Raw genomic sequence first — 55548 nt, 5'->3', positions numbered from 1 at the left:
AACAACGAAACCGAGAGACGGGTCTCGGTGGTTTCCTCACCTTCGAGTAAGTGACCGACGCACTTAAATGTTCGCGTATCTGGCGTCGCGAGGACACGGCCGAAAACGGCGTGTAGAACCCTGTACAATTCGGAATTCTCGACGGGACCGACTGACCCGCGCTGGAAGCGCGATCGACGGCGCGAACGCGGGAGTTGGTATATAGCCGTTTCGCGCCGGACGGGGCGGCGTTCGAGGCCGCCGGCCCGCCGGTCACTCCCCGGTCGCGGCGGCCGCGACGGCGCCGGCGAGGGAGCCGAGGATCACGGCCAGCCCGGTCACCAGCGCGACGCTCGAGGCGAGGTCGGGGCCGGCGGCGACGCCGGCCGCCTCCGAGGCCGGGATCCCGTCGGCGTCGGAGATCGGTACCCGCCCGTCGGACGCGTGGCGCGTGAGCGGCACGCGGGAGAGCGCCCGCAGCGCGAGCATCGCCGGGAGGTACCCGAGCGCCGTGCCCGCGCCGGTCACGGCGCCGGCGAGCGTGTCGCCGACGCCGAGGTATCGGACGGTGGCCGCGCCGCCGAGGGCGACGACGAGCGGGACGGCCCGGAGCGGCCACAGCGCGGCGTCGGCCTGTATCAGCGGGCGCCCGAAGACGACGAGGTCCGACAGCCCGGGACCCGTCCGCGTCCGGACCCAGTGCGCGTCGAAGAGGAACCAGATCGACCCCTCGACCGCCGAGACCGGTCCCCCGACCATCCACCGGGCGACCGCCGAGTCCCCCGGCGACACGCCGGCGACCGCGAGTCCGACCCGCGTGAGCCCGAGTCCGAGCAGCGCCGCGCCGGCCCCGCAGGCGGCGGCGACGGGGAACCACCCCGCCGGGAGCGACACCAGCGAGCCGACCGTCGTTCTGCCGTCGGTCGCCATCTCGCTCCGGCGTTCCCGAGCGAGCGGGATATGTCTTCTCACGGGCCGCGGGCGGAGCGGCGATCGGTTCCGCGAGGACAACCGCTTTGGGCGTCGCGCGAGCAGCACGCCTATGAACCGAACGCGGCTCGACGACCGCCTCGCGGACCTCGACACCGACGGCTACCTCCTCGACGCCTCGCAGGAGGACGCCAACCAGCTGTACCTCTCCGGGTTCACCGGCCCCGACCCGTTCCTCACCCTCTACGCCGACGGCGGGGTCCACGTCCTCGTCAGCGGGCTGGAGTACGGCCGGGCGACGACGGAGGCGGCGGCCGACACCGTCGAACGCCACGCCGACTACGACTACGAGTACGGCGGGCGCGAGGAGCGCAACGACATGTACGCGGCGTTCGTCCGCGACAAGGGCGTCGAGTCCGTCTCGATGCCGCCGCGCGGCCCGGTCGGTACCGCGGACGCCCTCCGCGACCGCGGGATCGAGGTCGCGGTCGACGCCGACGACCGGCTCCAAGCGGTCCGCGCCGTGAAGACCGACGACGAGGTCGACGCGATCCGCGACGCGCAGAAGGCGAACGAGGCCGCGATGCGGGCCGCCGAGGATCTGATCGCCGGCGCCGACGTGGCGGGCGAGGGCGACGACGCGGAGGCGGGCGTCCTCCTCCGCGACGGCGAGCCGCTCACCAGCGAGCGCGTGACCGAGGAGATAGAGGTGACGCTGCTGCGCCACGGCTGCGCGCTCGACGAAACGATCGTCGCCGGCGGCGCGCAGGCCGCCGACCCGCACGACCGCGGCTCCGGCCCGCTCCGCGCGGACGAGGCGATCATCGTCGACATCTTCCCGCGCTCGAAGGCGACGAAGTACAACGCCGACATGACGCGGACGTTCTGCGTCGGCGAGCCGAGCGAGACCCTCCGCGAGTGGTACGACCTCACCGAGCGCGCGCTGGGCGCCGCGCTGGACGCGGTCGAGCCGGGCGCCACGGGCGAGGAGGTCCACGCCGCCGCCTGCGAGGTGTACGAGGAGGCCGGCGAGCCGACGTTCCGCACGGACCCCGAGACCGAGACCGGGTTCATCCACTCGACCGGGCACGGGATCGGCCTCGACGTCCACGAGTCGCCGCGGCTCGCGAGCGGTGGCGAGGAGCTGGAGCCGGGCCACGTGATCACTGTCGAGCCCGGCCTCTACGACCCCGCTGTCGGCGGCGTCCGGATCGAGGACCTCGTCGTCGTCACCGAGGACGGGTACGAGAACCTCACCGACTACCCGATCGAGTTCGTCGCGGAGTGAACCGTTGCTGGGCGCCGGGGGGCGTCCCGGACCGCCGCCGGCGTCGCGCGACATCCGGCCCGTCTGACCGCGATCGGAAGCCGCTTTGACCCGTACCCGGTACGGCGACCGTGAACTGGCGGTACGAACACACGGCGCTCGCGCTCTGTACGCTCGCGTTCACCGGGACGATGGTGGCGCGGCTCGTCGTGAGCCCGCTCGTCCCGGAGATCACTGCCCGGTTCGGCGTGACGAACGGCACGGTCGGGCTCGCCTTGAGCGGGATGTGGCTCACCTACGCGCTGGCGCAGTTCCCCTCCGGCGTCCTCGGCGACCGCTACGGCGAGCGCCGCGTCATCCTCGCCGCCGTCGGCGCCACCGCGGTCGCCTCCGTCCTCCTCGCCGCGTCGCCCTCGATGCTCTCCTTCGGGCTGTTCGCAGCCGCGCTCGGCGTCGGCGCGGGCCTCCACTACTCGGTCGCGACGACGTTCCTCACCCGGCAGTTCGACGACACGGGCCGCGCCATCGGCGTCCACGTCGCCGGCGGCCCGCTCGCGGGGCTCGCCGCGCCGCCCGCCGCCGCGCTCGTCGGGTCGCGGTACGGCTGGCGCGCCGGCGTGCTCCTCGGCGCCGCGGTGGCGGTCCCCGTCTTCGTCCTGTTCGCGTGGCGGGTCCGACCGACCGAACCCCTCCGGCCGGACCAGCCGATCGGCGAGCGGTTCGCCGTCGGCCCGCTCGTCGAACTGCTCTCGCGGCCGCGGATCCTCTACACGACCGCGCTCGCGACGATGGGGGCGTTCACGTGGCAGGCGACCGCCTCGTTCCTCCCGACGTTCCTCGAGGTCGGGACCGGCCTGTCGAGCGCGCTGTCGGCGCTGCTGTTCTCCGCGTACTTCCTCGTCCACGGCGGCACCCAGCCGGTGACCGGCTCGGTGTCCGACCGGATCGGACGCGACGCCACGGCGATGGTGACGATGGGCGCCGGCGTCGTCGGCTACGGGGCCCTCGCCGCGGCCGCGACGCTCGACCTGGGCCTCCTCGTGTCGGTCCCGGCCGTTGGCCTCGTCGGCCTCGCGATGTCGTGGGGCGCGCCGATCCAGTCGCGGTTCATGGACCTGCTGTCCGACGCCGAGCGGGGCGCCGGCTTCGGGCTCGTCCGGACCGCCTACATGGTGACGGGCGCCACCGGCAGCGTCGTCGTCGGCGCCGTCTCGGACGCCGCCGGGTGGCCCGTCGCGTTCGGGCTGCTCGCGGGCGTGATGGCGCTGGGGCTGGCGACGCTGTCGGCGAACCGGCTGCTCGGGACGAAGTACTGAGCCGGAGAAAGGCGAGCCGCGAGAGCCCCGTGCCGCCTCAGAGGCGGTCGTCCTCGATGCTGCCCGGGTCCTCCGCGGTGTCGAACATGTTGTTCTCGGCGCCGTCGAGCATCTCGTCGCGGGGCTCCTCGTCGACCACGCTCACGTTGTACGCCTCGATACCGGACGCGATCAGGTCCTCCGCGGCCTGCTCCTCGGAGACGAACTCCTCGTCCGCCAGCTGCTGAAACTCCGCGTACACGTCGTCCGAGAGGTTCAGCTCGAAAGTGGGCATACCCCTCGTTCCGACCGGACGCTTTTAAATCGTTCCCTCGTTGCGTGACGCGTCTACGGAGGGGGATCACAGCGACCGACGGCGGCGAGACGGTGATCGAGGCGGCCGACGGCGGCCGTCGTATCGTCCGCGACGCCGTCGACAGCGCTCAGGCAGAGGCGCGGGACCTGCGCTCGGAAGCGGACGAGAGCGGCTGAGGGCCGACCGGCCGCGACGGCCCGAACATCTGCGGGGTCAAGGGTCCCCCGACGGGGTGACAGGACTCGAGTATGCCGGGCTTCCCGTCGCCCTTCGGCGCCGACGACGAGGACCTGTTCGACGGCTACGACGAGTTCGTCGCGGGGCCGGTTACAGGTCCCGCCAGGCGCCGAGGAACCGCTGGACCGCGGTGAGGTGGCCGACCGCGGCGAACAGCGCGAGCAGCAGGCCGACGACGTTCAGTCCGGCGACGATCGGCGCGGAGTAGACCGCGGCGACCACGCCGACGATCCCGGCGAGCGCGAGGCGGTCGGCCCGGCCGAGGAGCCCGCCGTACTCGCGGCCGATGCCGACCGCCTGGATCTGCGTGCCGAGGTACGAGGTGAGGAGGACGCCCGTGACCGCGGCGAAGCCGAGCGCGTACGCCTCGACGCCCGCCGTGAGCCCGGCGATGATCGCCACGTCGGCGTAGCGGTCGAGGACGTGGTCGAGGAAGTCGCCGCCGTCGGAGGCGACGCCCTGGTGCCGCGCGAGCGCGCCGTCGACGACGTCGAGCCAGCCGTTGAGGAGGACGAGCAGCGCGCCGGTCGCGTACAGGGGCGCCGACCCGAGGGCGAAGGCGGCGGCGGCCCCCACCGCGACGAGGAAGGCGATCACGCTCACTTGGTCGGGCGAGAGGCCGAGCCTGTCGGCCGCCGACACCCACGGGCCGAGCAGGCGGTCCGCCACCGAGCGGTACTGGTCGAGGGTCATCTACCGTCTCGACGCTCGCGGCCGGCTCATATATAATCGATGAAGTCCACGGTGCCGGCGCTCGGCTCGCGCTCGCCCTCGACCGCCGCGCGGATCGCGTCGGCGACCGCCGCGGGCTCGCGGTCGGTCGCGTCGACCTCGTAGACGTTCTCCGCGCCGTGTTCCGCCACGGCCTCGGAGAGGATCACGTCGAGCGCCTCGCTCTCCGCGTTTTCGGCGGCCGTCTCCGACGACTCGCCGCGCTCGGCGAGGCGGGACTCGATCGCCTCCGGGCGACAGCGCAACACGACGACGCGGTCGACGTCGAACCGGTGCGCGAGGTGGGAGTCGAGGACGCCGGTCCAGTCGCCGAGGTGGTCGCGGACTGCGTCGAGGTCGGCGACGAGCGTGTCGCGGTCGGCGTCGCGCTCGGTCCAGAGGTCGTCGTCCGACGTGATCCGCTCGTTGAGGTGGATCACGTCGTACTCGTCCTCTAAGAGCGCCGTCGCGGTCGACTTGCCGGTTCCGGGGGTTCCAGTGACGGCGATGCGGTCGGCGCGGCCGCGGCCCGCGCTCGACCCCTCGGAATCGGGCGCCTCCGTCACGCGCGGACACCGAGTTCGAGGTCGGCCAGCACGTCGTTGAGCAGGGCGACCGCCTCGCGCGTCTCCTCGCGCGTCCCCGTGGAGACGCGGACGTGTTCCGGGAGGCCGAACGAGGTGCAGTCGCGGACGATGACGCCGCGCTCCTGAGCGGCCTCGGCGACGCGCTCGCCGTCGCCGACCGCGGCGAGGACGAAGTTCCCCGCGGAGTCGACGGTGGGCGCGTCGAGCTCGTCCGCGATGTACTCGCGGGCCCAGCGCGCGGACTCGACGGACTTCTCGACGTGCCCCTCGTCGTCGAGCGCGGCGAGCGCGGCGCGGCAGGCCGGCTCGTTGGCCGCGAACGGCGTGTTGACGCGGGCGTACGCCTCGCCCCACGCCTCCGGGACGACGCCGTAGCCGATCCGGAGCCCGGCGAGGCCGTACGCCTTCGAGAAGGTGCGGAGGACCGCCACGTCGTCGCGCTCGTCGGCGAGCGGGATCGCGCTGTCCACGTCGGCGAACTCCCCGTACGCCTCGTCGACGACGACGAGCGTCTCCTCGGCGGTCGCGTCGGCGACCGCCTCGACCTCGTCCAGCGGGATCGTCGAGCCGGAGGGGTTGTGCGGCGAGGTGAGGTAGACGATCCGCTCGCCGCCGTAGGCGGACAGCACCGTCTCGGCGTCCTGCGCGAACCCGTCGGCCGGGGAGAGCTCGTACTCCGTCACCTCGCCGTGGTGGTACCGCGAGGACATCGCGTAGTAGGCGAAGCCGGGGCTCGGCACCAGCACCTCGTCGCCGGGCTCTAAGGCGGCCCGCGAGAGGTAGTCGATCGAGCCGTCGGCGCCGGGCGACACCCACACCTGCCCGTCGTCGACGCCCCACTTCTCGGCGATCCGTGCGGTGAGGTCCGTGTGCGAGGACTTCGGGTACTGGTTCACGCGGTCGGCGTGCTCGCGGATCGCCTCGACGGCCGCCGGGCTCGGCCCGTGCGGGTTCTCGTTCGAGGAGAGCTTGATGAGGTCGTCGGGGTCGAGCCCGCGATCGCGGGCGACCTCCTCGACGCCCCGCCCGGGCACGTACGGCGAGTGATCGGAGAGATCCCGTGGTTCCATGTCACCGGGTCGGGGACCGGCGGGCTTAAGCGTGGTCTTGGCGGTCGAGGGCTCGCGACGGGGGCGCCCCGCGGCTCACGACGACGGGGCGTCGGCGAACCGCCGCTCCGCCTCGGCGACCACGTCGGGGCGCCCCGCGAGCTCCACGGCGACGGTCTCGCTCCCGTAGTCGACGCCCGCGACCACGCCGCGGTCGTACGCCCACGAGAGCGCGGCCTGGGCGGCGCCGCCGTTGGGCGCCTCGACCGTCGCGGTCGCCGTCGGCAGCGCGTCGGCCACCGCGTCCGCGAGGTCGGCGAGCCCGGTCCCGTCGCGGACGCTGACCGGGACCGGCGGGCGGAGCGCGTCGACGACGGGGGCGTCCCGGGGGTCCAGGTCGGCGACCGCGTCCTCGTAGGCCTCGACCGCGGCCGCGAGCCCGTCCGCTCCGACCTCGTCGGCCTTCGACAGCACGGGGATCACGGGGCCGTCGGTCGCCTCGATCGCCGACAGCGACGCCGTGAGCTTCCGGCGGAGGTCGGCACGGTCGTCGCTCGCGTCGACGACGAGCACCGCGCAGTCGGCCGCTCGGACCGCGTCGATGGTCGTCCGGAACGAGCGCACCGCCTCGAGGGGGAGCCCGTCGAGGAGGCCGACGGTGTCGGTGACGAGGGCGCGCCGCCCGCCGACCGTCGCCCGGCGCGTCGTCGTCGAGAGCGTCTCGAACGGCCGGTCCGCGACCGTGAGCGGCCCGTCGCCCTCGGCCGGGTCGCCCTCGCCGTTGTCGTCGCGGTCGGCGTCACGAGGCCCGCCCCCGTCGCCGAACTCGGGGTCGTCGACCTCGTCGGCGAGCCGGCGGGCCAGCGTCGACTTCCCGGCGTTCGTGTACCCCGCGAGCGCGACGAGGTCGAACCCGGCGTCGCGGCGCTCCGCCCGTCGGGCCGCCCGGTCGTCGGCTATCTCGTCGAGCGCGCGCTCGGCCGACTCGATCCGCTTCTCGACGTCGAGCACGCGGCTGTCGCCCTCCGGCTGGAGGCGCACGTCCTCGCTCGCGTCGCGGGCGACCGCCTCCCGGAGCCGGGGGAGCTCGTAGCGCAGCCGCGCCAGCTCCAGCTGACGGTCGGCCGCGCGCGAGTCGGCGGCGTCGGCGAACAGCTCCAACGCGAGGCGCGGGCGGTCGATCACCGCGGTCCCGGACGGCAGCAGGTCGCCGAGCGAGAACGTCTGTCCCGGTGACAGCCCCCCGTCGTAGATCACCGCCTCGGCGCCCGCGTCGGCCGCGAGCCGCATCAGCTCCTCTGCCTTCCCGCGGCCGAGGTCGTAGGTCGGGTCCTCGCGGCGCCGCTGTGTGACCTCGCCGACGACCGCGTAGCCGGCCGCGGCGGCGAGGTCCCGGATCTCCGCCGTGTCAGGCGGCTCGCCCTCGGACCGGGCCGCGACGACGGCGGGGGTCGCGTCGGGATCGGCGGGGTCGAGAGGGGAGGTGTCGATCGATTCGGCGGTCTCGTTCGTCGTGGCGTCGTCTCGTGACATTCGGTCGGGCGCTCGCGTCGGCCCGGAGAGGGGAGCGTCTCGCGCTCCGGTCGCTGTGCTGCGGCGCGGGCGACCGACCCCGCTTCGCGGACGGGGCGGCCGCGTCGCGCCGCGGCGGTACCGTCAGCAGCCGTCGACGAACGAACTGGTCTCCATACCTCCGACTCCGCGGGCTCGCACATAAGCGTTCACCGGAAACGCGGTGTGGTACCGAGACGCGGAAACGTGGGTGTCAGAACGGCGCGCCGGTCAGGGGATGCGAACATCGTGTTCCAGCGTACCGACGCCCTCGACCTCGACCTCGACGGTGTCGCCGTCGGCGAGCGCGCCGACCCCCTCGGGGGTGCCCGTCGCGATCGCGTCGCCGGGTTCGAGCGTGAGGTACGTCGTGATCTCCTCGATCAGCGTCGGCACGTCGAAGATCATGTGCTCGCGGTCGCTCGACTGCTTCGTCTCGCCGTTGACGCGGAGCTCGACGCCCGCGTCAGTGGGCACCTCGTCGGGCGTCGCGAGGACCGGGCCCAGCGGCGCCGCGCCGTCGAACGCCTTCCCGCGCACCCAGTTCTGCTCGCGGTTCTGGTCGTCGCGGTTCGACACGTCGTTCATACAGGTGAACCCGGCGACGACGTCCATCGCGTCGGCGGCGTCGACCGCCTTACACTGCTCGCCGATCACGACCGCGAGCTCCGCCTCCCAGTCGATCCGGTCCTTGCCGGCGGGGACGGTCACGGTGTCGCCGTGGCTCGCCACCGCGTTCGGCGGCTTGAGGAAGAGCAGCGGGCGGTCGGGCACGTCGTTGCCGAGCTCCTCGGCGTGGTCGGCGTAGTTGCGCCCGATACAAACGATCTTCGACGGGTCGGTCGGCGCGAGCACGTCGATGTCGGGGTCGGAGAGCGCGTACTCCTCGCCGCCGAAGGCGACCGTGTCGGTCGCCGGGTCGTACTCGCCCTCGCGGATCGATCCGGCCGGGTCGCGGAACCGTGCGCGGTACATACGCGGCCGAACGGGCGGCCCCCCGAAAAGCGTTCCCGGAGAGGCAAGCGACGACCGTGACAGGGCGTGCTCGCGGGCTCACTCGGTCGAGTCGGTCGCCTCGCGGACCGAGTCGGTCGCCGCCGCGTCCGTCGCGTCGCCGTCCGCGGCGTCGACGGTGGAATCCTCGTCCGCGGCGTCCGTCTCCGAGCCCTCGTCGGCGAAGCGCGAGTCGGTGGCTTCCCCCGCCTCGCCCGTTACTTCGTCGAGCGACGGCGCCCCGACGCGGTCCCCGAACAGCTCGGAGCGCGCGCAGTCGGCACAGTAGTGGTTGTGGCGGATCGCGTGGGTGCGGACCGGCACGCCGGCGACGACCGTCTCGTCGCGGCGACGCCTGACGAGGCCGCGCTCGAACGCCTCGCCGCAGACGACGCAGGACTCGTCGACGGACTCCGGGGGTCGGACGACCCGGTGATCGACCGTCCGCTGCCGGCCGAAATCGATGAGTCCGTGCCGTCGACCGAGGCGGCGCCTCACGGCCGGCGCGGCCCCCGCCCCGAGCAGGGCGAACGCGAGCCCGACCAGCGCCACCGGCGGGGTGCCGGACTCGAACGAGAGGAACGCGATCCAGCCGCCGATCAGCAGCAGTAACCCGCTCAGGAGGTACGCGGAGACGGTTTCGACCGTCCCCCCGCTCTCCACGCTCGACGGAAGGCGAGCGCGCGTCTCGTCGCCGCGCACGAGCCGCCGTCGCTCGGCCAGCTTGGAGTAGTGCCACCAGCCGTACAGCAGGTTCCCGATCCCGCTGGTGAAGAGGAACAGGAGGACGTGGACGCCGACGGAGCCGATTCCCCTGTCGACGAGGATCACCCGGTCGCCGGCGTCCTGTTCGATGTCCCACCCGGCGTCGAGGTGGTCCTGGACGCGGCGGCGGAAAGCGCGCTCGCTCTCGTCCGGCGACGAGGTCGAGCGCGACGTGGACCGGTCGTCCGACCGCTCCGACCGGCCGCTCGACCGCTCGGACGCCGCGGATCCGCCGCCGGACCGCGACGCGCCGCAGTTCGAACAGAACCGGTCGTCGTCGTCGAACGCCGCGCCGCAGTCGACGCAGTACGCGGGGCCCGCGGCGCCGTCGAGGTCGGCGCCGCAGTCGGGGCAGAAGCTCGCCCCGTCCGGCACCGCCTCGCCGCAGGCGGGGCAGGCGGCCGGCGGGCCGCCGGGCTCGCTGGTCTGGGAGGGCATCTACCGGACGTTCGCGTCCGTTCCGGTTAATCGCTTTCGCCGACGGGCGACAGCCTCCGCGGCGTCGAGTTTTATTACGACGCGCCGAGACGTACGGAACGGACCATGGAACTCACCTGGCACGGCCACTCCACGTGGCACGTCGTCGTCGAGGACACGGAGCTGCTCATCGACCCGTTCTTCGACAACCCGAAGACCGACGTCGACCCCGCGGACCTCGACCCCGACTACCTCCTCCTGACCCACGGACACGCGGACCACATCGGCGACGCCGCCGAGTTCCCGGACGCGACGGTGGTCGCAACCCCGGAGCTGACCGGCTACGTCCAGGAGAACTTCGGCCACGAGCACACGCTCCCGGCCGGCGGCATGAACATCGGCGGCACCGCCGAGTGCGGCGACGCGTGGGTGACGATGGTCCGCGCGGACCACTCGAACGGCATCGAGAACGACCCCGACTACTCCGCCGGCATGCCGACCGGGTTCGTCGTCGGCGACAAGAAGCCGACCCAGGAGTCGGACCCCGACTGTACCACGTTCTACCACGCCGGCGACACGGGCTTGATGTCCGAGATGGTCGACGTGATCGCCCCGTACCTCGAACCGGACGCCGCCGCCCTGCCCGCCGGCGACCACTTCACCATGGGGCCCGCGGGCGCCGGCATCGCCGCCGACTGGGTGGGCGCCGACGTCGTCTTCCCGATGCACTACGACTCGTTCGGGCCGATCGAGATCGAGACCCGCGAGTTCGTCAACGAGGTGAAGGCCGCGGGCGCCGCCGCCGACCCCGTCGTCTTAGAGGGCGACGAGACGTACACGCTCGACTGAGGGGGCGACGACCCCACCGGTGATTCCGCCATTTTTCGCAGCGTTCCCGTCCGGAGCGACGCGACCGCGCTGTATCGACCCCGTCCGTCCCCCGGCACTCACGTCCCGTGTCGGCAGCCTTTAGCGGCGGGAGGACGAAGGGTCGGTCGACTATGGCAGACATCGAGACGTCCACGGTTTCCGAGGAAGGGTACGCCAGCACCAGCCAGGTCGGCGAGTTCGACCTCCAGATCGACGCGACCGACGAGACGGGCCCGAACCCGAACGCGACGCTCGTCGCGACGTACGCCTCCTGTTACCTCCCGGCGCTCCGCGTCGGCGGGAGCCAGCGCGGCGAGGAGGACCTCGGCAAGATCCAGATCGACGCGAGCGCCGACCTCGACGACGAGGACGACCTCGAATCGATCGCCTTCGACGTCCACGTCGAGGCCGACCTCGACGACGAGACCGCCGCCGACATCGCCGAGCGCGCCGAGGGCATCTGCCACGTCCACAGCGCGCTCCGCGAGGAGCTCCACGCCGACGTCAGCGTCTACCCCGGCGCGTTCTGAGGCCGGACTCCCGCGTCGACGCCCGCTTTTTTTCGACCGTCCCCGCCCGCTCAGTCCCGCGGCTCCGCCTCTTCGGCGACCGGGCCCGAGGGGTCGGCGGGCGGCGCGGGCCCGTCCGCGTCCGCCCCCGGGCGGTCGAGCCCGGTGAACTCGAACCGAGCGCCCCCGCGTTCCCCCTCCGTCACGGCCACCTCCCAGCCGTGCGCCTCGGCGATGCGCTGGACGATGGAGAGCCCGAAGCCGGTGCCCGTCTCGGAGGTGGTGTAGCCGCTCTCGAACACCCGGTCCCGCTCGTCGGCGTCGATCCCGGGGCCGTCGTCCTCGACGTAGAACCCGTCCGGGAGGTCGCCGACGACGACGCGCTGCCCGCCGTGTTCGGCGGCGTTTCGATACAGGTTCCCGAGGAGCTGCCGGACCCGGCCCGGGTCGGCGCATATCTCCCCGTCGGCCTCCACCACGACCTCGACCGGCGCGTCCGGCTCGTCCCCGCCGGCCGCGTCGTCGCCGAACGGGTCCTCGCCGTCCGCCGATCCGAAGGCGTCGTCGCTGTACCCGGCGGCCAGGTCGCCGAGGTTGACGGGGTCGAACGACCCGACCGCCTCGCCCTGCTTGGCGAGCGCGAGCACGTCCTCGATCAGCCGCTCCATCTCGTCGAGCGCGCGCTCGCAGCGGTCGAAGTAGGAGTCGGTCCCCGTCTCGCGCGCGAGCCGGAGGTACCCCGAGAGGACGTTGAGCGGGTTCCGGAGGTCGTGCGAGACGATGTTCGCGAACTCGTCGAGCCGCTCGTTCTCCCGCTCGATGCGGCGCTCGTACGCCTTCCGCTCGGAGATGTCGCGGCTGCTCGCCAGGAACCGGTCCTCGCCCTGGACGTCGATGCGCCGCACGTGGACCTCGGCGGGGAACGTCGAGCCGTCGGCGCGGGCGAACGTCGTCTCCAGTCGGACCGTCTCGTCCACCTCCAGGCCCTCCCAGAGCCGAACCCCCTCCTCGGGGTCGAGTTCGGCGTCGACCTCCCACACGTCCATCCCGACTATCTCCTCGCGGTCGTACCCGAGCGCGTCGGTCATCGCGCGGTTGGCGTCGACGATCGACCCCGCTTCGTCGTGGATGTCGACCATGTCCGGCGAGCGCTCGAAGAGGGCCTCCAGGCGCGCGGAGGTGCGTTCGAGCCGACGCTGTCGGCGCCGCTCGGCGGTGACGTTGCGGGAGATGCCGAGCACCCCGTCGAACTCCCCGTCGATGACGAGCCGTGTCAGCCCGTAGTCGACGATCGCAGCGGGCTCGTCCGGGAGGTCGACTTCGACCGTCCCGGTCAGCGAGTCGCGCTCGCCCTCGACGAGTTCGCCGTACTTGTCGCCGTCGGCCGCCTGTATGCGCTCGACGAGGCGGCTCTCGCGGCCGACGAGCGACTCCGGGTCGGTGCCGAACACGTCGGCGATGTGGTCGTTCGCGAGCGCGATGCGGCCGTCGGCGTCGTAGATACACACCGACTCCGGCAGCTCGTCGACGATGCGGCGGTAGCGTTCGAGCTCGCGCTCGCGCTCCTTCTCTTCGGTGACGTCGATGTGGATCCCGACGGCCCGGAGGGGCTCGCCGTCCTCGGTCCGCTCCACGACGCGGCCCCGGTCGCGGATCCACTTCCAGTCGCCCGACGTGGTCCGCATGCGGAAGTCGCTCTGGTAGGGGTCGGTCTCGCCGGCGAAGTGCGCCTCGATGGCGTCCCAGGCGTCGTCGATGTCGTCGGGGTGGACGCGGTCCTCCCACGTCGACAGGTCGAAGTCGATCTCGTCGATGTCGTGGCCGAGCATCCCCGCCCACCGGTCGTCGAACCGGACTTCGTCCGTCCGCACGTTCCAGTCCCAGACGCCGACGTCGGCCCCTTCGACGGCAAGCTGGAGCCGCTCCGAGACCTCCCGGAGCTCCCGCTCGCGCTCCCGGCGCTCCGTCACGTCGCGGAAGTACAACGCCAGCCCGTCGGCGGTCGGGTAGGCGTTCACCGCGAGCTCCGCGTCGAGGCGGTCGACGTGGTGCTCGAACTCGGTCGCCTCGCCGGTCTCGACGACCTCGCGGAGCGCCGCCTCCGCCTCGGTGCCTGCGACCTCCGGGAACAGCTCCCAGATCCGCTCGCCGAGCAGCGCGTCCGCGTCGCGCTCGACGAACCCCGCGGCCCGCTCGTTGAGGTAGGTCAGCCGCCACTCCGAGTCGACCTGACAGAACGCGTCGCTGGTGCGCTCCAGGTGCGCGGCCAGGCGGCGACCGCCGCGCGCCTCGGAGACCGCGCTCGCGACCGCGCTCGCGAGCCGCGCGAACTCGTCCGCCGGCTCGTCCCGTCGGACGTACTCGTCGACGCCGGCCGAGACGGCGTCGCTGGCGACCGCCTCCGACCCCGACCCGGTGAAGAGCACGAACGGCACGTCGCCGTGGCGGTCGCGGACCGTCTCTAACAGCCCGACGCCGTCGACCTCGGGCAGTTCGTACCCGGAGACCACGCAGTGGAACGACGCCGACGACAGCGCGTCCAGCGCCGACTCGGCGCCCTCGACCGTGACCGCCTCGAACCGGTCGTCGCGCGCTTCGAGCCGCGAGGCCGCCGTCTCGGCGAACGCCGGTTCGCCGTCGACCACGAGGACGCGTACGAGCGACGCCCCTCGTCCCCCCTCGTCGCCGCCGGCTCCGTCCGCTTGTCTCATCTGCGTAGTTGTTTTCTACTCGACATGATAACCGTTTCGCTCGGTTTCATCGGACGACCGTCGAAACGGAAATGCCGGAGCCGACGGGGAGGACCGCCGTCTCCACGGCGTCGTCCGAGCGGACGGTCCCCACGTACTCGCCGACGCCGCGCGTCTGGGCGTCGACGGCGGCGTCCGGGAGCGGCTCGCCGGCCTCGAAGTGCGCGACGAGGTCGCCGAAGTCGATCGGGCCCCGGGCGATGTTGTCGGCGACGACCACGCCGCCGGACCGGACCTTCGGGAGGACGGCCCGGTAGGCGTCCGCGTACCGCTCCTTCTGGTGATCGATCAGCACCACGTCGAAGGGGCCGTCGTAGCGGTCGACGGTCTCCATCGCGTCCCCGACCTCGAAGGTGACGCGGTCGGCGTACCCGCCCTCGGCGGCGAACGAGACGCCGCGTTCGGCCTCGTCTGCGTCGAACTCGGTACACACCACGTGCCCGGCGCCGCCACGGAGGAACCAGGTGGCGGAGTAGCCGAAGCCGGAGCCGAACTCGAAGGCGCGGTCGGCGTCTGTCAGTCGCGCGAGCAGGCGGAGGACCGCCCCCGCCTCCGGCCCGATGATCGGGAAGCCCCACTCGTCGGCGAGGTCGGCCATCTCCGCCTGCGTCTCGGTGTGTTCCGGCGCCGTCGCGGCCAAGAACCGACGCGCGGGGTCGGTGAGCACGTCCATACCGCCGTCTCGGACGCGTGACACTTAAATCGGACCGGCGGCCCGGCCGGGCCGAGCCCGGCCCGGGCGCTCGGCGACCCTGAAAACTGTTAAGTCCCGCTCGGTCGACCGGTTGAATAATGTACGATCCTGAGGAACTCGCCGCGATCCGGGAGGCCAAGGAGTCGTGGGAGGACGGGACCTACGGCGACACTGTCGACCGGTTCGGCGAGCGCGAGGAGACGTTCACCACCGACACCGGGGGCCAGGAGGTCGACCCGCTGTACACGCCCGCTGACGTCGACGTGGACTACCGGGAGGACCTCGGTTACCCCGGGGAGGAGCCGTACACTCGCGGCGTCTACTCGACCATGCACCGGGGGCGGCTGTGGACGATGCGCCAGTACGCGGGGATGGGCACCGCCGCGGAGACGAACGAGCGCTTCCGCTACCTCATCGACGAGGGCTCGTCGGGCCTGTCGATGGCGTTCGACCTCCCGACGCAGATGGGATACGACTCCGACGCCGCGATGGCCGAGGGGGAGGTCGGGCGGTCGGGCGTCGCCATCGACACGCTCGACGACTTCGAGACCGTCTTCGACTCCATCCCGCTCGACGAGGTCTCCACGTCGATGACGATCAACGCCCCGGCGGCCGTCCTCCTCGCGATGTACGTCGCGATGGGCGACAAGCAGGGCGTCCCGCGCGACCAGCTCCGGGGGACCATCCAGAACGACATCATGAAGGAGTACATCGCGCGGAACCTCTACATCTACCCGCCGAAGCAGTCGATGCGGCTGATCACGGACATCTTCGAGTTCTGCGCGGCCGAGACGCCGAAGTTCAACACCATCTCCATCTCCGGCTACCACATCCGCGAGGCCGGCTCGACCGCGGCCCAGGAGATCGCCTTCACCCTCGGCGACGGCATCGAGTACGTCGAGGCCGCCCTCGACGCGGGCCTCGACGTCGACGAGTTCGCCCCGCAGCTCTCCTTCTTCTTCAACGCCCACAACAACATCTTCGAGGAGGCAGCGAAGTTCCGCGCCGCACGGCGGATGTGGGCGCAGATCATGGACGACCGCTTCGGCGCGGAGAACCCCAAGTCGAAGCAGCTGAAGTTCCACACCCAGACCGGCGGGTCGACGCTCACCGCCCAGCAGATCGAGAACAACGTCGTCCGCGTCTCGTATCAGGCGCTCGCGGCGGTCCTCGGCGGCACCCAGAGCCTCCACACGAACGGGAAAGACGAGGCGCTCGCGCTCCCGACCGAGAAGTCCGTGCGCACCGCGCTCCGCACGCAGCAGATCCTCGCCCACGAGTCCGGCGCGGCCGACACGATCGACCCGCTTGCGGGCTCGTACTACGTCGAAGACCTCACCGACGGGATCGAGGAGGAGGCGTTCGAGATCCTCGAAGAGGTCGACCGCCGCGGCGGGATGTTAGAGGCCGTCGAGAGCGGCTGGGTCCAGCGACAGATCCAGGACGTTGCCTTCGAGCGCCAGCGGGAGATCGAGGAGGGCGAGCGGATCATCGTCGGCGTCAACGAGTTCGAGGTCGACGAGGAGCCGGAAATGGACTTGGAAGAGGTCGACCCCGAGCAGGAGCAGAACCAGCGCGACCGGCTGAACGAGGTGAAGGCCGAGCGCGACGACGACGCGGTCGACGAGGCGCTCGCGGGGCTCCGCGAGGCCGCGCAGGGGTCCGAGAACGTGATGCCCCACGTCGTCGACGCGGTGAAGGCGTACGCGACGGTCCAGGAGATCTCTGACGTGCTCCGCGACGAGTTCGGCGAGTACAAGCCCGGGCGGTGAGCGGGAAGGCGGCGGCGACGGTTCCGAGCCGCCCCCGGCGGCGCGCTCAGTCCGCGCCCCTGACGACGTGGCCGTACTTCAGCGCCGCGACGAAGACCCCGCCGCCGACCGCGTTGCCGACGGTCGCGAGCGCGAGGAACGAGAGGTAGTCGGCGATCGATATCGCGGGCGAGGAGAACAGCCCGAACAGCACCTCCACGTTGCCCGCGATCGAGTGCGGCAGGTGGAGCATCCCGATGGTGCCGGTGACGATGAAGACGAGCAGCAGGCGACCGGTCGTCTCCTGGGCGGCCGTGATCAGCCACGCCAGCAGCCCCATCAGCCACCCGGCGAACACGCCGCCGACGAACAGCCACGTGAGGTCGTGGGTGACCAGCTTGAGCGCGATCTCCTCGAACGCCGCGGCCTCGACGACGCCGAGCCCGGGCGTCAACAGGGTCGCGAGCAGGGCGAACGACAGGCCGCCGATCAGGTTCCCGACGTACACCAGCCCCCAGAGGCGGCCCAGCTGGCCGAGCGAGGCCTGCCCGTCCATCACGGGGATCACGGCGAGCATGGTGTGTTCCGTGAACAGCTCCGACCGACCGAGGATGACGAAGACGAACCCGACGGAGTAGACGGTCGCCAGCAGCAGCTCGGTCCCGAGGTCGCCGTACCCGCCCGGCGACAGCGTCAGCACGACGGCCATCAGGAGGGGACCGAACCCGATGTCGAGCCCGGCGGACAGCCCGGAGAGCAGCAGCCCGGACCGCTCGCGGTTCATCTCGTGGACGGCGCTGTCGAGGATCGAGTCGAGGATCGTCCGCGACGTCTTCTGCTCTAAGGCCGTGTCGGGGTTCTGGTCGCTCACGGGATGGCTCTGCCGCCCGTTGTCGCTGGAGCTACCCAACACTTTCCATCGGTCGACCGGGCTGCCGGGACCGACAGTCGCCCGCGTCCCCCGACCGCGTTCCCGCTCGGTCGCGCCGCCCGGGGCCATTTATGTCCGCGCGCCGCGACGGTCGGGTATGCGCTTCGATCACGTCGGCGTCGCGACGCGGGACGCCACGGCGCTCGCGGACCTGTTCGGCGGCCTGGTCGACGCCCCGGTCGCCCACGAGGAAACGTTCGACGGGATGCGCGTCGTCTTCCTCGAACTCGACGGCGGCGGCTACTTCGAGCTGCTCGAACCGGACGCCGGCGGGACCATCGCGGACTACCTCGACCGCGAGGGACCCGGCGTTCACCACGTCGCGCTCGCGGTCGACGACCTCCCGGCCGCGCTCGACGACGCCCGCGACCTCGGCATCGACCTCGTCGACGAGGAGCCGCGCCCCGGCGCGTGGGGCCACGAGGTCGCCTTCTGTCACCCGCGCTCGACGGGCGGCGTGCTGGTCGAGTTCGTCGAGCACTGAGGCGGCCCGTCGGCGCCGAGAAACCGACGGCGCGGCTCAGTTCCCGGACTCGGCCTCGACCGCCGGGTCGTGGGTCTCGTACCAGTCGAGGATCTTCTCCAGCCGATGGATCGCGCGGTCGGGGTCGCCGATGTTGTGGTGTTCGTCCGGGTAGACGACCAGCTCTGCGTCGACCCCCTGCTTGCGGGCGGCGACGTACAGCTGCTCCGACTGCGAGGGGGGACAGCGCCAGTCCTCGCCGCCGGCCATGACGAGCAGCGGCGTCTCGATGTTCCCGGCGTCGAGGATCGCGGTCGACGCGTCGAACGCCTCGGGGTTCTCCCACGGGAGCCCGAACTCCGCCTCCATCCAGACGTGCGTGTCGTCCGTGCCGAACGCCGACCGGATGTCGTAGATCCCGTGTTCCGGCGCCGCGGCGGCGAAGAGGTCCGGCTCCTGCGTGACCAGGAACCCCTGCGCGATGCCGCCGTACGAGAAGCCGTGGCCGAACACGCGGTCGGGGTCGACCCAGCCGCGGTCCGCGAGCGACTCGACGCCCGCGGCGATGTCGTCGACCTCCGCGGTGCCCCACTTGCCGGTGAGCTCGGCGGTGAACTCGCGGCCGCGCGAGGTGCCGCCGCGGTAGTTCGGGCGGAAGACGAGGTAGCCCCGGCTCGTCAGCGCCGCGTGACCGAAGCTGAAGACGGGCTCGTCGTACGACATGGGCCCGCCGTGGATGGCCACCACGAGCGGGTGGTCGCCGGACTCGGGGTCGTGGTAGAGCACGCCGTCGAGCGTCCAGCCGTTGGACTCCCACTCGACGCGCCGCGCCTCCGGGACCGCGAACTCGTCGACGAGCGACTCGTTGACGCGGGTGAGCCGCCGGAAGGAGTCGGGCTCCGTGGCCGCGTCGAGGTCGTCGACGTCGACCGCGTACAGGTCGGTGCCCTCGGTCGGGTCGGAGAGGACGACGACCGCCGTCGACCCGTCGTCGGCCACGTCGACCCCGGCCATCGCGCGGTCGCGGCCCTGCGCCTCGAAGACGCGCTCGACGGTGCCGTCCGTCTCGACGCGGACCAGCCGCGTCTGGCTCTCGTCGGCGATCCGGGCGTATATCTCGCCGTCGACCCACGCCGGCTCGCCGCCGCGGGCGACCGTCCGGTCGAGCGCGGCGGTGAGGGAGGCGGGCTCGCCGCGGGCGTCCGCCTCGTCCGCTGCGTCGACGAGGTACACCTCCGCCGGGGCGGGCGGGTCGTCGGGGTCGCTGGCTACCGTCGCGATCCCGTCGCCGTCGGGGCGCCACGCCGGCGCGCCGTGGGTCAGATCGCCGCCCGTGAGCCGCTCGGCGTCGCCGCCGTCGGCCGGGACCGCGTAGAGGTCGCGGACGGAGGTGTCGTCCGGGCGGTCGAGCCGGCAGGAGGTGAACGCGATCCGCCCGTCCGGGCCCCACGTCGGGTCCATCCCGGCGATGTCCTCGAAGGCGCCGCCGCCGTAGGCGTCGTCGAGCCGGCGGGGGTCGCTCCCTGGGTCGTCGAGGTCGACGACGAACAGGTACCGCGTCACCTCGTCGGTCCAGCCGGCGCCGTTGACCTTGTGCTGAAGCCGGGTCGTCTCGATGGGGCCGCCCTCCTCGCGCACCTGATCGAGGTACTCGGACTCCTCGTCGGTCGGGTCGCGCGACTCGATCACCAGGCGGTCGCCCGAGGGCGACCAGTCGAAGTCGGCGACGCCCTCGTCGCGCTCGGTGACCTGCCGCGCGTCGCCGCCGAGCGCGAGGTCGAAGATCCACACCTGCGGCTTGGGCCCGTCGTCGCCGTTTCCGAGGGGTTCCTCGCCGTCGCCCTCGCTCTCGGCGTCCGCGTCCTCGTCCCCGCTTTCGGCGTCCTCCTCGTCCCCCTCGTCGTCTCGGTCGCGCCAGCCCACCCGCTTCTCGGCGTCGCGGTCGCGAGCGGCCACGAACGCGAGGCGGTCGCCGTCGGGCCCCCACGACGGTGCGGAGGCGCCGGAGGCGCTCGTCAGGCGGTGCGGCTCGCGGGAGCCGTCGATCGGGGCGACGAAGAGGGAGGAGACCGCCTCGTCCGCGGCCTGGTCGTACTCGGTCGCGGTGAAGGCGACGCGGTCGCCGGCGGGGGAGACGGCGACCTCGCCGATCTGGGTCAGGTCGTAGTACGCGTCCAGCGGCAGTTCCGACATGAACGCACCCAGCGGCGGGCGGAGGAAATACGTTCGGGCCGCGGAACCTCGGCGACCGAGGGAGCGCGGTCGCCGGCGACGCGGGCCGCGAGGGCGACCGACTTAACCGCGACGCGACCGCACCGCCGCTCGTGTTCCGCGACCTCTCGCGACCGATCGAGACGGGGATGCCGACCTACCCCGGCGACCCCGACGTGACGCTCGCGCCCGCCGCGACCCACGAGGCCGACGGCTACGCGACGAGCGAGCTCCGGACCGGAACGCACGCGGGAACGCACGTCGACGCGCCGCGGCATACGGTGCGCGGGGGCGAGTCGATAGACGAGCGAGACGTCGGCCGGTTCGCGTTCGACGCCCGCCTCGTCGACCCCCGCCCGCTCGAACCGCGGGAGCCGATCCGCCCCGGCGCGCTCCCCGAACCGGACGCCCTCGACCCCGCGGTCGACCTCCTCGTCCTCCGGACCGGCTGGGAGTCGCACTGGGGGACCGACCGATACCGCGACCACCCGTACCTGACCGCGGCGGCCGCGGAGCGGTGTCGGGAGGCGGGCGTCGGCGTCGGGCTCGACGCCTTCGGACCGGACCCGACGCCGACGGCGGGCGGAGGGGCAGACGGAGAGGCGAGTGAGGACGGCGAACCCGCGGGGACCCCCGCCCACGACGTCCTCTTGGGCGCCTCGCTCCCGGTCGTCGAGAACCTCTGCGGCCTCGACGGCCTCCCGGCGCGGTTCCGGCTCTCCGCCTTCCCGCTCCGGCTCCGCGGCGCAGACGGGTCGCCGGTGCGCGCGGTCGCCGAGTGGGAGGATTAGACGGACGCGGACCGCCGCGCGGGCCGGCTCGCGGGCGGCCCAGACCAAACCCGTTTTAAGCGTCGGCGACGAACCGCGTCTCAAGGTCGATATCCATGGAAATGCCACGCCGCTTCAACACGTACTGCCCCCACTGTGACTCCCACCAGGAGCACGAGGTGGAGAAGGTCCGATCGGGTCGCGCGACCGGAATGAAACGCGACGCGCGACAGCGACGCCGCGCGCTCGCGACCATCGGCAACGCCGGCGGGTACTCGAAGGTGCCCGGTGGCGACAAGCCGACGAAGAAGACCCACCTGAAGTACCGCTGCGGCGACTGCGGGAAGGCCCACATGCGCGAGGGATGGCGCGCCGGCCGTCTCACGTTCCAGGAGTAAGCATGGCGGGAGACTTCCACCGCGTCGCCTGCGGCGACTGCGAGAACGAACAGGTCGTCTTCGGCAAGGCCTCCTCGACGGTGTCGTGCGCGGTCTGCGGCACGACCCTCGCGACCCCCACCGGCGGGGAGGCGGAGCTTCACGGCGAAATCGTCGAAACCGTTGAGGCGCGGTAACCGCCTCACCGCTCCGTCATGAAGTACAGCGGCTGGCCCGAACCCGGCGAGTTGGTGGTCGGCGACGTCGACGAGATCGCCGACTTCGGCGTGTTCGTCGACCTCGACGAGTACGAGGACAAGCGCGGCCTCTGCCACATCAGCGAGGTCGCGTCCGGCTGGATCAAGAACGTCCGCGACCACGTCCGCGAGGGACAGACGGTCGTGGCGAAGGTGCTCGAGGTCGACGAGTCGTCGAACCAGATCGACCTCTCGATCAAAGACGTCAACGAACACCAGCGCAAGGAGACGATCCAGGACTGGAAGAACGCCCAGAAGGCCGACAACTGGATGGAGATCGCGCTCGGCGAGGACGTCGACGACGACCGCTACACGTCGGTCGCCAACGCGCTCCTCGCGGAGTACGAGAGCCTCTACGACGCCTTCGAGGCGGCGGCGATCCGCGGCGACGAGGCGCTCGACGACGTCGACGTCGACGCCGACACCGTCGACGCGGTCGTCGCGGCCGCCCGCGATAACGTCTCCGTCCCGTACGTCGACGTGACCGGCTACGTCGACCTCGAATCGGCGGCCCCCGACGGCGTCGACGACGTGCGCGACGCGCTCGCCGCCGCCGAAGGGAACGGCGAGGTCCCGGACGGCGTCGACCTCGACGTCGGCTACGTCGGCTCGCCCGAGTACCGGATCAAGGTCCGCGCGCCGGACTACAAGACGGCGGAGTCGCAGCTCGAAGCCGCCGCCGAGCGCGCCCGCGAGGCGATCGAGGCCGCCGGCGGCGAGGGCGAGTTCCACCGCGAGCGGCGCGAAGACGACGAGTAACTCGGTCCGACCCGACGCTTTTCATCCGTGAAATCAGACATCCGCGTCTGCGCGAACTGGGCGGCCGCTCACGAGCGGCCGGTGTACGCGCTCGGCGAGCGCTGTCCGGTCTGCGGCGGCCCGACCGAGAACAGCGCGCCCGCCCCGTTCGGCCCGGAAGACCCGTACGGCGAGTACCGACGGCGGGCGCGGCGACGCGGCTCGGAGTAGGCGCGGACGCCGCGGCGGCGTCCGGGCTGTCCTCGTGACCGCTCGATCGCGAGCCACCGGAATAGCCACGCTCTTGTGACCGCCGCCCGGACGGACGGAGTATGGAGGACATCGAGATCGACGAGGTCGCGACGCCGGAGCTCACGGACCCGGTGTTGATCGAGGGGCTGCCGGGCGTCGGGCACGTGGGGAAGCTGGCGGCCGAACACCTGCTGGAGGAGTTCGACGGGGAGCTCGTCCGCCGGGTGTACGCCACGGAGTTCCCGCCGCAGGTGAACGTCGACGACGGGGGGGTCGCGGAGCTGACCTGCGCCGAGTTCCACGCCGTCGAGACCGACGGCGCCGACCTGCTCGTGTTGACCGGCGACCACCAGGCCGGGTCGAACGCGGGCCACTACAAGCTCACCTCGACGTTCCTCGACGTGGCCGAGGCGTTCGGCGCGGAGCGCGCGTTCGCGCTCGGCGGCGTCCCGACCGGCGAACTGGTCGAGGAGTACACCGTCCTCGGCGCGGTCTCCGAGGACGCGCTCACGGAGGACTTGGAGGACGCCGGCGTCGAGTTCCGCGCCGACGAGCCGGCGGGCGGCATCGTCGGCGTCTCCGGGCTCGTCCTGGGGCTCGGCGGTCGCCGCGGGTTCGAGGCCGCCTGCCTGATGGGCGAGACGAGCGGCTACCTCGTCGACCCGAAGAGCGCCCGCGCCGTGCTGGAGGTCCTAGAGTCCGTCCTCGACCTCTCCGTCGGTTACGAGAGCTTAGAGGACCGCGCCGAGGAGATGGAGGAAGTCGTCGGCAAGATCCGCGAGATGCAGGAGGGACCGGCGGTGCCGGACGACGACCTGCGTTACATCGGCTGACCGGACGCGACCGCCGCGACCCGCTCGTTCTCTGCGGGGCCGTTCGTTTCTGCCGGAGAACCGGAACTCCCGCTTCCGGCAGAGATAAATCACGTCCCCGATCATCGTTCGTGTATGACAGAGGTACGCGTCGCCGGGGTCGGGCTCACTCCCTTCGGCAGTCACCCGGAGCGCACCGGCCGCGACCTGTTCGGGGAGGCCGCGCTTCGGGCGTTCGAGGACGCCGGCGTCGACAGGGCCGACGTCCAAGAGCTGAACTACGGCAACTTCATGGGGGCGCTCGCCGAGCATCAGGGCCACCAGGCGCCGCTGATGGCCGAGGCCGCCGGGGTGCGCTGCCCGGCGACGCGCTACGAGTCGGCGTGCGCGTCGGCCGGCGTCGCGGTCCGGGAGGCGGTCCGGACGGTGGCCGCGGGCGACGCGGACGTGGTCCTCGCGGGCGGGATGGAGCGCATGACGAACCTCCCGACCGCCGAGGTCACCGAGGGGCTCGCCATCGCGGCCGACGACCTCTTCGAGGTGCGGTCGGGCGTCACCTTCCCCGGCGCCTACGCGCTCATGGCGAACGCCTACTTCGACGCCTACGGCGGGAGCCGCGAGGACCTGGCGCACGTCGCGTCGAAGAACCACGCCAACGCCGTGCCCAACGAGTACGCCCAGTACCGGAAGGAGGTCTCCGTCGCGGAGGCGATGGACGCGCCGCCGGTCGCGGCGCCGCTCCACCTGTACGACGCCTGCCCGATCACCGACGGGGCGAGCGCGCTCGTGCTGGTCTCCGCGGAGTACGCGGAGCGGAACGACCTCGACGCGCCGGTCGCGGTGACGGGCACCGGACAGGGGACCGACCGGATGGCGCTCGGCGACCGCGACCGCCTCGCCCGGACGCCCGCCGCGGACGACGCCGCCGACGCGGCCTACGCCGACGCCGGCGTCGGGGCGAGCGACGTCGACGTCGCGGAGGTCCACGACTGCTTCACCATCGCCGAGGTGCTGGCGCTGGAGTCGCTGGGACTGTTCGAGCCGGGCGAGGGGATATCGGCCGCCCGCGAGGGGGTCACGGCCGCCGACGGCGACCTCCCGGTGAACCTCTCGGGCGGGCTGAAGGCGAAGGGCCACCCGGTCGGCGCGACCGGCGGGTCGCAGATCGCCGAGCTGACCCGCCTTCTCCGCGGGGACCACCCCAACAGCGAGCACGTCCCCGACGCCGAGGTCGGCGTCGCGCACAACGCGGGCGGGACCGTCGCCAGCGCGGTCGTCCACGTGCTGGAGGTGGCGGAATGAGCGACGCGGACACGGGCGGGGAGGCCCCGCCGACCGACCGCGACTACGCCGAGTGGCTCGACGCGCTCGCGGACGGCGAGGGGTTCGCGCTCGCGTGTCCGGACGGCCACGGCTCGCTCCCCCCGCGCCGCGTCTGTCCCGAGTGCGGGTCGCCGGACCTCTCGCGGGAGCCGCTCCGCGAGACGGGGACCGTCGAGACGTACAGCGTCGTCCACGTCCCGTCGCCCCGCTTCGCCGACGACGCGCCGTACGCGACCGCCGTGGTCGACTTCGGCCCGACGCGGCTGACGGGGATCGTCCGCGGCGACGACTCGGACGAGGACGCCGCCCCGGACGTGGCGATCGGTGACGCGGTGACGGCCGCCGTCGGCGAGCGGGCCACCGACGGCGAGCGGCTCGTCGTCTTCCGTCCCGCGCCTGACCGGTCCCCGGACGAGTGAGCCGAGCGCGAGCGCGTCGAGCCACTCGGCGTGGTCGCGGGGCGAGTGAACGCCGCCCCGGAGCCGACGTCGCTCGCGGCCTTCCCCGTCGATTTTCGGGGTCCGAGCCGCGGACGGGCAAAACCATTATACGCGAATGGTAAGTATTCCGAGCGTATGCCCGACCGCATCCCGGTCCTCCTCGTCGACGACGACCCGGACCTGCGAGAGGTCACCGCCTCGTACGTAGAGCGCGAGGCGGACCGGATCGCGGTCGAGACGGCGCCCGACGCGGACGCCGGGCTCGACGCCCTGGCGGACGGCGAGTTCGAGTGCGTCGTCTCGGACTACGAGATGCCCGGCCGGGACGGGCTGGCGTTCCTCGCCGCGGTCCGCGAGCGCTGCCCGGACCTCCCGTTCATCCTCTTCACCGGCCGGGGGTCCGAGGAGGTCGCGAGCGAAGCGATCTCCGCCGGCGTCACCGACTACCTCCAGAAGCGCGGCGGCACGGAGCGGTACGAGCGGCTGGCGAACAGGGTCGTCGAGGCCGTCGAGAAGCGGCGGGCCGAACGGGAGGCCGAGGAGGCCGTCGGTCAGTTCCGCGCGGTCGCGGAGGGGGCGTCGGACGCGATCCTGTCGGTCGACATCGACGGGGTGATCGAGTTCGCGAACCCGGCCGTCGAGTCGGTGTTCGGGTACGAGCCGAGCGAGTTGGAGGGCGAACCGCTGACGACGCTGATGCCCGACCGGCACCGGAACGACCGCCTCGGCGCGGTCGAGCGATACCTCGCCACCGGCGAGCGGAGCGTCGACTGGTCGGACGTTCGGTTCGACGCGCTCCACCGCGACGGTCACGAGGTCCCGGTCTCGCTGTCGTACGGCGAGTTCACCGCGGACGGCGAGCGACACTTCGTCGGCGTGATCCGCGACGCCACCGACCGCGACCGCCACCGGGCGTTCATCGAACACGCCAGCGACGTGGTCGCCGTGCTGTCGCGCGACTGGCGGTTCCGGTACCTGAGCCCCTCTTGCGAGCGCGTGACCGGCCACGCCCCGTCGGACCTGCTCGGCGAGCGGTCGCTCGACTACGTCCACCCGGAGGACCGGGAGGCGGTCAGGGCGGCGTTCGGCGAGCTGGACGCCGAGGGCGGCCCGCCGACGGCCGAGTACCGGTTCGAGACGGCCGACGGCGAGTACCGGTGGCTCGAATCGGTCGGGAGCGAGCGGATCGAGACGGACGCCACCGAGGGATACGTCGTCACCACGCGGGACGTCTCCGAGCGGAAGGAGCGCGAGCGGACCCTCGCCCGGCTCCGCGAGTGGACCCGGGACCTCAACTACGCCCGGACCACCGAGGAAGCGGCCGAGCTGGCGGTGGACGCGGTCGACGACCTGATCGACGCGGGACTGAGCGGGATCCACCTCCGCACCGAGGAGGGTGACCGCCTCGAACCGGTCGCGCTCGGCCAGTCGGTGCCCGCGCTGTTCGAGGAGCAGCCGTCGTACGACCGGGACGCGCCGCCGGGGACGCGGGCGGCGATGGCGTGGGACGCCTACCGGAGCGACTCGTCGCTCGTCGTCGACGAGCTGTCGGCGTACGAGCCGCTCGACGAGCCCTCGCCGGCGGAGAGCCTCGTGTTGCGCCCGATCGGGGACCACGGGCTGTTCGTCGTCTCCTCGCCGGAGCCGAACGAGTTCACCGACACCGACGTGCTCGTGGCCGAGATCCTCACCGGCCACCTCGAGGCGGCGTTCGACCGCATCGAGCGGGAGAGCCGCGTGGAGCGGCTCCACGACGCGACTCGGACCCTCGTCCGGGCGGACTCGCGGAAGGAGATCGCGGAGCGGGCGGTCGAGGCCGCCACCGACGTGCTCGGGTTCTCGATAGTCACGGTCCGGATCCACGACGAGGACGCCGGCGGACTGGTGCCGATGGCCGTCTCGCCGAAGGCGGTGGACCTGCTGCCGGAACGGCGGACGTACACCCCCGACGGGGGGAGCCTGAACTGGGACGCGTTCGACGCCGGCGAGCCCCGGAAGTTCGACGACATCCGCGAGACCGAGGCGCTCGACGCCGACACGGACCTCCGCAGCCTGCTGATCGTCCCGATCGGCGACTACGGGACGATATCGGTCGGCGAGACGGAGCCCGGCGTGTTCGGCGGCGTCGACGAGTACCTCGCCGGAATCCTGGCGACGGCGGCCGAGACGGCGTTCCAGGCCGAGGCGCGCACCCGCCGGCTCGCGGAGCGGACGTCGGAACTGGAGCGACAGAACGACCGCTTAGAGGAGTTCGCGGGGGTGGTGTCACACGACCTCCGGAACCCGCTGGAGGTCGCGCGCGGCCGGACCGAACTCGCCCGCGAGGAGTGCGACAGCGACCACCTCGCGGCCGTCGAGCGCGCGCACGGCCGGATGACCGCCCTGATCGACGACCTGCTCACGCTCGCCCGCGAGGGCGACCCCGTGACCGACCCCGACCCGGTGGACCTGAGCCGGGTCGTCGGCTCCTGCTGGCGGACGGTCGACACGCGGAACGCGACGCTGCGCGCCGGCGCAGAGGGGATGATCCTCGCGGACGAGGGACGGCTCAAACAGCTGTTAGAGAACCTGATGCGGAACGCGATCGAACACGGCGGCGACGACGTGACGGTCGCGGTCGGGACGCTGCCGGACGGCTTCTACGTGGGCGACGACGGCCCGGGCATCGACCCCGACCGCCGGGAAGATGTGTTCGAGGCGGGGCACACGACCTCGCAGTCGGGAACCGGGTTCGGGCTGCGTATCGTCGAGCAGGTGGCCGACGCGCACGGCTGGTCGGTGCGGGCGGGAGCGAGCGAGGACGGCGGCGCGCGGTTCGAGATCACGGGTGTCGAGTTCGAGGAGTGAGCCGGTTCCAACCGGGCGGTAAAAAGGAGCAGAGGCGCAGCGGCGCCCGTGTGACCCCGGCCGAGCGGCGTCGATCAGTCCCGCGTGACCAGTTCGACCTCGTGGCCGTCCTGGTCCTTGGTGAACGCGTAGTTGTGGTCGCACGAGGCGGGGTCGCGGTAGTCGGGCGCCTCGCGGGTCATGAGGTCGTCCCACGCCTCGTCGAGGTCGTCGACGCGCACCGCGACGTGGCCCCAGCCGTCGCCCATCGTGTACTCGCGGCCGTCGTAGTTGTAGGTGAGTTCGAGCTTCATTTCCTCCTCGGCCGCGTCCTCGGGCGCCACGAAGTAGTTCGAGAAGGTGTCGGCCTCCCAGCGGCCCGGGTACTCCGTGTACTCGAACTTCCGGGTCCAGTAGCCGAGCGCCTCGTCGGCGTCCTCGACGCGGATCATCGTGTGGTCGATGCTCCACTTCGCGCCGTGGTCGCGCTTGACGATCTCGATCTCGTGGCCGTCGGGGTCCTTCACGAACGCGTAGCGGTTCCCGCAGGACTCGGGGTCGCGGTAGTCCTCGACGCCCTCGTCCATCAGCTGGTCGTACGACTCCTGGAGCGCGTCCTCGGGGACGCGGACCGCGATGTGGCCCCAGGCGTCGCCGATCTCGTAGCTGCGGCCGTCGTGGTTGTACGTGAGCTCTAAGAGTGCGCCGTCCTCGTGAACGTCCTCGGGGCCGAGGAACACGTTCGTGAACGTGTCCGCCTCCCAGCGGCCCTTCTCCTCGTAGTTCAGGTGCGTCTGGTACCAGTCGAGGCTCTCCTCTAGGTCCTCGACGCGGATCATCACGTGATCGAAGGTTCCGTCCATGGGCGGGAAATCGGCCGCTCGGGTCAAAAGCGTACTGAAGCCCGAACCCCCGCGACGGGCCAGACCGGTGGACCTGATACGGGTCTAATTCGCATTTTATTAACGCTGAACGGGGTGGATAGATACGGTTCGATCTCCCATACCGTACGTTCGCCGTCGGCCGGCGGCGAACGACTCTATGGCAAACGAACCGACGAAGCCGTCGACGGCAGACGGCACGACATCGCAGTATCGCTCGCACGTGACCTCCCCAGACACGAGCGCCGTGCGCCGGGTCGCCGCGTTCGCCGCGGGGGCCCCGTTCACCGCGCTCGTCGCGGCCGTCGAGGTGGCGCTCGTGACGGCCGCGCTCGGGGTCCAGCGGTCCGCCGCGCCGGTCGCGGTCGGGTTGATCGCCTTCTCCGTGTACGCGGCGGACCACGTCGCCGACGCGGAGGGCGACGCCGACGCGACGCCGCTGCGCGCCCGCTTCGCGCTCCGTTACGCCGACCAGCTGATGGTCGCCGCCGCCGTGAGCTACGGGCTCGCGGTCGCGCTCGCGGCGGGCGCCGGGCCCGCGGCGCTGGCGCTCGCGCTCGTCCCGGGCGCGGTGTGGATCGGCTACGCAACCGACTGGCTCCCCGCCCTCGGCGACCGCCTCGCGCCGCTCGGCGCGGCCTCGGTGCCGCGGCTCAAGGACGTGTTCCTCCTCAACTCCGCGGCGGTCGCGCTCGCCTGGGCGGTCGCGGTCGTCGCCGCGCCGCTCGCGTTCGCCGGCGTCCCGGTCGACTCGGTCGGGCCGAGGACGGTCGCCCTGCTGTTCGCGTACGTCCTCGTCCGCTCGTTCGTGGACGTCGAAGTCCCGAACGTCAGGGACGCCGCCGCCGACGCGGCGCAGGGCGTGGCGACGCTCCCGGTCGTCTTCGGGGTCGCCGGAACGCGACGGATCCTCCTCGGCGTCGACGCCGTCGCCGCCGGGCTGCTGGCCGTCACCGCGACGACCGGCGCCGCGTCGACGCCGGCCCTCGTCGCGCTCGGCGTCGGTCTCGTGGTCTCGATGACCATCACCGCGCTCGCCGACAGGCTCGACGGGACGGCGCTCGGCGTCGCCCCGGACGGCAGCTACCTCGTCGCCGGCGTCGTCCTCCTCGCGTTCGCGCTGTGAGGCGGCGTAATCTCAGGCGCTGAGGGCCCCAGATCCCGATTTTTTCGATAGATAATCACAACCCGATGAGTTATAAATACAATGTCCGTAAAAATTCTATGGCGGCGTTGAGCCCTCTGTCCGTCGTCCTCCTCGTGGCGGTGACGGTGGGACTGGCGGCGGCGATCCTGGCGTGGCGCGAGCGCCCGGAACCGGGCGCGACGTGGCTCGCGGTGCTGCTCGCCGGGCAGGTCTGGTGGGCGACGTTCCTCGTCTTCGAACTGGAGGCGACGACGCTGCCGGCGAAGGCGCTGTGGTACGACGTCCAGTGGGTCGGCGTCGTCGTCATCCCGGTCGGGTGGCTCTTCTTCGCGCTGGCGTACACCGGCTACGACCGCTACGTGACGCCGTTCTCCGTGGCGGTGGTGTCCGTCGTGCCCGCGGCCACCGTCGCGGTCGCCGCCGCCGGCGACCCGGGCAACCTCCTCGCGGCCGACCGGGTCGTCCGCGAGACGGCCGTCGGCACGTTCCTCAAAGTGGTGCCCGGACCGCTGTACTACATCATCGCGGGCTACACTTACCTCCTCGGGGCGGTCGGATCGGTCCCGCTGATCCAGCTGATTCGCGACGACGCCCGCCCGTTCCGGGGACAGAGCGCGGCGCTCCTCGTCGGGACCGCGGCGCCGTGGGCCGGCAGCGTCGCGTACCTCTCTGGCGCGATCCCGGTCCCCGGACTCGACCCCACGCCGCTGGTGTTCGGGGTCTCGGGGGTCGCGTACCTGCTCGCGCTCTCGCGGTTCCGGCTGCTGACGCTCGCGCCCGCCCCGCGCCGCCGCGCGCGCCAGCTCGTCTTCGAGCAGCTCCACGACCCCGTCTTCGTCGTCGGGACGGAGGGGCTCCTCGTCGACCTGAACGAGAGCGCGGCCGAGACGTTCGGCGTCGACCGCCGCGCGGCCATCGGGGAGCCGGCGTCGGCGGTCGTCCCGAAGTACGACGCGGTCCGCGAACTCGACGACGGCGGGGAGGACAAGCCGCGGGCGATACGGGTCGTCGGGCGCGACGGGCAGCGGCCCTACGAGGCGACGATCAGGGACGTGGTCGACGACCACGACCGCACCACTGCGCGGGTGATTACCTACCACGACGTGGGGGCGTACCTCGGTCAACAACAGCGGCTCAACGTACTCAACCGCGTCTTCCGGCACGACGTTCGCACGGAGACGAACCTCATCCTGGGGTACCTCGAACAGCTCCGCTCGGACCCGACAGACGAGCGCGCGTTATCCGTCATCTCGGAGAGCGCCGAGCGGATGCTGGACCTCAGCGAGCGCACTCGGACCGCCGGCGAGCTGTTCGATCCGACGGACGAGTCGGAGTGGACGCCGCTGCCGACGGTCGTCGACGAGGCCGTCGCGGCGGCGCGGGCGGACGATCCCGACGCGCGGACCGAGGTCGGGGACGTGCCGACCGTCCCCGTCCGAGGGGTGTTGGTGGTCGTCTTAGAGAACCTCTGCTCGAACGCGCTCCAACACAACGACGCGGACGCGCCGTGGATGCGGGTCGACGCCGCGGTCTCGGACGGGTGGGTCGAGATCACCGTCGCGGACGACGGCCCCGGGATCGACCCGGCCGAGTACGACGTCTTAGATCGCGGCACCGAGACCCCCCTCCGACACGGTAGCGGAATCGGCCTGTGGATCGTCAAGTGGGGCGTCGACCACCTCGGCGGCCGGATCTCGTTCGACGAGCGCGACCCCGCGGGCACGCTCGTGACGGTCGCCGTTCCGCTCGACCGGACAGCGGTGAGGGCCGAAGACGAAGGGGCCGAGGCCTCGGAGCCGCCCGCCGACGGCCCGTCGGCCGCGGGCGGTTCGGTCTCGCGGCGGGCGCCGCCGGACGCGGGTCGATAGGCACTTGACGCCGGACGCCGACCGCGGCACATGGACGCTACGGCCACGACCTATCTCCCGTACGCGCTGCTCGCGATGGGCGCGTACGCCCTCGTCTCGCCGCTGATGCGCGTCGCCACGACCGGACCGAACGCGATCCCGAGCGACGTCGCCGTCGTCGTCTCGAACACGCTGCTCGTCGCCATGGCGATCGGCGTGATCGCGTACACCGGACAGGGGTTCACGGCCCACCTCGGGTCGCCGAAGCTGGCGCACGTCCTCGCGGCGGGCGTGTTCCTCGGCATCGGTATCCTCGCCCTCTACCGCTCGCTCTCGCTGGGGCCCGTGAGCGTCGTGACGCCCATCTTCGCGATGTTCCTCGTCTTCTCGTCGGTGATCGGCTTCCTCTTCCTCGGCGAGTCGTTCACGGCCCGGAAGGGGCTCGGGATCGCCTTCGCCGCCGCGGCCGTCTACCTGGTCTCGGGCGCCTGACCGCGGACCGCTGCGGGCCCGAGACCGCCGCCGATCCGGAACCGCCTGCCGCGTGACGAAACCCCTTTAGCCGCCAGCGGGAAACGGGTCCATCCGTCGTGTCTCGCCTCCCGAGTTCTCCCCGTGAGCTGATCTCCCGCCTTCCGAACCCGTTTCGGCTGCTCATCTTGTACATCGGCTTCGCGCTCGCCCGGGTCGGCCTGATCGACCGCCACCGCGTGGTCCGGACCACCGACCTCGCGTGGCCGCGGATCGTCACGGGGATCGCGCGGATGTCGAAGAACGCGGTCGACGTCGCGATGGTCGGCGTCGCGGTCGGCACCAGCGCCGTCGCCGGCGTCGGCTTCGCCGGCCCCTACTGGGGGCTCGCGTTCGCGCTCGGCGGCGGGGTCGCCGGCGGCACCATCGCCCTCGTCTCCCAGCGGTTCAGCGCCGAGGCGTTCGCCGAGCTCGGCGACGCGGTCCGGTCGAGCGTCCTCCTCGTGATCGCGATCACGGTCCCCGTCAGCGGCGCCTTCTGGCTGTACGCGCCGGCGTTCATCGACGTCCTGAGCAGCAACGAGGCCGCGATCGCTCACGGCGCCGACTACCTCCGCGTGGTCGGGCTCGGCGTCCCGTTCGCCGCGCTCAACCTCGTCGGGAGCCGCGTGCTCGTCGGCTGCGACGACGCCTACACCGCGATGCAGGTCCGGGCGGGCGGCGCGGTCGCCAACATCGTCCTCAGCGCGCTGTTCATCTTCGGCCTCGGCTGGGGCGTCGAGGGCGCCGCGGTCGGCACCGTCCTCTCGAACGTGCTCGCCGTCGCCGGCTTCACCGTCGGCCTCGTCCGCGGGAGCGCCCCGCTGATCGGCGAGTTCCCGGTCGCCATCGACGCGACCGGCTCGTACGTCAACCCCGGCATGCTCCGCGACCTCGTCGAGATAGGCGTCCCGGTCGGCGCGCGCAACCTCGTGTGGACCGCAGCCGAGTTCCCCATGCTCGCCATCCTCGACGTGTTCGGCGAGAACACCGTCGCGGCGTTCGTCATCGCCCGCCGCATCTGGGGGATCATGAACACGCCCGGCTGGGGATTCGGCCTCGCCTCCTCCAGCCTGGTCGGGCAGGAGCTCGGCGTCGAGCGCCCCGACGAGGCGGAGGCGTACGCCCGCGACATCATCCGCTTCTCGGTGGCGACGTACGCCGTCTCCGCGGTGCTGATCGCGACCTTCGCGACCGACATCGTCTCGCTGTTCGCCGAGTCGCCCACCAGCCCGGAGATCCCGATCGCCGTCGACCTCGTGTACGCGGCCTGCGCGGCGGTGATTTTCCAGGGCGTCTCCGGCGGAGCGGCCGGCCCCCTCGACGCCGCAGGCGACACGAAGATCCCCTTCGCCAGCCAGTTCCTCGGGATGTTCTGCGTCTCGATCCCCCTCGCGTACGTCGGCGCGCACGACGCGACGCCGGCGGTAACGGTTCCCGAAGTCCTCACGATCCCGGCGGTAGAGCTCCCGCTCGTCGGCTTCGTGACCCCGCTGATAGAAATTCCGTTCGTCGGGTTCACGCTCCCGGAGGTGGCCCTGCCCGCGATCGGCCTGTGGGGGCTTTACCTCGCGTTCATGGCCGAGACGACGATCCCCGCCGCGATCAACTACCTGCGGTTCCGCTCCGGGAAGTGGAAGGCGATCAGCGAGGCGTACCGGCCCGAAGCGGCCGCGGACGACTGAGGCGGGCGGCGAGCAGATCGCCGCTCCTCGAGTCACGTGCGGGCGCCGTTCGAGCGAATTGATATTGTGAATCCTACACAATACTTAAGGAGTAAGAAGCTGGGAGATTCCGATCGAAGCTCGATCCGAGGCCAGTATTGGATGGTAGGCACAATAGTTATGCGGCCGCGTCACCGATAGTTTGGTATGGACAACTGTAAGAAAGCGCGCTTGTTCGGGTCGGCACTGGTGCTGTTGCAGGGAGTCGTGACGGCGCTGTTCCCACGGGCGAGCGTTCGCCTCACCAAGAAGATGATCGGGAAGAACTTCCACAACGCCGACGAACTCGACGCGAAGCCGGCGTACCTCCGGCAGCTGCGCGCGGTCGGCGTGGGCATGATCGCCGCGGGCGGGACCGGACTGCTCCTCGCGGACGCGGAGGGGGCGGAGACCTCTGAACGCGCCGGCACGGAGGACGCCGCCGACGAGTGAACGTACTTCGGGAGAGAGCGTCCGGGAGCGCCGCCGGCGAACGGTCTCGGGCCGGGTTCCGCGGACCACGGCCGGCGGGGTTCCCGGTGTGACCGACGGGGCGGCCGCGACGGGTCGCTCCGTGCGGCGTTCGACGCCGCCGGCCGTCCGGCGGTCCGAACACGGGGACGGTACCCGGGGGCGCCCCATACGCTTTTGGTCGCGCCCTCAGAGGGGACGCTCGTGAACGACGAGCTATTCGAGCGGGTCCTGATACCGATCGCGGGCCCGGACGACGCCGAGGCCACGGCGCGGGCGGTTCGGCCGCATCTCGACCCGGGGACGACGCTCATCGTGACGCACGTGACCCCGGGTGAGGGCGACGAGACGACGATCAAGACCGGACGAGACGAGTTCGCGGGGGCCACCTACGATACGTTCTTCGACATTCTCTACCGTGACGATCTCAGCTTCGAGTGGGTGACGCTCGAGGCGCGAGAGGTCGCCGCGGCGCTCGTCGACGCGATCGGCATGACCGACGCGACGCTCGTCGCCTTCACTCCGAGGGACATCGACGATTGGAAACGGACGATCACCGGTGACCCCGGCGGTCACCTCATCAGAGCGGCGGACGTCCCCGTGATGGTGTTCCCGGACCGACGCGCGTGACGCGCGACCGGCGCGGCTCTCGAACGGCCCCCCGCCGCCCCTTCGAACGCAGGCCCGCGGCCGCTACGAGTCGCCCGCGGAAGAGTCCGCGAGCGCCGCGAAGTTGGCGAGCGTTCGGGTGGCGGTGACGTCCTCGAAGGTGCGGTCGGTCGCCTCCCAGCCGTCGTACTCGTCGACGATCCGAGGGGTGAACTCGGGGTGGTACTGGACCGACCAGACCGGCCGGTCGCGGTGGCGGGTGGCAAAGTACTCGTAGTAGTCCGCGCGGCCGATGACGTCCATCCCGTCGCCGAGCTCCGTCACCACGTCGGAGTGGAGCACCGGCACGGTCGGTTCGACGCCGTCGAACAGCGGTTCGTCGGCGTCGAGGTCGGCGTCGCAGAGTCGGAGCCGAGAGGTCCCGCTGTCGACGACCTCGCCGCCGAGCGCGGCGTTCAGGATCTGGTGGCCGAAACAGATGCCGAGCGTCGGGACCCCCTCCTCGACGAGTCGGCGCGCGAACCGCTTCTGAGCAGTGATCCACGGCTGGTCGGGCTCGTCGTAGACGCCGACCTCGCTCCCGCCGATGACGACGCCGTCCACGCCGTCGAGGCTCGGGTCGCCGTCCTCGTGCGGGTACTCGTACACGCGGGCGTCGGGCAGGAAGTGAGCGATCTCGTCGGCCATGTAGCCCCCGTCGACCGCGTTATTGAGTACCAGTATCATCTGCGATCAATTTATGAAGAACTGATCTCTCAGTAGTGACATGGGTTTCGATGCCGAAGCGGTACGTGCGGACTTCCCCGTCCTCGACCGCCGCGTGAACGGTCATCCGCTCACCTACCTCGACAACGCCGCGACCACGCACACCCCCCGCCAGGTGTACGAGGTCTTCGAGGAGTTCTACGCGGGGTACAACGCGAACGTCCACCGCGGGATCCACGAGCTGAGCCACGAGGCCTCGGTCGCCTACGAACGGGCGCACGACCGCGTCGCCGACTTCCTCGGCGCCGACGGCCGCGAGGAGATCGTCTTCACCAAGAACACCACCGAGAGCATCAACCTCGTCGCGTACGGCCTCGGCCGGCACCTCGACGAGGGCGACGAGATCATCGCGACGGAGATGGACCACCACGCCTCGCTCGTCACCTGGCAGCAGATCGCCAAGCGCACGGGCGCGACCGTCCGCCACGTCCCGGTCACGGCCGACGGCCACCTCGACGCGGACGCCGCCCGCGACATCGTCACCGACGACACGGCGGTCGTCTGCGTCCCCCACGTCTCGAACGTGCTCGGGACGGTCAACCCCGTCGCGGACCTCGCCGCCCTCGCGCACGACCACGGCGCGTACGCGGTCGTCGACGGCGCCCAGTCCGCGCCGACGCGCCCCGTCGACGTGGGCGCGATGGACGCGGACTTCTTCGCGTTCAGCGGACACAAGCTCGCCGGCCCGACGGGGATCGGGGGGCTGTACGGGAAGCGGGAGCTGCTGGAGGACCTCGACCCGTTCCTCTTCGGCGGGGAGATGATCCGGAACGTGACGCTCACCGACTCCACGTGGAACGGGCTGCCCTGGAAGTTCGAGGCCGGAACGCCCCCGATCGCGGAGGGCATCGCGCTCGGCGCGGCCGTCGACTACCTCGCCGAGCTCGGCATGGACGCCGTCCGCGAGCACGAGAACGACCTCGCGCAGTACCTGCTCCGGGAGCTCGCGGACCGGGAGTTCGTCCGGGCGTACGGCCCCGGCGTCGGCGAGGAGCGCACCGGCCTCGTCTCGTTCAACGTCGAGGGCGTCCACGGGCACGACCTCTCCAGCCTCCTCAACGACCGCGGGATCGCCATCCGCGCCGGCGACCACTGTACGCAGCCGCTCCACGACCGGCTCGACATCCCCGGCTCCGCCCGCGCGTCCTTCTACGTGTACAACACCCGCGCGGACGTGGACCGCCTCCTCGAGGTCGTCGACTCGGCCCGCGAGGACCTGGACGCGTACCTCGCCTCCGACCGCTACCACGACCGCATCAGCGAGCACTACCACCGCCCCCGCAACGCGGGCGCGCTCGCCGACCCGACGTTCGTGAAGCCCTCGGAGGAGACGACCTGCGGCGACGACGGCGAGTTCCACGTGACGGTCGCCGACGGGCGCATCGAGGAGATCGCCTTCGAGAGCCGGAGCTGTGCGGTCAGCCGGGCCGTCGCCAGCCTCCTCTCGGAGGACCTGGAGGGCATGGCGGTCGAGGCCGTCGCCGAACTCGACGGGCACGTCGCCCGCGCGCTCGACGGGCAGTACCCCGACCTCCGCCGCGAGTGCGTCGAGGGCCCCGAGGAGGTCATCCGCGAGGCGGCCCGCGAGTACGTCGAGCAACACGGGGCGTAAGCGGTCTTCACCGCGCGTGAGCGGTCACCGCGGCGCTCGGCGTCCACCTCGGGACGGGACGAGCGCGCGGCTCCGCGACGAGCGCGCGGCTCCGCGACGAGCGCGGCGCTCGGACGACCGGGGCGAACGGCCTCCTCGGCGGTGGCTCACTTCTCCTCGGCGTGTCGCACCTCGACCGCGACCCCGCGCGTCGACCCCGCCATCTCCGGGCCGGACATCGCCGCGCGGCCGACGGCGAACGCCTTCGGTCCCTCCACCACGACCTCGTCGCCCACCCGTACGTCGCCGTCGGCGTCGACGACGCCCGGCGCGAGGACGGAGCCGCGCGGGACGAAGGAGTCGATCTCGACGCGCTTCGTCGGCGCGTCGCTCGCGACCCAGCGCCGCGCGCCGGCGAGGGTGAACGACAGGGTGCCGTACTGGGGCACCATCGTCGCCAGCTGCTCGCCGGGCTCGCCCTCGCGGCCGGCGTCGGGGTCGTCGCCCCACACCTGGAGCTTCGGGTAGCGCCCGGTGGTGCGCACGTCGGCCTCGCCCGGCCCGCCGAACAGGTCGTCGCCCGCGCCGTCGCCGAGGAGGAAGTCGGCGATGCCGCGGACGGTGTTGTGCTCGCGCTCCCGCTTGCTGTAGGCGGGCTCGCCCCGGAGGGCGGCGTTCAGCTCCCCGAGTGACTCGTCGGTCGTCGGGTGGTCGACGCAGGTGTACTCGAACGGCACGTCGACCGCGGGGTCGCGCTCGACGCGCTCGCAGATCTCGCGGTAGCCGTCCGCGGGGACGTGCGCGACGACGCGGGAGTAGTCGTTGCGTTCGAGGTACCGCCGGAGGACCTCGGCGACGAACTCGATCTCGTCTTCGCTCCAGTCGCCGGTGACGACCGAGTCGTAGTGTTGCGCGGGGTAAGTCGTCTCCAGCTCTTGCGGGACCACGCCGATGGGCGAGGTCATCGAGACGGTGTGGCCGCGCCACTGGATCGCGTCGTGGAACTGGCGGTGGCTCTGGGAGTCGCTGTACGGCTTCGTCGCCGAGCAGGGGACCAAGACGAGCGGCTGGTCGGTGAAGCGGTTGCGGTAGCGGCTCGTGACGCGGTCCGCGAATCTGCGGATCTCGACGCGGTCGAGCGTCTCCGCCGACGCCGCAGTCACCTCGGCGTCGCGCATGAGGGGCGTGCGTTCCTCCAGGTACCCCCACTGGTCGTCGAACTCGCGGAACGCGGCCGTGAGCCACCCCTCGTGGCGGGCCTGCCCCTCGACGTAGTCGCGGAGGCGGCCGCTACGGATCCGCTCGCGGACGCGACGGAGTTCCGCGCGGAGCGCGTTGACGTTGTGGTCGGCGCAGTCGGCGCGCGTGAACTCGCTCCGCGGTCCGGCGCAGGCCGGACAGGCGCACGGCAGTTCGTCGAGGTCCTCGAGGAAGTGCTCCGCGTCGGCGGTGAGGTACATCCCCTGGGTGCCCTTCGTCCGGGCGAGCGTCGCGTCGACGAGGTCGACGCCGGCGTACGCGAGCAGCGCGACGTTCCGCGGCGTGGCGACGCCGGCGAGGCCGAGCGCGGCGTCCGGCGGCAGGTCCGCCTTCGCCTGGACGACCGCGTCGCGGAACGCCTCGCCGTGGCCGACGAACCCCTGGGCGTCCGAGAGGAGGTACGCGTCGGCGCCGAGGTCGCGGGCGCTCCGGCTGTCAACGACCGCGGCAGAGGGGAAGTCTGCGTCTGGGTGGTCGACCGCGAACGACTCGCGGACCTCGTCGCGCGTCCCGGCCGGGAACGACCGGTGGGGCAGCACCGTGAGCGCGGACTCGTCGCCGTCGGGCACCTCGCGGTCGCCGGCCCAGAGGCTCCCGGCGTCGTCGAGGAACGGGTCCGCGAGCGCCGGCGTCGTGACGGGGTCGGCGAGGCGGACCGCCCCGAGGCGGGCGGCGCCGTCGCGCTCGTGGACCTCGAAGTACTCGGTCATACCACCACTCGCGCGGGGACGGTCAATTCTCTTGTGTTCCGCGGGCGCCGCGGCCCCCACGGGCCCTCCGCCTCGGAGCCCCGCCGCAACTGTTAGGCGGTCCGGGACCGAGCGATCGGTATGGATCCGACCGGCCCGTGGGACCGCGACCGCGTCGACGAGTACCTCGCCGCCGCGCGCGTCCCGGTCCGGCTCGGCTGCCGCACGCCGAGCGACCGCCCGTGGATCGTCTCGCTGTGGTTCGCGTGGGACCCGGACGCGGGGGCCGATCCCGACGGAGACGGCGGCTCCGGACCCCCCGCCGGCGCGATCCGCTGCGCGACGAGCGCGAGCGCCGACCTCGTCGAGTTCGTCGAGCACGACGACCACGTCTCCTTCGACGTGTCGACGAACGACCCGCCGTACAAGGGGGTCCGCGGCCGCGGTCGGGCGACGGTCGTCCCGGACGAGGACAAGCGGCTGCTGCGGTCGCTCCTGACGAGGTACCTCGGCGGGACCGACAACCCGACCGCCGAGCGGCTCCTGCGGCCCGAGCGCGACGAGGTCGAGATCCGGATCGAGCCCGAGCGGCTCCACGCCTGGGACTACTCGGAGCGCATGGAGACCGGGGGGGAGTGAGGCGACCGCGAGCGGTCGGCGGCGCGGCCCGCGTCGCTCTCCGCGAGGCGATCGTTTAAGCGGTCGCCGGGCCACCCGACGGTATGAGCGCTCTCGACAGCGACGAGTACCGCGCGTTCCGCCGCGACCTCCACCGCCACCCGGAGCCAGCGTGGCGCGAGTTCTACACCACCGCCCGCATCGTCGAGGCACTCCGCGAGCGGGACCTGACGGCGCTCCACGTCGGCCCCGACGCGCTGGCGGGCGAGGAGCGCCTGAACGTCCCGGACGACGAGACGCTGGCCGAGTGGGAGGACCAGGCCCGCGAGGCGGGCGCCGACCCGGAGATTCTCGACGAGCTCTCGGGCGGTTACACCGGCTGCGTCGCGGTCGCCGAGCGCGGCGACGGCCCCGTGGTCGGCCTCCGCGTCGACATCGACGGGCTCCCGATCACGGAGTCGGAGGCCGGCGACCACGTCCCGGCCGGCGAGGGGTTCCGCTCCGAGCACGAGGGGTTCATGCACGCCTGCGGCCACGACGCCCACGCGACGATGGGGCTCGGCGCGCTCGACGCGGTCCTCGACTCCGACTTCTCTGGCACGCTGAAGGTGTTCTTCCAGCCGGGCGAAGAGCAGGTCGCCGGCGGCAAGCCGATGGCCGAGTCGGGCCACCTCGACGACGTGGACTACCTCTACGCGGTCCACGTCGGCCTCGATCACCCCTCCGGCGAGGTCGTCTGCGGCGTCGAGGGGTTCCTCGCGGTGCGGCACTTCCTCGCGGAGTTCTCCGGCGAGCCGGCCCACGCCGGCGCGCGCCCCGAGCAGGGCCGGAACACGGTCCAGGCGATGGCGGCCGCGGTCCAGAACCTCTACGCCATCCCGCGGCACGCCGACGGCCCCACGCGTGTGAACGCGGGGCTCGTCGGGGGCGGCACCGCGACGAACATCATCCCCGAGGAGTCGCACATCGAGGGCGAGCTTCGGGGGCAGACGACGGAGCTCGCGGAGTACATGTCCGACCACGCGGACCGGATCCTCGGCTCGGCCGCGGAGATGCACGACTGCGAGGTCGCGGTGTCCACGCTCGGCGAGGCGCCGAGCGCGACGAGCGACGACGCGCTCGCCGGCCTCGTCCGCGAGTCCGCGGGCGACGTCGCGGGCGTCACGAGCATCGTCGACAGCGACGACCTCGGCGGCTCCGAGGACGCCACCTACCTCATGAACCGCGTCCAGGAGCAGGGCGGGCTCGCCTGCTACCTCGGCGTCGGCACCGATCACCCCGGCGGCCACCACACGAGCGACTTCGACGTGGTCGAGGACGACATCGGGATCGGTATCGACGTCATCGCCGGCGCGGTCCGGCGGGTCGCCGAGACGCGACCGTAACGAGCCGAAGTCGGCGGAAGGCGACGGCGATCAGAACGTGAGGTGCGAACTCGACGCCGGCCCGTCGGCGTCGCCGTCGTCGTCCGGCAACCCCTCGTAGAGGTACGTGAGGTCGTCGTCGGTGAGGAACACCGCGCCGTCGCGGACCTCGATATCGATCGACCGGAGCGTCGTCCCGGCGGCCTCGCCGGTGTCGCAGGAGCCCTCGCAGGCGTCGAACGCCGAGCCGTGCTTCGGGCAGACGACCGATCCGCCGCGCGTCACGGCGCCCACCCCCTCGCGGTGGAGCCGCTGGGCCTCGTGGGTACAGCGGTTGATCCACGCGCGGACGGGCTGTCCGCCGCCGGAGTCCACCTCGTCTCCCCAGCCGTCCGACTCGTCGGCACAGGGCACGAGGACCACCTCGCGGTCCGCGTCGCCCTCGCGGGCCGTGAACGCCCACGACCCCTCCTCCAAGACCGTCTCGACGGCCGTGAGTCGGTAGCCGCTCACGCCTCAGTACTTCGCGTCGGCGCCGGTCGTCTCGTACACGCGGTCCATGATGGCGTCGCGCTCGCGGGTCCAGTTCGCCATCGCGGCCGGGCTCGTCGGGTACTCGTCGTAGTGGCCGATCAGCTCGTCGGCCAGCGACTTCGTCTGGTAGAAGTTCCGGATCGTCCCCCAGTAGCCGAACGACTTGATCGCGGCCTTCACCTTCAGCCCGAATGACATCGAGGTCGACCCCTCGTACAACGCCTCCGCGAGCTTCTCGCCGGGCAGCGACGCGAGGAGGCCCATCAGGTCGTCCACGTCGACCGCGGTCGAGAGGACGTTGTACACGTCGAGGCCGGCGTAGCGCCCGCCGAAGTGGTCCATCACGCGGGTGTTGTACCGCCAGAGGTTCTCCTCGCTCACGTCGCCGTCGGAGACCGCCTTCACCGCCTGCTCGCCGGCGTACTTGCCCGCGTACGCCGCGCCGGCGATGCCGCCGCCGGTCGTTGGGTTCACGTGGCCCGCGGCGTCGCCGACCGCCATGTAGCCGGGCGCGACCGCCGAGTCGTACGGCCGGCGGGTCGGGAGCGCGGCGCCGAGCTTGTCGCGCACCTCCGCGCCCTCGAACTCGGGGCGATCCCGGAGGTCCCGCTTCAGCGACTCGACGAGCTGCATCGGCTCCTCGGTCATCTGGAAGCCGAGCCCGGCGTTGATCTCCGTCGCCGTCCGCGGGAAGTACCAGAGGTAGCCCGCCGCGCGGTCGGTCGCCTTGAACACGAGGGCGTCGTCCCACTCGACCGGCTCCGGCACGTCGACGATCTCGCGGTACGCCGAGCAGAACTGCGAGTACCGGACGTTCGTGTCGAAGGTCGTCCCCTCGAAGTCGGCCTTGTCCTGGAGCAGCGAGAGCGACCCGGCGCCGTCGATCACGACGTCCGCCGTGTACGTCTTCGGCTCCCCCTTCCGCACCGCGTGGATGCCCGTGACGCGGCCCGTCTCGTCCTGAAGGACGTCGTTGATGACGGTGTCGTAGTGGAAGTCGACGCCCGCGTCCTCGGCGCCGGCGATGATCTGACGGCCGTACTCCCAGCGGTCGATGACGGCGAGCTCGCCGGGGACCGGGATCTCGAGGATCGTGTCCTCCTGCGGGATCTCGAAGCGCCCGTGGTCGACGCCGGTGTTCGTGAACGCGGGTTCGAGCCGCGCTTTCGGGATCGCCTCGGGGAAGGCGTCCGCGCCCTTCAGGGCGTCGCCGCAGGCGATGTGGCCGGCCTCCTCAGCGTCCTTCCGCTCGACGATGACGACGTCGAGCCCCTCGTTCGCGATCGTCGCGGCGGCGTAGCAGCCGGCGGTCCCGGCGCCCGCCACGACGACGTCGTACTCGTCGATACCCATTACCGGACCGTGTCGTGCGCCCGGCAAAACTCTTTGCTCCCGTTTCGGTCGCGTCGGAGGCGACGGATTTCGCGGGGGGCCGCGTCGCGATGCGGACGGCGCGGAGCCTAACTGTTCAGGCTCACCGTTTAACGGGCCGCAGACCGAGGTTCGTGATATGGGTCACCTCGATCAGGTCGACGCCGACCGCCTCCGCGCGTGGCTCTCGGAAGTCCGGTCGTCGGAGGCGACCGCGGCGCTGATGGTCGCCGTCGCGTACGACCGGGGGATAGGCACGGCGGAGCTGGCATCGTGGTACGGCCGCTCGGAGGAGTGGGTCGCGGAGACGGTCGAAGCCCTCGACTCGCCGGGCTTCGTCTCGACCGTCGCCCGCCTCGAAGGGGTCGACCTCGAGGCGGTCGCCGACGAGTCGAACCTCGCGCCCGCGACCGTCCGCGAGTGGTTCGACGCCCTCGACGAGAAGCCGGTCCCGGAGGCGGCCGACGTGGTCCGCCGGTACGCCGAGGGGTCGGTCGAGCCGGTCCGGAGCGGGACGCCCTCGACCGTCTACCACCTCGACAGGGCCGTCGTCGACGAGCGCGGGTGGTCGATCGACGACGACGACCTGTTCGCGAAGGCCGCCGAGGCCGACCTCGACCTCCCGGAGTACGGGCGCTTCCTCGTCGAGCCCGGCGAGTCGATCCTCGAGGCGGCGGAGCGCGGCGGCCGATCGTGGCCGTACGCCTGCCGCGGCGGCGCCTGTTCGAACTGCGCCGTGATCGTCGTCGAGGGCGACGTGGCGATGCCGGGGCAGTCGATCCTCTCGGACGAGCAGATCCGGGCGGCGAACGCCCGCCTCTCCTGCGTCGGCGTCCCGATCACCGACGAGGTCAAGGTCGTCACCGGCGTCGGCGACGCGGACGACTTCGCCGACCTGCGGCTGCCGTCGCCGGCCGACGAGGCGGGGGCGTCGGACTGACGCGGCGGAGCGGGGGCGTCCCGAGCGCCGCCGATTACTCCTCGGTCTCGTAGTGTTCGCCCGCCGCCTCCGGGAGCCGCGTCCGGCCGACCAAGGCGAGCACGAGGATGACGACCACGAACGGCGTGATCCGGATGAGCTGGCGGGGGACGCCGATCCCCTGGGTCTGGAGGACGGTCTGGAGCGCGTCCAGCCCGGCGAACAGCATCGTCGAGAAGAACGTCCCGACCGGGTTGTAGTTGCCGAACAGGTACGCGACGATGGCGATGAACCCCTTCCCGTTGACCATCGTCGGGCCGTTCCCGGTGAACTGGCCGAGGTCGAGCGACAGCGCCGCGCCGCCCATCCCGGCGAGCACCCCCGAGATCAGCACCGCGGCGTAGCGGACGCGCGTGACGCTCACGCCGGCGGTGTCGAGCGCCTTCGGGTTCTCCCCGCTGGCGCGGATCCACCGCCCGAACGCCGTCCGCTCGAACACGTACCAGGACCCGGCGACGGCGACGAACAGCATGTACACCGACGGCGACGCCGAGAACAGCGCGCCGAAGAACGGGATGTCGGCGAGGACCGGCACCGAGATCGACCCCGTCGTCGCGACGGTCGGGGAGTTCGGGCTCCCGTAGAACACCTGAGAGGCGAACGGAGCGAGCCCGAGAGCGATGAGCCACACCGCGAGCCCGGCGATGATCTGGTCGGCCCGGAAGCCGATCGTCACGACGGCGAACAGCGCCGCCAGCAGCGTGCTCGCGACGACGCCGCCCGCGTAGCCGACCCAGACCCCGCCGGTGATGTCGGCGACGTAGATGGCGCTGAACGCCGAGATGATCAACAGCCCCTCCAGTCCGATGTTGATCACGCCGGACTTCTCGGCGAAGATCCCGCCGAGGGCCGCGAACGCGATCGGGACCGAGAGGCGCAGCGCCGACGCGAGCGTGAACCGGCTCGTGAGCGCGTCCGCGAGCGTCCCGGCGATCGAGTCCGGGAAGGCCAGTCCGGCGAGCAGCAGCGCGACGATCCCGACGACCGTGACGGCGGCGACGAGCGCGCGTGTCGAGTACCGCTCCAGGATCGATCCCGAATCGGCGACCGGACCGCTCGTCGACCCGTCCGCGGGGGCGTCACTCATCGGTCTCACCCCCGTCGACCGGCACGCCGCCGTCGGTCGCGGCCGGCTCCGGCCCCCGGCCGATCCCCGGGAGCCCGCGGGCGAGCAGCCGGAAGAACTCCGGCATGGCCACGAACAGGATGATGAGTCCCCGGAGGACGCCGACCAGCTGCGGCGGCACGTCCGTCGCGAACTGGACGACCGTCGTCCCGCTCTTTAGCACGCCGAACAGCAGCGCGGCGATCCCGACGCCCAGGGGGTTGTTGCCCGCGAGGATCGAGACGGTGATCCCGTCGAAGCCGTACGAGGGGATCCCGGTCTGGAACGTGCCGAGCACCATCATCACGTACATCGCGCCGGCGATCCCGCCGAGCGCGCCCGAGAGCGTGAGGCTCGCGACGACGGTGCGCTCGGCGTCGACCCCGCCGTACTCGGCCGCCTCCGGTTGGACGCCGCTCGTCCGGACGTCGTACCCGAACGCCGTGTGTTCGAGGAGGTAGTACAGCGCGCCGAGCGCGAGGAGCCCGAACGCGAGCGCGACCAGCGAGAAGTCCTGTCTCGCGCCGAACAGCACCGCCGGGAACTGCGCGAACTCCGGGAGTGGAACCGTCTGGTTGGCGGCGCTCTCGGGGTCTTTGAACACGCCGCTGACCAGGTACAGCGCGACGCCGGTCGCGATGAAGTTGAGCATGATCGTCGTGATCACCTCGTTGGCGTCGGCGTACGCCTTCAGCAGGCCGGGGATCGCGCCGTAGAGCCCGCCGAACACCGCCCCGACCAGCAGGCCGAACGGGATCAACACGACCGTCCCGGCGACGCCCGACACGAGCGACGACGCCCAGAGGACGCCGAGCGCGGTCGCCAGCGCCCCGACGACGAGCTGCCCCTGCGTCCCGATGTTGAAGATCCCGGCGCGGAACGCTAGGGCAACCGAGAGGCCGGTGAAGATCAGGAGCGTCGTCTCGCGGAGCGTGACCGCGAACTGCCCGTTCGGCGACCACCCGCCGCTGAAGGGGTCGCCCAGCGCGCCGAGGAAGAGGCGGTCGAACACCGCTATCGGGTCGTAACAGAACCCGGTCCCGAAGTAGTACACCGCCTCGCCGGCGGTACACGTCGTCATGCGTCCGGCGACGAGCACGAGCACCGCGCCGATGAGCACGGAGAGCACGAGCGCCGCGGTGCTGATCAGGATCCGTTCGGTCCCGGACGCCGTGGCGAGCCGGGAGAGCACGTCGCGGGCGCGGTCGGCGACGCTCACGCCCGGTCACCTGCCGGATCGACCGCGTCGGCCGTCGCCCCGTCGTCCGCCGCGTCCGCCCCGTCGGGCGGCGACGAGGGGTCCGGGTCGCCGTCGGCGCGCTCGCCCGGTTGCTCCCCGGCCATCAGGAGCCCGAGCTCCTCTTCGGTCGTCTCGTCGGGGTCGACCACGTCGATGAACTCCCCCTCGTAGATGACCGCCAGCCGGTCGGAGAGCCCCTGGACCTCCTCCAGCTTCGAGGAGACGAGGAGGACCGCCACGCCCTGGCGGCGGAGCTCCAGCAGCCGCTCGTGGATGAACTCGATCGAGCCGATGTCGACGCCGCGCGTCGGGTGCGAGGCGACGACCAGCTCCGGGTCGCGCTCGAACTCTCGGCCGACGATGAACTTCTGTTGGTTGCCGCCCGAGAGCGACTCCGCGTCCGCGTCGGCGTCCGGCGGGCGGACGTCGTACTCGTCGATGATCGCCTCCGCGTGCTGGCGCGTCGTCGGCCAGTCGACGCGGCCGTTGGCGGCGAAGTCGGGGTCGTGCTGGCTCCCCAACAGCCCGTTCTCGACGAGGTCGAACTCCATCACCAGCCCGCGCTCCTGCCGGTCCTCGGGGACGTACGCCATTCCGGCGTCGATCCGGTCGCGCCGCGACACGGTCGTCACGTCCTCGCCCAGGAAGCGGACCTCGCCCGCGTCGACCGACTGGAGCCCGGTCACCGCTTCGACCAGCTCCGTCTGTCCGTTGCCGTCCACGCCCGCGATCCCGAACACCTCGCCGCCGCGAACGTCGAAGGAGACGCCGTCGACCGCTCGGACCCCGCGGTCGTCCTCGACGACGACGTCAGAGACAGACGCGACGACGTCCCCGGTCTCCGCGGCTCCGCGGTCGACGTCCATGAGCACCTCGCGGCCGACCATCAGCTCCGCCAGCTCCTCCTGGCTGGTCGCGTCCGCGGCGACGGTCCCGACCTTCCGGCCGTCTCGGAGGACCGATATCTCGTCGGCCGCGCGCATCGCCTCGCCGAGCTTGTGGGTGATGAAAATGATCGTCTTGCCCTGCGCCGTCAGCTCCGCTAACACCTCGAACAGCTCGTCGACCTCCTGCGGCGTCAACACGGCGGTAGGCTCGTCGAGTATGAGCGTCTCGGCGCCCCGGTACAGCGCTTTCAGGATCTCGACGCGCTGTTGCTCCCCGACCGAGACGTCCTCGATCCGCGCGTCCGGGTCCACGTCGAAGCCGTACCGGTCGGCGAGGTCGGCCACGGCCTCTCGGGCCGCCTCCCGGTCGACGGCGAGCCCGCCCCACTTCCGCGGCTCGCTCCCGAGCGTGATGTTCTCGGTGACGGTCATCGGGTCGACCAGCATGAAGTGCTGGTGGATCATCCCGACCCCGGCGTCGATCGCGTCCCGCGGCGAGTCGAACGCCTGCGGTTCGCCGTCGAGCCGAACCGTTCCCGACGTCGGCTCGTAGAGGCCGTAAAGGACGTTCATCAGCGTCGTCTTCCCGGCCCCGTTCTCACCGAGAAGGGCGTGGACGGTGCCGCGTTCGACCTCGAGGTCGACGTCGTCGTTCGCGACGACGCCGGGGAACCGCTTGGTTATCCCGTCGAGGTGGACGGCTGTGGCCATTGGTCTACTTCCCTCTGATTCGAGGGTGGCTGAATATGTTTGGATATGATTCGGTCCCCGCGGCGCGCCGATCGGTCGGAGCGCCGACAATATCCGGTGCGGCGGCGCGCGGGTGACCCCTGTCGATGGACGCCTACAGCTCGGAGGGAACGTCGATGTCGCCGGCGATGATGTTCTCGCGTGCGGTCGCGACCTCCTCGGTGACCTCGTCGGGGATTTCGGAGCCGAGCTGGTCGCCGTAGACGAGCGCGACGCCGTCGTTGCCGAGCCCGAGGGCGACGTTCGAGCCGCCGGGGAACTCCTCGTCGACGGTCGCCTCGATCGCGTTGTAGACCGCGGTGTCGACGCGCTTGACCATGCTGCCGAGGATGACGTCGGCGTAGTCCGGGCGCGTGACCGACTGGTCGCGGTCGACGCCGATCGCGAACTTCCCCTGCTCCTGGGCGGCCTGGAAGACGCCGGTACCGGTGTTACCCGCGGCGTGGTAGACGATGTCCGCGCCGCTGTTGTACATCGAGGTGGCCGCCTCGCGGCCCGCGGCCGGGTCGTTGAAGCTGCCCGTGTAGTTGACGCTGACGTCGACGTCGTCGTTGCCCGCCGAGACGCCCGCCTCGAAGCCGGCCTGGAACTTCTGGATCAGGTCCGACTCGACGCCGCCGACGAACCCGAGGTTCGTCGAGTCGCCCTGGGTGGAACCGGCGCCGGCCGAGAACGAGCGCGTCGTGAGTAGGCTCGCCATCAGCCCCGCGAGGTACGACCCCTCGTGCTCCCGGAAGGTGTAGCTCGCGACGTTGTCCGCGTCGACGACCGAGTCGACGATCATGAAGTCCTGGTCGGGGTACGACGACGCGGTGTCGGCGAGCGAGTCCGCCTGGAGGAACCCGATACAGCACACCAGGTCGTAGTCCGGGTCGCTGGAGTTCGCGAACTGCTGCTGGAAGGTGCTGAACTGCGCCACCTCGTCGGGCTGGGCCTCGCGGAAGGAGATTCCCAAGTCCTCCTCGGCCTCGATCGCGCCCTGCTGGGCCTGGTCGTTGAACGACCCGTCGCCGAGGCCGCCGGTCGCGTACACCATCCCGATGTTCGCCGCCGGACCGCTCCCGCCGTCGGAGCCGTCGGACCCATCGGATCCGTCCGAACCGTCAGACCCGTCCGAGCCGTCGGATCCGTCCGAACCGTCGGACCCGTCCGAGCCGTCCGAGCCGTCCGAACTTTCGTCGTCGCTCGGACCGCCGCTACATCCGGCGAGGCCGATCAGGCCCGCCGCGCTTGCCGCCTTGATGAACCGCCGCCGTTCGAAGTCGGATGCCATCTCACTACTGATCCCGTCGGAACGGGGCATAAATTCGTCGTTCCCCTGCCGCGGCTGTCACACGTTCGTGCGGACGTTCGAAGCGAACCCGGCGGAACCGACCCCGGTATCGACGGGTTCGATCCACGAACCCGAATCTCTCACGGTCGTAAACGGCCCGCCGTCACCGGGACTCGATCGGGAGCGCTCCCGGCCACGGGAGGGCTCAGGCCGCCGCGACCGCGTCCTCGACGACGCCCTCGACCTCGGCGACCAGCGCGTCGACCTCGTCGCTCTCGGCGTACACCCGGACGTACGGCTCCGTCCCGGAGGGGCGGACCAGCGTCCACGAGGCGTCGTCGAACTCCAGCCGGACCCCGTGGTCGGTGTCGACCGCGGCCTCGGGGAACGCCTCCGGCAGCGCCGTCTCTAAGCGGTCCATCACGTCGCCCTTCGCGTCGTCGGGACACGAGACGCTCACCTTCCGGTACGGGCGCTCCGTGATCGGCGCTCGGAGCGCGTCGAGCCCCTCGTCGGCGACGAGGCGGGCGATCACCGCCGCGGAGGTGACGCCGTCGATCCACCCGCCGAAGGCGACGTGGATGTGCTTCCACGGCTCGGCCGCGAAGACGACGCGCGTGTCGACGCCGACCTCTCCGGCGGCCCCCGCCTCGCCGACCGCGCCCGCCTCGCCGACCGCGCCGGCAGTGCTCGCCTCCTCCCGTACGGCTGCGATCCCCTCGTGGAGGGCGCCGAGGCGCACGCGCTCGACCCGGCCGCCGGCCTCGCGGACGCGCTCGTCGATGCGCCCCGAGGCGTTCGGCGTCGTCACGACGACGGGGTCCGCCGCGTCGCTCGCGCGGGTGTACCGCTCCGCGAGGAGCGCGAGGACCGTGTCCTCGTGGACGACCTCGCCGTCCGCGTCGACGATCACGATCCGGTCTGCGTCGCCGTCGTGACCGATCCCGAAGGCGAACCCTTCGGTCTTCCCCGATCCGCCGCCCTCGCCGGACTCGCCGGGCGTCGGTCTCCCCGGGTTCTCGAGGCCCTCGTTGGCGTCGGCGACGAAGGCCCGCAGGTTGGCCAGCGTCTCGGGGGTCGGCTTGCTCCCGCGGCCGGGGAAGTGCCCGTCGACGTTGCCGTTGAGCGTGACCACGTCGGCGCCCAGCTCGCGGAGGACGGCCGGCGTCGCGGGCGCGCTCATCCCGTTGCCGCAGTCGACCGCGACGCGGAGCCCGTCGAGGGGCGCGCCGAACCCCGCGGCGTACTCGCGCACGGCGTCGAGGTAGTCCCCGAGCGGGTCGGTCCGGACCGCCTCGGTCCAGTCGCCCCACGGGGCGACCGCCGCCTCGTCGGCGACCCGCGCCTCGACGGCGCGCTCCGCGTCGCGGTCGAACTCGACGCCGTCGCGGAACAGCTTGATCCCGTTGTCTGTCGGCGGGTTGTGCGACGCGGTGAGCATCACGCCGTAGCGGCCGCGCGAGGCGTACGCGAGCGCCGGCGTCGGGAGTCGCCCGGCGCGGCGCACGTCGACGCCGCCCGCCGACAGCCCGGCCTCCATCGCCGCGGCGAGCGCCGGGCCGGTAACTCGCCCGTCTCGGGCGAGCACGACCGTCGACTCGGGGGTCGACCCCGCGGACGACCCCTCGGCTCGGCTGCGTATCTCGGCGGCCACGGCTCGCCCGACGGCGAGCGCGAGCGCCGGCGTGACACGGTCCTCAACGCCGCCGCGTATGCCTGCGGTTCCGAACAGGTCCATGTCGACCCCGTCGGCGCCCGGGAGTTAGTAGGCGTCGGTTGCGGGCGCGAGGTCGGCCCGCCGGGGGTCGACCTGCCGCGAGTGGGCCGCCGGCGGACCGTTTAACACGCCGGCGGGCGCACCACCGACCGATGACCGACCGCGTTCGCGCGCACGTCTTCGTCTCTGGCAGGGTTCAGGGCGTCTACTACCGGGCGACCACCCGCGACACGGCCCGCGAGAAGGGCGTCGACGGCTGGGTTCGGAACTTGGAGGACGGCCGAGTCGAAGCCGTCTTCGAGGGGCCGGAGGGCGACGTCCGCGACATGGTCGCGTGGTGCGAGACGGGGAGCCGGGCCGCCGAGGTCAACGGCGTGGACGCCGAGTACGGCGAGCCGGAGGGGATCGAGGGATTCGAGGTCAGGTGGTGACGCGGCCCGCTCAGTCGTCGTCCGCGGCCGCCGCGGCGCCGGCGGCGTCGGCGTCGGACCGCTCGCGCACCCCGAGCTCCTCCAGCGCGCGCAACACGACGACGGCCTCGACCACGTCGCGCTCCTCGGTGTAGGGGTCGTCGACCGCGTCGAGGGTCGCCTCGGCCTCGCGCGACAGCCGGGCCTCCAGCTCGGTCTGGTCGGTCTCCGCCTTCGTCGCCGACAGCAGCGCCTCGTGGTCCTCGCGGAGGTCGAGCGAGACGTGCGCGGCGTTACACCGCGAGAGCGGGTGCGTACCCATCTCGATCGCGAGGTCGCTCACGAGGTCCCAGTCGTCGGCGCAGAAGCGGAGCGTCACCGTGCCGACCACGTCGCGCCAAGCTATCGGCTCCCCGTTCTCCATGAGGCGGAGCGCCCGCGGCGGTACCGCGATTCGGGTGTGGGTGTCGTCCCGGCCGCACAGGCAACAGGGGGTGCTCTTCAGTCCGGCGTACACGCAGATCCGTACGCGCCGCAGAAGGGTGTGCGTTTCGCCGTCCGGTGCGCTCGGACGCCTCGATTACTCGATCTCTCGACTACGCCTCGCACTCTGTGAGCCACTCGTGAGCCCACGAGTCGATCTCCTCGAAGACGGGCGCGAGCGACTCGCCTTTGTCGGTCAGGCTGTAGTACGTCGCCACGGGCGAGTCCTCCTCTATCCGCCGGTCGACGAAGCCGGTCTCCTGGAGGTCGTCGAGCACGCGCGAGAGGGTTCGGGCGTTCGCGTCGGTCTCGCGTTTCAGCTCGTTGAACCGGGACTCGCCGTTCAACAGCTCGTGGAGGACGACGAGCCGCCACTGCGATCCGATCTGCTCGATCGAGTCGATGACGGGGCACGGGGTCTCGGGCGCCGTCGCCTCCGTCGTCGCGTCGGGACTCGATTCCGTCGTCTCCGCCGCCTCAGCCGACTCCGCCGTCGAGAGATTCTCCGATGACATCGGTGTTACCTACTAACCCAATTGTCCGGGAATCGATAAATAGGTTACGTACGTATAGCAGGTTACACGATGTTAGCTGAATTCGCGACGATACCGCTTCAGTTCGACGCCCCGCTCTCGGGCGAACTCTTCCTGCTCGGCCGGATCCTGTTCGGCGCGACGCTCGCTTTCATGGGGCTCAACCACTTCATGGACCTCGAAACGATGGCCGGCTACGCCGATTTCAAGGGCCTCCCGGCGCCGACGTTCTCGGTCATCGCCTCCGGCGCCGTGCTCGTGCTCGGCGGCGTCGCCGTGGTCGCCGGCGCGTTCCCGGTCGTCGCGGCCGGCGCGCTCGCCTTCTTCCTCCTCGTCTCCGCCGTGACGATGCACGACTTCTGGTCGATGGACGACCCCGAGGAGAAGCAGAACGAGATGACGAGCTTCCTGAAGAACGTCTACGGCGCCGGCGCGGCGCTCGCGCTACTCGCCGTCGGCGGCACCGCGTGGCCGTACGCGGTCGGCGTCGGCCTGTTCTGAGCCGCGGGCGGACCCGACCCCGACGACGCGTCGACTCGCGACCACCGCGCACACGCTGTACGCTACTACTGCACACGCGCAGCGCGGTTGCCCCGGACGCCTTTTCGAAACGCCGCTCGGCGACCCCGTCGAGCCGTCGGGCCGGCCGACACCGCCGCCAGTACGACTAACTGTGCTCCCGCCGACTGTTCGCCCAGACATGACCGACGCGCCGCCGACGACCGGGCTCCACCACGTCACGAACATCTGCACCGACATCGAGGAGACAACCACGTTCTACGAGGACGTACTGGGCTGGCACACGGTGAAGCGGACCCAGAACTACGACGACCCCGGGACGCCGCACTACTACTACTCGCCGACGCCCGAAGGGGAACCGGGGACCAACGTCACCTACTTCGAGTACCCCGACTCGCAGGGGGCGCCCGGCCCGGGCGCCAGTCACCACTTCGCGTTCGGCGTCGAAGACGAGGAGGCGCTCCGCGAGTGGCAGGACCACCTCGAAACGCACGGCGTCGAGGTCTCAGAGGTGAAGGACCGCACCTACTTCAAGAGCATCTACTTCACCGACCCCGACGGGCTCGTCTTCGAGCTGGCGACGCGGGGGCCGGGATTCACCCGCGACGAGGACGAGCCCGGCAGCGAGGTCATCGACCCGTTCGAAGCGGGGTACGAGAACTGAGACCCCCGGTCGCCGCCCGGCTCACTCGCCCTCCACGAGCGCCGCGAACCGGTCGAGCGCGCGCCGACAGACGGGCACGTACGGCGCCGCGACGAGCGGGACCTCGATCACCGCCCGACACCGGTCCGGGTCCCCGGAGTACCGCTCGACGCGGTGACCCGTGGCGGGTATCCCGGCGACCTCCCAGTCCCACCGAAGGCGCGTCGCCGACGATACCCTGAACGGGACCCACGCGCCGGCGACTCGAACCCGGCCGGTCGTCCCGGTCTCGACGTACCGGTCCGAGCTCTCGACGCCGCCGACGGACGGGCTCCAGTCGGGCCAGCGCCGCGTGTCGCGGAGCGCCGTCGCCGTGGCCTCCGGCGGCGCGGCGACGTCGCGACCGACGGCGAGCGTCGCGCCCTCCCGGACCACCGACCCGCCGTCGCCGCGGTCGACGTTCCCGAGCGCGTCGCGATTTCCGAACACGTCGATTCCTCCGGGGTCCGTCTACCTCATCGCTGCGGCCGCCCGAAAAGATCGAAACGTTCGGTCGCTTCCGCGCCGCAGAACCCACTGCTTTCCGAGGCGCGTCCAGAGGTCCGACCGCTGACATCGTGCGGATATTAATACCTAATATGTTATCAGGACTCATTATCTCTTTCCACGAAGGGTTAATACGGGGTTCCGGGCTATCGAGGGTCAATATGGCAAGCGATCGCGACACCATGAAAGACGTCTCGCACACAGCACCGAACGACACGTCCGCCGACGGCGTCTGGGAGCGAGGACGGGGAGCCGTCGAGGAAGAGGAAGAAGAGGAGTAACGCCGACCGCCGTTTCTCGCCGGACGTACCGGCGTCGATCAGCCCTCGACCGAAGAGCCGCGCGGCCGTGTCGCCTTCCCCGTTTTTGCCGTCCTCGCCGCTTCCCCGTGTTCGCTGTCTCCGTCGCCCTCCTCCCGGACCGTTCTCGCGGTTGATACCCGCGGGCGTGGGTTTAACCCGGCCGACGGCGGAGCCGTGCGCATGATCGAGGTGTCGGGCCTGCGGAAGACCTACGGCGACTTCGCGGCCGTCGTGGACAGCGACTTCGCCGTCGACGACGGCGAGGTGTTCGGGATCGTCGGCCCGAACGGGGCCGGCAAGACGACGACGCTCAAGGTGGTCGCCGGCCTCGTCGAGCCGACCGACGGCGACGTGACCGTCGCCGGGTTCGACGCCGCGGACCCCGAGATGCGCCGGCACCTCGGGTTCCTCCCCGAAGAGTCGCCGCTGTACGAGGAGATGACCGCGCTGTCGTACCTCCGCTTCTTCGCCGACCTCTACGACGTGCCCGGCGAGGTCGCCGACGAGCGGATCGGCGCCGCGCTCGACCGCCTCGAACTCGACCACCGCGAGCGCCGCCTCGGCGACGTCTCGAAGGGCATGAAACGGAAGGTCGCCATCGCCCGCTCGCTGGTCAACGACCCGGACGTGCTGGTGTACGACGAGCCGGCCTCCGGGCTCGACCCCGTGACGACGAACTCGGTGCTGGCGTTCACCCGCGAGCTCCGCGAGACGGGCAAGACGGTCGTCT

General features: G+C 71.7%; 55 protein-coding genes (1 of these 55 cut by a window edge). 30 read left to right on the top strand and 25 right to left on the bottom strand.

Features of this window, described 5'->3' with window-relative positions; genetic code table 11:
• Positions 1–252: 252 nt before the first annotated feature.
• Positions 253–909: a hypothetical protein gene (locus EXE50_RS02885; protein ID WP_053771207.1), complete on the bottom strand. Its 657-nt coding sequence runs from the start codon at positions 907–909 to the stop codon at positions 253–255.
• Positions 910–1021: 112 nt separating this feature from the next.
• Between EXE50_RS02885 and EXE50_RS02880 the strand changes: the two genes are divergently transcribed.
• Together EXE50_RS02880 and EXE50_RS02875 are read left to right on the top strand one after the other, a co-directional pair.
• Positions 1022–2197: a Xaa-Pro peptidase family protein gene (locus EXE50_RS02880; RefSeq protein WP_137704318.1), complete on the top strand. Its 1176-nt coding sequence runs from the start codon at positions 1022–1024 to the stop codon at positions 2195–2197.
• 110 nt (positions 2198–2307) lie between these two features.
• The gene (locus EXE50_RS02875) at positions 2308–3492 is read left to right on the top strand and encodes an MFS transporter (protein WP_137704317.1); all 1185 of its coding nucleotides are present in this window, start codon (positions 2308–2310) and stop codon (positions 3490–3492) included.
• A gap of 37 nt (positions 3493–3529) precedes the next feature.
• Here EXE50_RS02875 and EXE50_RS02870 read toward each other — a convergent pair whose 3' ends face one another.
• Positions 3530–3766 (bottom strand): hypothetical protein, encoded by a 237-nt coding sequence (locus EXE50_RS02870; RefSeq protein WP_053771204.1) that lies wholly within the window; start codon positions 3764–3766, stop codon positions 3530–3532.
• Positions 3767–3810: 44 nt separating this feature from the next.
• Between EXE50_RS02870 and EXE50_RS17105 the strand changes: the two genes are divergently transcribed.
• Positions 3811–3963, top strand: coding sequence for a hypothetical protein (locus tag EXE50_RS17105; protein WP_158293558.1), 153 nt, complete (start codon positions 3811–3813; stop codon positions 3961–3963).
• 151 nt (positions 3964–4114) lie between these two features.
• Here the strand turns inward: EXE50_RS17105 and EXE50_RS02865 are convergent, their stop codons facing one another.
• From EXE50_RS02865 to EXE50_RS02840, 6 genes are all read right to left on the bottom strand, one after another.
• Complete coding sequence (locus EXE50_RS02865) at positions 4115–4717, bottom strand: CDP-alcohol phosphatidyltransferase family protein (RefSeq protein WP_053771203.1); 603 nt, start codon at positions 4715–4717, stop codon at positions 4115–4117.
• Positions 4718–4743: 26 nt separating this feature from the next.
• Positions 4744–5301, bottom strand: a complete 558-nt coding sequence (locus EXE50_RS02860) for an adenylate kinase family protein (protein ID WP_137704316.1) — start codon at positions 5299–5301, stop codon at positions 4744–4746.
• On the bottom strand, positions 5298–6392 hold the full coding sequence (gene hisC / locus EXE50_RS02855) for a histidinol-phosphate transaminase (protein WP_137704315.1): 1095 nt from the start codon (positions 6390–6392) through the stop codon (positions 5298–5300). The genes EXE50_RS02860 and hisC overlap by 4 nt, the downstream gene beginning before the upstream one ends.
• A 75-nt stretch (positions 6393–6467) precedes the next feature.
• Complete coding sequence (locus EXE50_RS02850) at positions 6468–7904, bottom strand: GTPase (RefSeq protein WP_137704314.1); 1437 nt, start codon at positions 7902–7904, stop codon at positions 6468–6470.
• A gap of 249 nt (positions 7905–8153) precedes the next feature.
• On the bottom strand, positions 8154–8897 hold the full coding sequence (locus EXE50_RS02845) for a fumarylacetoacetate hydrolase family protein (RefSeq protein WP_053771199.1): 744 nt from the start codon (positions 8895–8897) through the stop codon (positions 8154–8156).
• Positions 8898–8975: 78 nt separating this feature from the next.
• On the bottom strand, positions 8976–10118 hold the full coding sequence (locus EXE50_RS02840) for a zinc ribbon domain-containing protein (RefSeq protein WP_137704313.1): 1143 nt from the start codon (positions 10116–10118) through the stop codon (positions 8976–8978).
• Between the two features lie 105 nt (positions 10119–10223).
• On the opposite strand from EXE50_RS02840, the gene EXE50_RS02835 reads away from it, so the two are divergent.
• Positions 10224–10946, top strand: a complete 723-nt coding sequence (locus tag EXE50_RS02835) for a metal-dependent hydrolase (RefSeq protein WP_137704312.1) — start codon at positions 10224–10226, stop codon at positions 10944–10946.
• 152 nt (positions 10947–11098) lie between these two features.
• Positions 11099–11497: an OsmC family protein gene (locus EXE50_RS02830; protein WP_053771196.1), complete on the top strand. Its 399-nt coding sequence runs from the start codon at positions 11099–11101 to the stop codon at positions 11495–11497.
• A gap of 50 nt (positions 11498–11547) precedes the next feature.
• Here EXE50_RS02830 and EXE50_RS02825 read toward each other — a convergent pair whose 3' ends face one another.
• Positions 11548–14187 (bottom strand): PAS domain S-box protein, encoded by a 2640-nt coding sequence (locus tag EXE50_RS02825; protein WP_137704311.1) that lies wholly within the window; start codon positions 14185–14187, stop codon positions 11548–11550.
• Positions 14188–14233: 46 nt separating this feature from the next.
• Positions 14234–14899, bottom strand: a complete 666-nt coding sequence (locus EXE50_RS02820) for an O-methyltransferase (RefSeq protein WP_053771194.1) — start codon at positions 14897–14899, stop codon at positions 14234–14236.
• 119 nt (positions 14900–15018) lie between these two features.
• Between EXE50_RS02820 and EXE50_RS02815 the strand changes: the two genes are divergently transcribed.
• Positions 15019–16692, top strand: coding sequence for a methylmalonyl-CoA mutase (locus EXE50_RS02815; RefSeq protein WP_137704310.1), 1674 nt, complete (start codon positions 15019–15021; stop codon positions 16690–16692).
• Positions 16693–16738: 46 nt separating this feature from the next.
• Here the strand turns inward: EXE50_RS02815 and EXE50_RS02810 are convergent, their stop codons facing one another.
• Positions 16739–17542, bottom strand: a complete 804-nt coding sequence (locus EXE50_RS02810) for a formate/nitrite transporter family protein (RefSeq protein WP_053771192.1) — start codon at positions 17540–17542, stop codon at positions 16739–16741.
• A 157-nt stretch (positions 17543–17699) separates the two neighbouring features.
• On the opposite strand from EXE50_RS02810, the gene mce reads away from it, so the two are divergent.
• Positions 17700–18086, top strand: coding sequence for a methylmalonyl-CoA epimerase (gene mce / locus EXE50_RS02805; RefSeq protein ID WP_053771191.1), 387 nt, complete (start codon positions 17700–17702; stop codon positions 18084–18086).
• A gap of 36 nt (positions 18087–18122) precedes the next feature.
• Here the strand turns inward: mce and EXE50_RS02800 are convergent, their stop codons facing one another.
• Positions 18123–20258 carry a S9 family peptidase gene (locus EXE50_RS02800; protein ID WP_137704309.1) on the bottom strand — a complete coding sequence of 712 codons (2136 nt, stop codon included), beginning with the start codon at positions 20256–20258 and terminating at the stop codon, positions 18123–18125.
• Positions 20259–20389: 131 nt separating this feature from the next.
• Between EXE50_RS02800 and EXE50_RS02795 the strand changes: the two genes are divergently transcribed.
• From EXE50_RS02795 to EXE50_RS02755, 9 genes are all read left to right on the top strand, one after another.
• A complete protein-coding gene (locus EXE50_RS02795; RefSeq protein WP_077152262.1) occupies positions 20390–21067 on the top strand; it encodes a cyclase family protein in 678 nt (225 codons plus the stop codon).
• Between the two features lie 95 nt (positions 21068–21162).
• The gene (locus EXE50_RS02790; RefSeq protein ID WP_053771189.1) at positions 21163–21444 is read left to right on the top strand and encodes a 50S ribosomal protein L44e; all 282 of its coding nucleotides are present in this window, start codon (positions 21163–21165) and stop codon (positions 21442–21444) included.
• Positions 21445–21446: 2 nt separating this feature from the next.
• Entirely contained in the window at positions 21447–21620 is a 174-nt protein-coding gene (locus EXE50_RS02785) for a 30S ribosomal protein S27e (RefSeq protein WP_004595868.1), read from the top strand.
• Between the two features lie 18 nt (positions 21621–21638).
• A complete protein-coding gene (locus EXE50_RS02780; protein WP_053771188.1) occupies positions 21639–22439 on the top strand; it encodes a translation initiation factor IF-2 subunit alpha in 801 nt (266 codons plus the stop codon).
• A 27-nt stretch (positions 22440–22466) separates the two neighbouring features.
• Positions 22467–22649 carry an RNA-protein complex protein Nop10 gene (locus EXE50_RS02775; protein WP_053771187.1) on the top strand — a complete coding sequence of 61 codons (183 nt, stop codon included), beginning with the start codon at positions 22467–22469 and terminating at the stop codon, positions 22647–22649.
• A gap of 101 nt (positions 22650–22750) precedes the next feature.
• Complete coding sequence (locus tag EXE50_RS02770) at positions 22751–23503, top strand: proteasome assembly chaperone family protein (protein WP_137704308.1); 753 nt, start codon at positions 22751–22753, stop codon at positions 23501–23503.
• 114 nt (positions 23504–23617) lie between these two features.
• Positions 23618–24784 carry a thiolase domain-containing protein gene (locus EXE50_RS02765; protein ID WP_137704307.1) on the top strand — a complete coding sequence of 389 codons (1167 nt, stop codon included), beginning with the start codon at positions 23618–23620 and terminating at the stop codon, positions 24782–24784.
• Entirely contained in the window at positions 24781–25224 is a 444-nt protein-coding gene (locus EXE50_RS02760; RefSeq protein ID WP_121599362.1) for a Zn-ribbon domain-containing OB-fold protein, read from the top strand. Before EXE50_RS02765 ends, EXE50_RS02760 begins: the two co-directional genes overlap by 4 nt.
• Before the next feature lie 156 nt (positions 25225–25380).
• The gene (locus tag EXE50_RS02755; RefSeq protein WP_137704306.1) at positions 25381–28092 is read left to right on the top strand and encodes a PAS domain S-box protein; all 2712 of its coding nucleotides are present in this window, start codon (positions 25381–25383) and stop codon (positions 28090–28092) included.
• 74 nt (positions 28093–28166) lie between these two features.
• On the opposite strand, the gene EXE50_RS02750 is transcribed toward EXE50_RS02755, so the two are convergent.
• A complete protein-coding gene (locus EXE50_RS02750; RefSeq protein ID WP_121599360.1) occupies positions 28167–28934 on the bottom strand; it encodes a VOC family protein in 768 nt (255 codons plus the stop codon).
• A 178-nt stretch (positions 28935–29112) separates the two neighbouring features.
• On the opposite strand from EXE50_RS02750, the gene EXE50_RS02745 reads away from it, so the two are divergent.
• From EXE50_RS02745 to EXE50_RS02720, 6 genes are all read left to right on the top strand, one after another.
• Positions 29113–30078 (top strand): UbiA family prenyltransferase, encoded by a 966-nt coding sequence (locus EXE50_RS02745; protein WP_137704305.1) that lies wholly within the window; start codon positions 29113–29115, stop codon positions 30076–30078.
• Positions 30079–30176: 98 nt separating this feature from the next.
• Positions 30177–31967, top strand: a complete 1791-nt coding sequence (locus tag EXE50_RS02740; protein WP_241982616.1) for a histidine kinase N-terminal 7TM domain-containing protein — start codon at positions 30177–30179, stop codon at positions 31965–31967.
• 30 nt (positions 31968–31997) lie between these two features.
• A complete protein-coding gene (locus tag EXE50_RS02735; protein ID WP_053771179.1) occupies positions 31998–32438 on the top strand; it encodes an EamA family transporter in 441 nt (146 codons plus the stop codon).
• A 98-nt stretch (positions 32439–32536) separates the two neighbouring features.
• Positions 32537–34141 carry an MATE family efflux transporter gene (locus EXE50_RS02730; protein WP_053771178.1) on the top strand — a complete coding sequence of 535 codons (1605 nt, stop codon included), beginning with the start codon at positions 32537–32539 and terminating at the stop codon, positions 34139–34141.
• Between the two features lie 186 nt (positions 34142–34327).
• Positions 34328–34612 carry a hypothetical protein gene (locus tag EXE50_RS02725; RefSeq protein WP_053771177.1) on the top strand — a complete coding sequence of 95 codons (285 nt, stop codon included), beginning with the start codon at positions 34328–34330 and terminating at the stop codon, positions 34610–34612.
• Between the two features lie 222 nt (positions 34613–34834).
• Complete coding sequence (locus EXE50_RS02720) at positions 34835–35260, top strand: universal stress protein (RefSeq protein WP_137704304.1); 426 nt, start codon at positions 34835–34837, stop codon at positions 35258–35260.
• Positions 35261–35323: 63 nt separating this feature from the next.
• Here the strand turns inward: EXE50_RS02720 and EXE50_RS02715 are convergent, their stop codons facing one another.
• Complete coding sequence (locus tag EXE50_RS02715) at positions 35324–35965, bottom strand: type 1 glutamine amidotransferase (protein ID WP_137704303.1); 642 nt, start codon at positions 35963–35965, stop codon at positions 35324–35326.
• Positions 35966–36005: 40 nt separating this feature from the next.
• Here EXE50_RS02715 and EXE50_RS02710 point away from each other — a divergent pair, with 40 nt between their 5' ends.
• On the top strand, positions 36006–37616 hold the full coding sequence (locus EXE50_RS02710; protein ID WP_137704302.1) for a SufS family cysteine desulfurase: 1611 nt from the start codon (positions 36006–36008) through the stop codon (positions 37614–37616).
• A 146-nt stretch (positions 37617–37762) separates the two neighbouring features.
• Here EXE50_RS02710 and arcS read toward each other — a convergent pair whose 3' ends face one another.
• The gene (gene arcS / locus EXE50_RS02705; protein ID WP_137704301.1) at positions 37763–39565 is read right to left on the bottom strand and encodes an archaeosine synthase subunit alpha; all 1803 of its coding nucleotides are present in this window, start codon (positions 39563–39565) and stop codon (positions 37763–37765) included.
• A gap of 120 nt (positions 39566–39685) precedes the next feature.
• On the opposite strand from arcS, the gene EXE50_RS02700 reads away from it, so the two are divergent.
• On the top strand, positions 39686–40183 hold the full coding sequence (locus EXE50_RS02700) for a pyridoxamine 5'-phosphate oxidase family protein (RefSeq protein ID WP_137704300.1): 498 nt from the start codon (positions 39686–39688) through the stop codon (positions 40181–40183).
• 83 nt (positions 40184–40266) lie between these two features.
• Positions 40267–41547 carry an amidohydrolase gene (locus EXE50_RS02695; protein ID WP_121599352.1) on the top strand — a complete coding sequence of 427 codons (1281 nt, stop codon included), beginning with the start codon at positions 40267–40269 and terminating at the stop codon, positions 41545–41547.
• Positions 41548–41577: 30 nt separating this feature from the next.
• Here EXE50_RS02695 and EXE50_RS02690 read toward each other — a convergent pair whose 3' ends face one another.
• Together EXE50_RS02690 and EXE50_RS02685 are read right to left on the bottom strand one after the other, a co-directional pair.
• Positions 41578–42039, bottom strand: a complete 462-nt coding sequence (locus tag EXE50_RS02690; protein ID WP_137704299.1) for a Rieske 2Fe-2S domain-containing protein — start codon at positions 42037–42039, stop codon at positions 41578–41580.
• A gap of 3 nt (positions 42040–42042) precedes the next feature.
• A complete protein-coding gene (locus EXE50_RS02685) occupies positions 42043–43413 on the bottom strand; it encodes a geranylgeranyl reductase family protein (protein ID WP_137704298.1) in 1371 nt (456 codons plus the stop codon).
• Between the two features lie 157 nt (positions 43414–43570).
• On the opposite strand from EXE50_RS02685, the gene fer reads away from it, so the two are divergent.
• The gene (gene fer / locus EXE50_RS17920) at positions 43571–44371 is read left to right on the top strand and encodes a ferredoxin Fer (RefSeq protein WP_053771168.1); all 801 of its coding nucleotides are present in this window, start codon (positions 43571–43573) and stop codon (positions 44369–44371) included.
• 34 nt (positions 44372–44405) lie between these two features.
• Here fer and EXE50_RS02675 read toward each other — a convergent pair whose 3' ends face one another.
• From EXE50_RS02675 to EXE50_RS02655, 5 genes are all read right to left on the bottom strand, one after another.
• Complete coding sequence (locus tag EXE50_RS02675) at positions 44406–45497, bottom strand: ABC transporter permease (protein WP_121599349.1); 1092 nt, start codon at positions 45495–45497, stop codon at positions 44406–44408.
• Entirely contained in the window at positions 45490–46734 is a 1245-nt protein-coding gene (locus EXE50_RS02670) for an ABC transporter permease (RefSeq protein ID WP_137704297.1), read from the bottom strand. The genes EXE50_RS02675 and EXE50_RS02670 overlap by 8 nt, the downstream gene beginning before the upstream one ends.
• Positions 46731–48353: an ABC transporter ATP-binding protein gene (locus EXE50_RS02665; RefSeq protein ID WP_137704296.1), complete on the bottom strand. Its 1623-nt coding sequence runs from the start codon at positions 48351–48353 to the stop codon at positions 46731–46733. The genes EXE50_RS02670 and EXE50_RS02665 overlap by 4 nt, the downstream gene beginning before the upstream one ends.
• A 133-nt stretch (positions 48354–48486) precedes the next feature.
• The gene (locus EXE50_RS02660; RefSeq protein ID WP_137704295.1) at positions 48487–49665 is read right to left on the bottom strand and encodes a BMP family protein; all 1179 of its coding nucleotides are present in this window, start codon (positions 49663–49665) and stop codon (positions 48487–48489) included.
• A 205-nt stretch (positions 49666–49870) separates the two neighbouring features.
• Positions 49871–51403 carry a phosphomannomutase gene (locus EXE50_RS02655; RefSeq protein ID WP_137704294.1) on the bottom strand — a complete coding sequence of 511 codons (1533 nt, stop codon included), beginning with the start codon at positions 51401–51403 and terminating at the stop codon, positions 49871–49873.
• A gap of 131 nt (positions 51404–51534) precedes the next feature.
• Here EXE50_RS02655 and EXE50_RS02650 point away from each other — a divergent pair, with 131 nt between their 5' ends.
• Positions 51535–51813: an acylphosphatase gene (locus EXE50_RS02650; protein ID WP_053771163.1), complete on the top strand. Its 279-nt coding sequence runs from the start codon at positions 51535–51537 to the stop codon at positions 51811–51813.
• Between the two features lie 10 nt (positions 51814–51823).
• On the opposite strand, the gene EXE50_RS02645 is transcribed toward EXE50_RS02650, so the two are convergent.
• Positions 51824–52309: a hypothetical protein gene (locus EXE50_RS02645; RefSeq protein WP_137704293.1), complete on the bottom strand. Its 486-nt coding sequence runs from the start codon at positions 52307–52309 to the stop codon at positions 51824–51826.
• 79 nt (positions 52310–52388) lie between these two features.
• Positions 52389–52790 carry a helix-turn-helix domain-containing protein gene (locus EXE50_RS02640; protein WP_137704292.1) on the bottom strand — a complete coding sequence of 134 codons (402 nt, stop codon included), beginning with the start codon at positions 52788–52790 and terminating at the stop codon, positions 52389–52391.
• Positions 52791–52859: 69 nt separating this feature from the next.
• Between EXE50_RS02640 and EXE50_RS02635 the strand changes: the two genes are divergently transcribed.
• On the top strand, positions 52860–53309 hold the full coding sequence (locus EXE50_RS02635) for a DoxX family protein (protein ID WP_137704291.1): 450 nt from the start codon (positions 52860–52862) through the stop codon (positions 53307–53309).
• A 199-nt stretch (positions 53310–53508) separates the two neighbouring features.
• A complete protein-coding gene (locus EXE50_RS02630) occupies positions 53509–53991 on the top strand; it encodes a VOC family protein (RefSeq protein ID WP_137704290.1) in 483 nt (160 codons plus the stop codon).
• A gap of 21 nt (positions 53992–54012) precedes the next feature.
• Here the strand turns inward: EXE50_RS02630 and EXE50_RS02625 are convergent, their stop codons facing one another.
• Positions 54013–54459, bottom strand: a complete 447-nt coding sequence (locus EXE50_RS02625) for an SRPBCC family protein (protein WP_053771158.1) — start codon at positions 54457–54459, stop codon at positions 54013–54015.
• A gap of 539 nt (positions 54460–54998) precedes the next feature.
• Between EXE50_RS02625 and EXE50_RS02620 the strand changes: the two genes are divergently transcribed.
• A protein-coding gene (locus EXE50_RS02620; RefSeq protein WP_137704289.1) for an ABC transporter ATP-binding protein crosses the window boundary here: on the top strand, positions 54999–55548 show its 5' portion. It continues 524 nt past the right edge of the window; only the first 550 of its 1074 coding nucleotides appear in the window; it begins with the start codon at positions 54999–55001; its stop codon lies off the right edge, out of view.

It is taken from the genome of Halorubrum sp. ARQ200, from assembly GCF_005435115.1.
Classification (GTDB): domain Archaea; phylum Halobacteriota; class Halobacteria; order Halobacteriales; family Haloferacaceae; genus Halorubrum; species Halorubrum tropicale.
This window is presented reverse-complemented; position numbering and strand designations above follow the sequence as displayed.

Bases quoted from the DNA above. Each gene is read 5' to 3' on its own strand.
- EXE50_RS02750 (WP_121599360.1), bottom strand. From the start codon at position 28,934: ATGGACGGAACCTTCGATCACGTGATGATCCGCGTCGAGGACCTAGAG.
- EXE50_RS02845 (WP_053771199.1), bottom strand. From the start codon at position 8,897: ATGTACCGCGCACGGTTCCGCGACCCGGCCGGATCGATCCGCGAGGGC.
- EXE50_RS02815 (WP_137704310.1), top strand. From the start codon at position 15,019: ATGTACGATCCTGAGGAACTCGCCGCGATCCGGGAGGCCAAGGAGTCG.
- EXE50_RS02630 (WP_137704290.1), top strand. From the start codon at position 53,509: ATGACCGACGCGCCGCCGACGACCGGGCTCCACCACGTCACGAACATC.
- EXE50_RS02760 (WP_121599362.1), top strand. From the start codon at position 24,781: ATGAGCGACGCGGACACGGGCGGGGAGGCCCCGCCGACCGACCGCGAC.
- EXE50_RS02785 (WP_004595868.1), top strand. From the start codon at position 21,447: ATGGCGGGAGACTTCCACCGCGTCGCCTGCGGCGACTGCGAGAACGAA.
- EXE50_RS02650 (WP_053771163.1), top strand. From the start codon at position 51,535: ATGACCGACCGCGTTCGCGCGCACGTCTTCGTCTCTGGCAGGGTTCAG.
- EXE50_RS02885 (WP_053771207.1), bottom strand. From the start codon at position 909: ATGGCGACCGACGGCAGAACGACGGTCGGCTCGCTGGTGTCGCTCCCG.
- EXE50_RS02830 (WP_053771196.1), top strand. From the start codon at position 11,099: ATGGCAGACATCGAGACGTCCACGGTTTCCGAGGAAGGGTACGCCAGC.
- EXE50_RS02635 (WP_137704291.1), top strand. From the start codon at position 52,860: ATGTTAGCTGAATTCGCGACGATACCGCTTCAGTTCGACGCCCCGCTC.
- EXE50_RS02740 (WP_241982616.1), top strand. From the start codon at position 30,177: ATGGCGGCGTTGAGCCCTCTGTCCGTCGTCCTCCTCGTGGCGGTGACG.
- EXE50_RS02840 (WP_137704313.1), bottom strand. From the start codon at position 10,118: ATGCCCTCCCAGACCAGCGAGCCCGGCGGCCCGCCGGCCGCCTGCCCC.
- EXE50_RS02770 (WP_137704308.1), top strand. From the start codon at position 22,751: ATGGAGGACATCGAGATCGACGAGGTCGCGACGCCGGAGCTCACGGAC.
- EXE50_RS02665 (WP_137704296.1), bottom strand. From the start codon at position 48,353: ATGGCCACAGCCGTCCACCTCGACGGGATAACCAAGCGGTTCCCCGGC.
- EXE50_RS02660 (WP_137704295.1), bottom strand. From the start codon at position 49,665: ATGGCATCCGACTTCGAACGGCGGCGGTTCATCAAGGCGGCAAGCGCG.
- EXE50_RS02655 (WP_137704294.1), bottom strand. From the start codon at position 51,403: ATGGACCTGTTCGGAACCGCAGGCATACGCGGCGGCGTTGAGGACCGT.
- EXE50_RS02755 (WP_137704306.1), top strand. From the start codon at position 25,381: ATGCCCGACCGCATCCCGGTCCTCCTCGTCGACGACGACCCGGACCTG.
- EXE50_RS02700 (WP_137704300.1), top strand. From the start codon at position 39,686: ATGGATCCGACCGGCCCGTGGGACCGCGACCGCGTCGACGAGTACCTC.
- EXE50_RS02685 (WP_137704298.1), bottom strand. From the start codon at position 43,413: ATGGGTATCGACGAGTACGACGTCGTCGTGGCGGGCGCCGGGACCGCC.
- arcS (WP_137704301.1), bottom strand. From the start codon at position 39,565: ATGACCGAGTACTTCGAGGTCCACGAGCGCGACGGCGCCGCCCGCCTC.
- EXE50_RS02710 (WP_137704302.1), top strand. From the start codon at position 36,006: ATGGGTTTCGATGCCGAAGCGGTACGTGCGGACTTCCCCGTCCTCGAC.
- EXE50_RS02865 (WP_053771203.1), bottom strand. From the start codon at position 4,717: ATGACCCTCGACCAGTACCGCTCGGTGGCGGACCGCCTGCTCGGCCCG.
- EXE50_RS02790 (WP_053771189.1), top strand. From the start codon at position 21,163: ATGGAAATGCCACGCCGCTTCAACACGTACTGCCCCCACTGTGACTCC.
- EXE50_RS02675 (WP_121599349.1), bottom strand. From the start codon at position 45,497: ATGAGTGACGCCCCCGCGGACGGGTCGACGAGCGGTCCGGTCGCCGAT.
- EXE50_RS02725 (WP_053771177.1), top strand. From the start codon at position 34,328: ATGGACAACTGTAAGAAAGCGCGCTTGTTCGGGTCGGCACTGGTGCTG.
- EXE50_RS02765 (WP_137704307.1), top strand. From the start codon at position 23,618: ATGACAGAGGTACGCGTCGCCGGGGTCGGGCTCACTCCCTTCGGCAGT.
- EXE50_RS02745 (WP_137704305.1), top strand. From the start codon at position 29,113: ATGGCAAACGAACCGACGAAGCCGTCGACGGCAGACGGCACGACATCG.
- EXE50_RS02715 (WP_137704303.1), bottom strand. From the start codon at position 35,965: ATGATACTGGTACTCAATAACGCGGTCGACGGGGGCTACATGGCCGAC.
- EXE50_RS02640 (WP_137704292.1), bottom strand. From the start codon at position 52,790: ATGTCATCGGAGAATCTCTCGACGGCGGAGTCGGCTGAGGCGGCGGAG.
- EXE50_RS02780 (WP_053771188.1), top strand. From the start codon at position 21,639: ATGAAGTACAGCGGCTGGCCCGAACCCGGCGAGTTGGTGGTCGGCGAC.
- EXE50_RS02800 (WP_137704309.1), bottom strand. From the start codon at position 20,258: ATGTCGGAACTGCCGCTGGACGCGTACTACGACCTGACCCAGATCGGC.
- EXE50_RS02835 (WP_137704312.1), top strand. From the start codon at position 10,224: ATGGAACTCACCTGGCACGGCCACTCCACGTGGCACGTCGTCGTCGAG.
- hisC (WP_137704315.1), bottom strand. From the start codon at position 6,392: ATGGAACCACGGGATCTCTCCGATCACTCGCCGTACGTGCCCGGGCGG.
- EXE50_RS02850 (WP_137704314.1), bottom strand. From the start codon at position 7,904: ATGTCACGAGACGACGCCACGACGAACGAGACCGCCGAATCGATCGAC.
- EXE50_RS02820 (WP_053771194.1), bottom strand. From the start codon at position 14,899: ATGGACGTGCTCACCGACCCCGCGCGTCGGTTCTTGGCCGCGACGGCG.
- EXE50_RS02695 (WP_121599352.1), top strand. From the start codon at position 40,267: ATGAGCGCTCTCGACAGCGACGAGTACCGCGCGTTCCGCCGCGACCTC.
- EXE50_RS02735 (WP_053771179.1), top strand. From the start codon at position 31,998: ATGGACGCTACGGCCACGACCTATCTCCCGTACGCGCTGCTCGCGATG.
- EXE50_RS02880 (WP_137704318.1), top strand. From the start codon at position 1,022: ATGAACCGAACGCGGCTCGACGACCGCCTCGCGGACCTCGACACCGAC.
- EXE50_RS02870 (WP_053771204.1), bottom strand. From the start codon at position 3,766: ATGCCCACTTTCGAGCTGAACCTCTCGGACGACGTGTACGCGGAGTTT.
- EXE50_RS02825 (WP_137704311.1), bottom strand. From the start codon at position 14,187: ATGAGACAAGCGGACGGAGCCGGCGGCGACGAGGGGGGACGAGGGGCG.
- fer (WP_053771168.1), top strand. From the start codon at position 43,571: ATGGGTCACCTCGATCAGGTCGACGCCGACCGCCTCCGCGCGTGGCTC.
- mce (WP_053771191.1), top strand. From the start codon at position 17,700: ATGCGCTTCGATCACGTCGGCGTCGCGACGCGGGACGCCACGGCGCTC.